Below are 50,821 nucleotides of genomic sequence, written 5' to 3' on the forward strand. Positions count from 1 at the left end.
CTGTACCGGGGTTTTCGCCTCGTGGCAGACGAAAAACAAGGACAAGGCATTTTTGCCTTGTCCTTGTTTTTGGCGCGCCCGGAGGGACTCGAACCCGCGACCTCTTGATTCGTAGTCAAGCACTCTATCCAGCTGAGCTACGAGCGCATTTTGCGGCTTTGTTTTAAGCCGCCTAAGTATCATATCACATTTAGCGGGAATTTGCAACTTATTTTTTCAATTCAACGGATTCCTTCTGGAATTTCCCGCACTCCGGCCCGGACGCTTTTGCCGTTTCCTTTTTCAGCAAAACGGCGCAGTCCTCCGGATTCAGGTACAGCGTATTGTTGCCGTCCGGCACCGCGCCGATCACCGCGCGGGACCGCCGCCATTCTCCGGGAACCCGCACGCCGCGGCTTTCCGTCCCCGCGTTGACGACGCAGAGCAGGCTGACCGCTTCGTCCCGGCGGAGATATCCCATGCAGGAGCCGTCGGCAAGGAACGGAAGAAAATCCCCTTCCCTGAGCGCGGAGCAATTGCGGCGCAGCCTGCCCAGCAGGCGGTACCACTCCACCAGCTCCTGCTCTTCCTGCCCCCACGGGTAACAGGCCCGGTTGAACGGGTCGCGGTAGCCCTCCATCCCGGCTTCGTCTCCGTAGTAAATACAGGGTACGCCGGGCAGGGTGAACTGCATCAGCGAAGCAAGCCGCATCAGGCGCAGACCGCGGCGGCGGCGCTCCCTTGTCAGGCGCGCGGCGCTCTGCCACTCGCGGCCGCGCCCGTCCAGAGGTTCGCCCGCAAGCACGGTGAGCGCGCGTTCGGTGTCGTGCGTGCCGATATGGTTCATCATCAGACGGACGACCTGCGGCGGATAATTTTCCAGAATCCCGAGGATGATTTCCATCATATCCCCGGCGTCCGCCCCGGTCAGAAAGCCTAGGATCGCGCTGCGGAACGGATAGTTCATCACGCTGTCGAGCTGTTTGCCCAAAAGGTACCGGCGCCTTTTTCCGTAGGCCGTCTTATTGGACGCGTCCTCCCAGACCTCGCCCAGAATCAGCGCGTCGCGCTTTTGCGCCTTGGCCGCCGCGCGGAGTTCGTCCAGGAAGAAGTCGGGCAGCTCGTCGGCAACGTCCAGCCGCCAGCCCGCCGCGCCCGCGGAAAGCCATTTCCGGATGATGCCGTTTTCGCCGTTGATATATTCCCGGTAGGAGGGCTCGCTCTCGTTCACGCTGGGCAGGGTAATGAAATCCCACCAGCAGTCGTATTCCTTCGGCCAGTGCCGAAAGGTGTACCAGGGGTAGTACGGCGAATTTTTGGAATGGTACGCGCCGGGGGCGGCGTAGCGGTCCTGCCGGTTAAAGTAGACGCTGTCGCTGCCCGTGTGGTTGAAGACGCCGTCGAGCACCACGCGGATCCCCGCTTTTTCGGCGGCGGCGCACAGCCGGGTAAAATCCTGCTCGTTTCCCAGCAGGGGGTCTATTTTGGAATAGTCCGCCGTGTCGTACCGGTGGTTGGAGTGGGATTCAAAAATCGGGTTCAGATAAAGGCAGGTGACGCCCAGCGACTGAAGGTAGGGGAGCTTTTCCTCGATTCCGCGCAGATCGCCGCCGAAATAGTCGGTGTTGGTGATCCTGCCGTCCTCATTGGGCCGCCAGTCGGGCTGTTCCTCCCATCTGTCGTGCAGCTTCCGGTCGGCGGGAACGCCGGTTTTCGGCTGCGCCGAGCGGGCGAACCGGTCCGGAAAGATCTGGTACAGGATGCCGCCGGCAAGCCAGTCCGGGGTGGCAAACTCCCGGTCATAGACCGTCAGCTGCCAGAAGCGGGCCGCGTCGCTGAAAACGCCTTCCCCGCCGCGGCCGCGCGTGATCTGCAGGGTCCCGCGTTCGGTGTCGATCCGGAACCGGTAAAAGAAAAGCCCCGGTTTTTCCGGCGTAAAGTGGCACTCCCACCACTCGCCGTCGTCACCGTTCATACCGCACCAGAACATGCCCCGGATCATTTCTTCCCCGGTAAAACCGTCCTTTATCGTCAGCCGCGCCGCGCTGCAGCGCAGGGTGCGCGGCAGGGTAATCTTAAAATGCACCGGCGTGCCGTCCGCCACCGCCCCAACGGGGTCACGGAACGCCGGATTGCGGGAATCAAACATGGATATTCCTCCCAGGAAGCTTTCCAGTTATTTGCTCTTTCTGCCCGGACGTACGCGTCTGACCGGAGCTTGCTGCTTTGCGGCTTCCTCCGGCAGGGGCCGGGCGTGCCAGATTTTTTCCGCGTACTCGCGGATCGCGCGGTCCGCCGCGAAACGGCCCGCGTTCGCGGTATTGATCAGGCACATGCGCTGCCAGCCCTTCGCGTCGCCGTAAAGGGCCTCCGCCTTTTTCTGCGCCTTTGCGTAGGAATCGAAATCCGCCAGCACCATATAGGGGTCGTGATTCAGCAGAGAATCGGCGATATCGTTGAATTTTACGCCGCAGAAGCCGGTGTTCAGCTCCCCGACCGCCTGTTTGATCACCGGGCTGCCGTTGAAGTACGCCCTTGGGTCATAGTTCGGCTTGAGCGCCTCGACCTCCTCCGCCGTCATGCCGAACAGGAGGATGTTGTCGTCGCCGACCGCGTCGTGGATTTCGACATTCGCCCCGTCCAGGGTGCCGATGGTGACCGCCCCGTTGATCATGAATTTCATGTTGCTGGTGCCGGAGGCCTCGGTCCCCGCGAGCGAAATCTGCTCGCTCAGGTCGGCGGCGGGGGTCAGCAGCTCCGCGAGCGTCACGCGGTAGTCCTCCAGATAAACGACCCTCATCTTCTGATTGACCCGCGGGTCGTTGTTGATGGTGTTGCCCAGGTCGACGATCAGGCGGATGATCTGCTTTGCGAAGTAGTAACCCGGCGCGGCCTTCGCACCGAAAATATAGGTATGGGGGGTGAATTCCGCGTCGGGATTCTCCCTCAGCCACTGGTAGACCGACAGGATGTGCAGGGCGTTCAGATGCTGGCGCTTGTATTCGTGCATGCGCTTGACCTGTACGTCGAAAATGGAGTCGGGGTCCACCTCCAGCCCGTTTTCTCTTTTGATATACTCCGCGAGGCGGAGCTTGTTTTCCCGCTTGACCTTCGCCATCTGCTCCAGCACGGAAGCGTCGTCCGCGTAGGGCGCAAGCTTCCGCAGCTGCGCGGCGTCGTGAAGGTAGCCGTCGCCGATCAGCCCGGTGATCAGCTTCGCAAGCCCGGGGTTCGCCTGGTTCAGCCAGCGCCGGTGGGCAATGCCGTTGGTCACGTTCGTGAATTTCTCCGGCATCTCGGTATAAAAATCGTTGAACACGGTATTTTTCAGAATATCGCTGTGGAGCTGGGACACCCCGTTGACACTGTGGCTGCTGACGACCGCGAGGTTCGCCATTTTGACGTAGCCGTCGTTGAGCGGGGCCATGCGGCCCACCTTGTAGCCGTCCACGCCCTTTTCATGCATCTGCGCGCAGAAACGGCGGTTGATCTCCTCCACCAACTGGTAGATGCGGGGCAGGCGGGATTTGAACAGGTCGACCCCCCAGCACTCCAGCGCCTCCTTCATGACCGTGTGGTTCGTATAGGCGACGGTGCGGGTGACGATATCCCAGGCCGCGTCCCAGCCGTAGCCGCACTCATCCAGCATCACGCGCATCATTTCCGGGATGGCGAGCACGGGATGGGTGTCGTTCAGGTGGATGGCCACCAGATCGGGCAGGTTGTCGAGCGTGCTGTATTTGAACAGGTGGCGGCGGATGATATCCTGAATGGTCGCGGAAACCAGAAAATACTGCTGCGAAAGGCGCAGGCTCTTTCCCTCCATGTGGTTGTCCTCGGGGTAAAGCACCTTGGTGATGACCTCCGCCATGGCGTTCTGCTCCATGGCGCGCAGATAGTCGCCGCTGTTGAACAGCTTCATGTCGAATTCGGCGGAGCTTGCCGCCCAGACGCGCAGGCGGCTGATGCCGCGCCCGTCCATCCCAGCGACGTACATATCGTACGGCACCGCGGTCACCTTTGTAAAATCCTTATGGTTCACCACATGGTACTGGTTGTTCCAGAATTCCTCGATATGTCCGTTAAAATGGACCTCCACGCTTTTTTCCGGCACCGCCTGCATCCAGATTTTCCCGCCCGGAAGCCAGAAATCGGGCAGCTCCGTCTGCCAGCCGTCCACCAGCTTCTGGCGGAAGATGCCGTACTCATAGCGCAGGGAATACCCCGTGGCGGGGTAGCCCTGTGTGGCCAGGGCGTCCAGGAAGCAGGCGGCAAGCCTGCCCAGCCCGCCGTTGCCCAGCCCGGCGTCCGGCTCCTGCTCGTAAAGACAGTCCAGCTTCAGCCCCAGCTCGCCCAGCGCTTTGCGGAAGTCCTCCTCGAGCCCGAGGTTGAACAGATTGTTTTTCAGCGAACGGCCCAGCAGGAATTCCATACAAAGATAGTAAACCTGCTTGGTATGGGTTTTTTCCGCCTCCGCCATATATTCGCTCCGGCCCGCGGCCATCAGATCGCGCACGGTGAGCGCGACCGCCTTGTAACACTGCTCGTCGGTCGCGTTTTCAAGGCTGACGCCGAAAACACGGTCGAGCGTAGACAGGATCGTTTCCTTGATTTTTCCGACCGGCTGCCTGTATTTCATAATGTTGTCCTCCATAATCAGGGAAACGCCGCGAAGATTCCGGCGCTTCCGGATGGTAATGCCGATGATTTTCCGATTTGGGATTCCAATATACCAATATCGAATTTGTGTCTATTATATACCAATATCCGCAGTTTTTCAACAACAGCGTCGGGAAGCGCGGATTTCACGGAAAAATCCGGAAAACAAAAGCCGCAGAGCCGATTTTTCCTGTTTTCTCCCATGAAATCTTTCTTTTGTTATTACAACGTATTTTCGGCTTAAAATTGTGCAACATTTACAAAAAGGCAAAGCGAAGGAAAGCGGTTCCGACGTTTTTTCCGTAAGAAACCACAATTCTATTTGCGCACAAACGCGTCGGGGACTTCATGAGGCTGGGGAGACTCCTTCCGGCGCGCCGGGCGCGCCGCCTCCCTCTTAGAGGGATTTGTTTCGGGGTCCTCCGAAACCGATTCAACATATAAATGTCTGAGAGCATCGCCGTAGGCGAGTGCCGACCGCATGGTCCGTAAAAAATAATGAAAGCTCTTTCATATTATGTTATAATATATTATAATGTAAATAATTCTGAATTCGCTGTTGTGTGAAAGGGTATGACTTCATGAGTAAAAACAGAGTGAAATTGAATATTTGCGGCTGTGAGTGCGTCATCAGCTCGGACGACAGCGAGAGCTACGTACGCTCGATCGGCGACGAAGTGGAGAAGGCCATGGACGATATCACGGGCAAAAACGAACGTGTTTCCATCACCATGGCGGCCGTTATTACGGCGCTCCGCTACTGTGACGAAGCCCACAAATCCGCGGGCGGAGCGGACAACCTCCGCTCCCAGATCAAGGATTATCTGGAGGATTCCTCCCACGCGCGCATGGAGGCCGAGGAAGCCCGGCGGGAAATCGAGCGCCTGAAACGGGAAATCCAGACCCTTCGCGCACGCCTGTCGGAGGGCGAAGAGCCCGCCAAGCCCGCGCAGGAGGTCCGCGCGCAGAAACCGGCCGTTCCCGGCTCCCCCGTACAAAGGCCGCAGGCGGGCAGCTATTCCCGCGTGAATCCGGACATCACCGCCGAGCAGGAAGGGTTTATGAGCTTCTTTGAAAAGAAAAATGACGAACCGTAACATAGAGGTCCTGGCCCCCGCCGGGTCGCCGGAAAGCCTGACCGCCGCGGTGCGCGCGGGGGCGGACGCGGTGTATCTGGGCGGAAGCGCGTTCAGCGCGAGGGCCGGCGCCAAAAACTTTGACAGCGGCGAGTTAAAATCCGCCGTGGAGTACTGCCGCGCCCGCGGGGTAAAGGTCTACCTTGCGGTCAACACCCTGCTTTTGCAGGACGAGCTGCAAAAAGCGCTCGATTTTGTTTCCTACGCCTGCACCCTGCCGGTGGACGCGCTGATCGTACAGGACACGGGCCTGATTTGGCTTCTGCAAAAATGCGCGCCCGGCCTGCGGCTGCACGCCTCCACCCAGATGAGCATCCACACCCCGCTGGGCGCTTTGGCGCTTTCCGAGGCGGGGATCAGGCGCGTGGTGCTTTCCCGCGAGCTGTCACTCCGGGAAATTGGGGAAATCCATAAAGCGGCCCCCGTGGAGCTGGAAGCCTTTGTCCACGGCGCGCTGTGCATGTCGGTCAGCGGGCAGTGCTACTTCAGCTCCGTGCTCGGCTCCCGCAGCGGGAACCGCGGCCTTTGCGCCCAGCCCTGCCGCCTGCCGTTTTCCGTTACCGGCGGAACGGGGCACGACCTGAGCTTAAAGGACCTTTCCATGATCAGCCGTATGAACGAGCTGAGCCGCGCGGGCATTGCCAGCGCGAAAATAGAGGGCCGCATGAAGCGGCCGGAATACGTCGCCGCGGCAGCGCGCGCGAGCCGGCTGGCGGCGGACGGCGAGCCGGTTCCCCCGGAGCTGGTGAAAAACCTGGGCGCGGTCTTTTCCCGCTCGGGCTTTACCACCGGATATCTGGACGGGAAGCTGGGCCGCGACATGTTCGGCGTGCGCTCCAAAGAGGACGTGGCCGGCGCGACCGGCGCGGTTTTCGCCGAGCTGCACGGCCTTTACAGCCATGAATACCAGAGGATCCCGGTCTCTTTCCGCCTGACCATTCAAAAGGAGCAGCCGGTGGTGCTTTTCGCCGCCGACCGCGACGGCCGGACGGCCCGCGTTTCCCTGGGCGAAACGCCCCAGCCCGCGCTCAGCCGTGCGATCGACGAAGAGCGCTGCGCCGAACAGCTCAAAAAGACGGGCGGCACGCCGTTTTACGCCGATGAAATCGTCTGTGAGATCGGAGAGGGGCTTTCCGTCCCGGTTTCCTCCCTGAACAGGCTGCGCCGGGAGGCGCTGGAAAAGCTGGAAGGGCTGCGCACGAGCCGCGCGGAGATTCCGTTCCAAATGTGCCGGATCCCCGAAGCGGGCACCCATACGGCGAAAGCGCTTCGGCTGCGCGCGCGGTTCGCAGGCACCGATCTTCCGCCCGCGGCAAAGCGGTGTGAACTCGTTTATCTTCCGTACGATACGGATTTGGATATTCTTCAAAAATTAAAAGAGGACGGCTACCCCGTCGCGCTGGAAATCCCGCGCGGCATGTTCGGGATGGAAAAAGCCGTCCGGACGCGGCTTTCCGCCGCGAAAGACGTCGGATTTTCCGACGTCTGGGCGGGGAACCTCGGCGCGGCGGCGCTCGGCCGCGAGCTGGGGCTGACCGTACACGGCGGCTTTTCGCTCAACATCACCAACACGGCGGCGCTTCTCTGGCACAGCGAATTCGGGCTTGCGGACACGGAACTTTCCTTTGAGCTGACGCTCACGCAGGCCGCCGCCGTCGGCGGGGAGCTGCCGAGGGGCCTTCTGCTCTACGGGCGGCTGCCGCTGATGCTGACGCGCAACTGCCCCGCGGCGAACGCGGGCGGCTGCAAAAACTGTGAAACCGCGCCGTTCCTGACCGACCGGAAGGGAATCCGGTTCCCCATCCAGTGTTACGGCGCGTGCAGCGAGGTCCTCAATTCCGTTCCTCTCTATATGGCCGACCGGCTCGGGGAAGTGCGCAATCAGGATTTCGGTGTCCTGCGCTTTACCACCGAATCCGCGCGGGAGGCGGAGGAGATCATCGGCCGGTATCTGGCCGGCTCCCCGGACGAAGGGGAACACACCCGCGGGCTTTACTACAGGGGAATAGAATAGGGGTAATTTATGACTGACCATATTTTAAAAATGAAAAAGCTGAGGCAGAACGCCGTCGCGCCGACCCGCGCAAGCGAGGGCGCCGCCGGATTCGACCTGTACGCCTGTCTGGACGCGCCGCTCACCATCGAGCCGCGCGGGCTTTACAAGATTCCCACGGGAATCGCCGTCGCGCTGCCCGATGAAAACACGGTCGGGCTGATCTTCGCCCGCAGCGGGCTGGGCGTCAACCACGGCGTTTCCCTTCCCAACGCGGTCGGCGTGATCGACAGCGACTACCGCGGCGAGATTCTGGTCGGAATGACCAACTGCAGCGACAAGCCCTACACGCTCCAGCCGGGCGAGCGCTGCGCGCAGCTTGTGGTGACGCCGGTGCTGCTGCCCGTTCTGGAAGAAACCGACGATCTCGGCGAGACCGCGCGGGGAGCGGGCGCTTTCGGCTCCACGGGAAAGAGAGGGCTGCAAAAATGAAAAAGGGCGTTCTGAAAACAATTTTGTTGATTATTCTGCTTGTATTGGCGGTGGTTTTGGGGCAGATTATTGGTACGGCCTGCGCGGGAATCCATTTTCTTTCCTGGCTGGGCGCCGCGGCGGACTTCGGACTGTCCACCACCGAGCTGAACCTCTCCATCCTAAAAATCACCTTCGGCATCCGGCTCGGAATCAACGCGGCGCAGTCGATTCTGGCGCTGGCCGCGGTCATCGCCGTGATTGTCATCAAAGTGAAGGAATAGGAGGATACCCATGCTGCTGCTTGCATCTACTTCGCCGCGCCGCAGCGAGCTGCTGAAAATGGCCGGCTACGAATTCACCGCCGCGCCCTCGGATGTCAGCGAGGGATATCTGCGCGGGACTCCTCCCATGCAGATTGTTGAGCTGCTCGCCGCCCGGAAGGCAGAAACGGTGGCAAAGCGGAACCCGCAGGACACCGTCCTCGGCGCGGACACCGTCGTCGTTTTCAAGGGCCGCGTGCTGGGCAAGCCGAAGAACACGGAGGAAGCCAAAGCGATGCTCCGGCTCCTGTCCGGAAACGTCCATCAGGTATACACCGGCTACTGCGTCATCAGCGGCAGGGAGCTGGTCCGCGGGCACGAGTGCACCTCGGTGGAATTTTACCCGCTGAGCGAAACCGAAATCAGCGCCTACTGCGAAACAGGGGAGCCGATGGACAAGGCCGGCGCGTACGCGATCCAGGGGCGCGGCGCGCTGTTTGTCAAGCGGATCGACGGGGACTTTTACAATGTAATGGGCCTGCCGATCGGCAAAATCAACCGTATTCTGACCGGGCTTAAAAATTCATCGGAAGAAAATTCATAAATATTGTACGCTTTCTGATTTAATGGTTGAGAAATGACTCTTTTGAGGTTATAATAAATACTATCTGAATAAAATTTTTTTGCTTTGTTTTTTTACCAGGTTTGAAAGGGGAAAATACTCATGTTTTCAAAAGATATAGGAATCGATTTGGGCACCGCGAATACGCTGGTTTTTATGAAGGGAAAGGGAATCGTCATGCGCGAGCCTTCGGTGGTCGCGGTTGACGTCCGTACCGATACCGTTCTGGCCGTGGGCACGCAGGCCAAGGAAATGATCGGGCGCACCCCGGGCTCCATCGTCGCGGTCCGCCCGCTGAAGGACGGCGTCATCGCCGACTTCGACATCACCGCCACGATGCTCAAGCACTTTATCCGCAAGGCCGTGAAATCCAACGCGTTTTCCCGCCCGCACATCATCGTCTGTATCCCGTCCGGCGTAACGGAAGTGGAACGCCGCGCGGTGGAGGACGCCGCCCGTCAGGCGGGCGCCAACAACGTCGAGCTGATCGAGGAGCCCATGGCCGCGGCCATCGGAGCGGGGCTGCCCGTAAGCGAGCCGACCGGCAGCATGGTCGTCGACATCGGCGGCGGCACGGCGGAGGTCGCCGTGATCTCGCTGGGCGATATCGTCACCTCGGTTTCGGTCCGCGTCGCGGGCGATAAATTCGACGAATCCCTGATCTCCTACGTAAAAAAGAAATACAACCTGCTGATCGGCGAGCGCACCGCCGAGGAAATCAAAATCAGGATCGGCTCCGCCTTCCCGACCGAGGACAACGAGGACGCCACGGTGGAAATCAAGGGCCGCAACCTGGTGGACGGCCTGCCGAAGAACGTGACCATTTCCGCCGAAGAGGTCAGGGAAGCGCTGAGCGACCCGCTGGCGCTGATTATCGACGCGGTGAAATCGACCCTGGAAAAAACCCCGCCGGAGCTTTCCGCGGATATTATAGACCACGGCATCATGCTGACGGGCGGCGGCGCCCTGCTGCGCGGCCTGGACAGACTGGTCGAGCAGGAAACCGGAATGCCCGTCCATATTGCCGAAAGCCCGCTGGACTGTGTTGTTGACGGAACGGGCAAGCTGCTTGAAATCACCATGCCCTCCTCGTATTACAAAAACAACAGAAAATAAGGGATCACTTCAGCGGAGGGTGAAAGCTCTCCGCTTTTTGCACTTTCGGGAAATCGCGCCAAAGACTTGAAAAGGAGGTGCCGCGTTGAAAGATTTCTTCCACTCCAGGGGATTTCGGCTTCTCATCACCGTCGTGTTCATTATGTTCGGCCTGATGCTTTATACGGCGAGCACCGGCAGTTCCCTTACCGCGAACCTGCTCAGCCTGGTTTCCACCCCGATGCAGAGGGTCAGCACCGTCGTCACCAACAACGCCGCCGTCGCGGCGCAGAGCGCCACGCGCACCAACGAAGAGCTGGCGGCGGAAAACGCGGCGCTGAGAAAACAGATCGAAGAGCTGAACAAAAAGCTGATCAACTACTACAGCTACCAGCAGGAAAACGCCCAGCTGCGCAAATTTCTGGAGCTGAAAAACGAAAACAAGGATTTCAAACCGGTCTCCGCCGCGGTCATCGGCCGCGACCCGAACGACCTGTTTTATAATTTCCAGATCGACAAGGGGTCCCTTGCCGGTATTTCCGTGAACGACCCCGTCATTACCGAAGGCGGCGTGGTGGGCTGGATTTCCAGCGTAAACGCCAGCTACAGCCGGGTGACCACGATTCTTTCCGCGGACACGAAAATCAGCGCCATCGACAAGGTCAACCGCGATTCCGGGGTCATCGGCAGCGACATCAAATTCGCCGACAAGGGCGTTCTGAAGCTCGGCTACCTGACCGCGGACACGACGGTAAAGCCCGGCGACATCATTGTGACGAGCGGCCTGGGCGGCATCTTCCCGCGCGACCTTGCCATCGGCACGGTCAACGAGGTGAAGAACGATCCCTACGACGTTTCGCTCTACGCGGAGGTCAAGCCCTTTGTGGATGTGAAGGCCGTGCGCGACGTCATGGTCATCACCGCCTTTGAGGGACAGGGCCAGGCGCTTTCCGACGGCAGCTCTTCCGCTTCCTCGACCGCCTCTTCGTCTCCCTCTTCCGCCGTTTCTTCCGGGGGGAAATAAAATGGAAAAGCTCAAGGTTCTCCGCTATTTCGCCTATACCATTGAAATACTGGTGTTTTACATGGTCCAGGAGACACCCGGCCTTGTGCCCGACCTGTTCGGCGCGCGGCCGGTGCTTCTGATTCCCATCGCGCTCTCGATCGCCCTGTTTGAGAGAGAGACCGCCGCCATGGCCTTCGGCCTGCTGTGCGGGCTGCTGATCGATTTTGGCGCGGGCGGCGTGCTGGGCTTTCACGGCCTTCTGCTCTCCGTCATCTGCTACAGCGTGGGGCTGATCGCCGCCAACCTGATCCAGACAAATTTTCTGACCGCCATGATCACCGCGGTGATTTCCACCGGCTGTGTCGTTTTGCTGCAGTGGGTTTTCTTTTATCTGCTGTTCGGCTATTCTCACGCGGCCTACGCGCTGACCGCGCATTACATTCCGCGGTTTTTCTATACGACCGCGTTTATGCCGGTCGCGTACTACTTCAACAGGGCGCTCGCCCTGCAGATACGGACAAAGGAAGAATGAATGAAAAGGAGGTTCCGCTTTGGACAAGCTGAAAGGATTTTCCCGCTACTGGGCTATGGGGCTGATTATTTTCGTCATCATGGCCGTCTATACCCTGCGCCTTGTGAACTGGCAGATTCTCAACGGCGCCTCCTTTCTGAAGGAAGCGGATAAACTCAGGCCCTCTACCGTCGTCATGGACGCCGCCCGCGGCGAAATCCTCGACGCAAACGGCGTGGGCCTCGCCGTAAATAAAACCGGCTATGCCATTGTGTTCGACCGCGTCTATATGAAGTCCGAGACCCAGAACAACACCATTCACCAGCTGATTCAGCTTCTGAACCAGCGGGGGGAAAAATGGACGGACATTTTGCCGATCAAGCTGAACGCCAAAGGGCAGTATGAGTTTATTTCCGGCATGGACAAGGAAATCGCAACGCTCAAATCGGCGGATTACGCGAATGTGAATTCTTATGCCACGGCGGACCTGTGTATGGCCCACCTGATCGAAAAATACAAGGTGACCGGGTACGAAGCCGCACAGGCGCGCGATATTGTTTCCGTGCGCTACAATATGACAAAATCCGCCTTCGGAATTTCGGCGCCGTACACCTTTGCCGAAGACGTCAGCCGCGACACCATCGCCATCATCAGTGAAAACTCTTCCCTGCTGCCCGGCGCGACGGGGAAGGTCACCACCGTGCGCCAATACCCGAACGGCAGCCTGATGCCGCATATCCTGGGAACCATCGGCTCCATTTCCCGGGAGGAATACGACGAGCTGAAGGACAAGGGCTACGCATTTAACGACCGGCTTGGAAAAAGCGGCGTCGAGCAGGCTTTTGAAAGCATGCTGCGCGGCAAGGCCGGGGAAAAGGTGGTGGAAACCACGAACACCGGCGCGCTGGCCGCGGAAACGGTAAAGACCGCGCCGGTTTCCGGCTCCACCGTTTACCTGACCGTGGACAGCAAAATTCAGAGCGTCCTCAACGTTTCCCTGGCCAACAACGTAAAGGCGACCCAGGCCAACGGGCGCAAGCTTTCCGCCCAGCGCTACAAGGGGATGTCGAGCGGCCACGGCGAGGACTGCGTCGCGGGCGCCGCGGTGGTGCTGCGGGTAAAGGATTTCTCCGTGCTGGCGGCGTCCACCTACCCGACCTACGACCTGACGGAATATCTGAACGACACCAATTATTACACGTCCCTGATCAACAACAAGGATAAGCCGCTGATCGACCGCGCCTTCAACGGCGTGTTCACCCCCGGCTCCGTCGTGAAACCGTACGTTGCGCTGGCCGCTTTGCAGGAAAAGGCCATCACGACCTCCACCCGGCTGGAAGGCAACAGCAAGTACACCCGCTTTGCGGACACCGGTCTGGTTCTGGGCAGTATCGGCAACTACGGGATGATCACCGCGAATTACGCGATCCAGAAGTCCAGCAACTCCTTCTTCTATGAAGTGGGGCACCGGCTGGGAATTACCGATATGAACCTGTACGCCAAGCGCTTCGGGCTGGGCGTGAAAACCGGGATCGAGCTGCACGAAAGCGCGGGAATCCTGGCGGGCAGGGAGGAACGCGTCGCTTCCGGCGGTTCCTGGTACGACGCCGACACCGTGGAAGCCGCGGTGGGACAGAGCGACAACCAGTTCACCCCGCTGCAGCTTGCCACCTACGTCGCGACCGTCGCGAACAACGGCGTGCGGCTGAAGCCCCACCTGGTCGGCAAGGTGACCGACTACTCCCGCAAAAACGTACTTTCACAGACCGCCGCCGAAACGGTGGACAACATCGGGGTTTCCCAATCCTACCTCGATTACGTCAAGGCGGCCATGCGCAGCGTGGCGACCGGCGGTACGGCGAGCTCCACCTTCAAAAACTACGGGATCGCCATCGCCGCCAAAACCGGTACCGCGGTACAGACCCCGCACTCCGACAACGTCACCTTCGTGGCTTTCGCGCCGTACGACAACCCGGAGATCGCCGTGGCGGTCGTGCTGGAGCGCGGCGCGACCAGCATGTACTGCAACGCCGTGGCCAAGGATATCTTCGACGCGTACTTTTACGGGAAAACCGTCGGCGCGGACGGCAGCCTTGTGATACCGTCCGCTTCCGGCACCGCTTCCTCCGGGGCCTCTTCGGGGACGGAGTCGGGAAACCCGTCTTCGTCTTCCACCGGCTCCTCCGCGGACTGAGCGCGGCAGAGTCAAATTGTGAATAAAGTATTAAATTCTCTTTTTGTCTATTTACGACAATAAAAACGCTTTGACTACCAGAAATGTTTGTGGTAATATGAAAGCGAGGTTTTTATATGGGTGTCGCAACAGTCATCACATCGGGTAAGGGCGGTGTAGGGAAATCCACCGTAACAGCCGGCCTTGGTTTTGCTTTGGCAGCCAGGGGCAGACGTGTTTTGCTGATTGACGGCGACGCCGGTCTGGGATGTCTGGACCATATGCTCGGCGTTGCGGAGCAGCAGGTCTTTGATATTGCGGACGTGGTTTCGGGCCGTGCCGAACCGGTAAAAGCCGTTTATCCGTGTCCCTTTTCGGAAAGGCTGTTTTTGCTGCCCGCCCCCGCGAGGGAGGACGATTTGATCAGCCCGGATATTATGAAGCAGCTCGTATCGGTACTTTCCCGGTATTACGACCACGTACTGATCGACAGCCCCGCCGGCGTGGGCGGCGGCTTTGCGAGCGCGGTGGCTTCGGCCCGGCGCGCGCTGATTGTCACAACCCCCGATCCCATCTGTGTGCGAAACGCAAATAAAGCGCATTTTTTACTGGAACAGGCCGGGATAAAACAGCAGCGGCTGATTATCAACCGTTTCAGCGGGCATAATTTCTACACGCAGGGATTTTACCCGGATCTTGATTCCGTGATCGATTCCGCCGGGGTGCGGCTCATCGCCGTGATTCCGGAGGACATGCTTCTGGCGGCCGCCGCTTCCAACTGTGAACCGGTCCCGCAGAAATCGGCCGGCGCGATGGCTTTCGGCCGGCTTTCCGCAAGGCTGGAAGGCGAACACGTGCCCCTGGCCGCGCTGCAGAAATTTTGATTTTACATATTCCTGATTATTAGGGAGGAAATAAATATGAATATTGCTTTAATCGCCCATGACGCAAAGAAAGAGCTGATGGTTCAGTTCTGCATCGCCTACTGCGGCGTTTTAAGCCGTCACCTGCTCTGTGCGACCGGCACCACGGGCAAGATGGTTTCCGAAGCGACCGGGCTTGAAATACAGCGCTTTCTGGGCGGCTCGCAGGGCGGCGACCAGCAGATCGCCGCGCGCATTGCCTGCAACGAGGTCGACCTGCTCCTGTTTTTCCGCGACCCGCTGAACCCGAAGCCGCACGAGCCGAACGACATGAACCTGCTGCGCCTGTGCGACATGCACAATATCCCCGTCGCGACCAACATCGCCACCGCGGAAGTCCTGATCCACGGTCTGGAACGCGGCGACCTTGACTGGCGCAACATTTTGAATCCGAAAGCCTGATTTTTGATTTCGGCAACGACCGGAAGGAGTACCCAAAAGCTTGGCCACAGGGAGGGCGCGTCCCGGACTGTAAGCGCGCCTGCAGAAGAGCTTTGGGGAAGACATCCGCGAGCCGGCACGCCGCCCCGCGTTTCGGGGCTTTTTGAGGAGAGCTTCGGCTCTTGAAAAAGGGTGGCACCGCGAGGATCATTTTCCCTCGTCCCTTTGGCTGGGACGGGGGCTTTTTGCATTTTTAACCGTTTTTACAGATTATTTTAAGGTAAGGAGAAACGCTATGGAACTGATCAAGGCACAAAAAGGGACGCAGGATTTACTGCCCGCCCAGACGGAAAAATGGCAGGTCGTGGAGGACGTGATGCGCAGCGAGGCCAAAACCCACGGCTTCGGGGAAATCCGCACCCCGGTTTTTGAGGATACCCGGCTTTTCCAGCGCTCGGTGGGGGAAACCACCGACGTGGTGCAGAAAGAGATGTATACCTTCAACGACAAGGGCGGCCGCTCCGTCACCCTCCGTCCGGAGGGGACCGCGGGCGCGGTGCGCGCCATGCTGGAGCACGGCATGTACAACGACGGCCTGCCGCTGCGCCTTTCCTACTTTACCTCCTGCTACCGCTATGAAAATACCCAGGCGGGCCGTCTGCGCGAATTCCACCAGTTCGGGCTCGAGGTGTTCGGCGCCCAGTCCCCCATGGCGGACGCCGAGCTGATCGGCACGGCGAAAAGCATTTTCAGCCGTCTCGGTGTACAAAACCTCAGGCTGGAGATCAACTCCATCGGCTGCCCCGGCTGCCGCGCGAAATATTACGAGGCTTTGCGGGCGTATTTCAGCGAGTACAAAGACCAGCTCTGCGAAACCTGCCAGGGCCGTCTGGAGCGCAACCCGATGCGGATTCTGGACTGCAAAAGCCCGGTCTGCTCCAAAATCGCCGCGGGCGCGCCGCGGATGCTGGACTATCTGTGCGACGACTGCCGCACGCACTTTGAAAGCGTGAAATCCTGCCTTGACGCGATCAATATCGAATATACCGTCAATCCCTCCATTGTCCGCGGGCTGGACTACTACACCAAAACGGTGTTTGAGTTTGTTTCCGACGACCTCGGCGCGCAGAGCACCGTCTGCGGCGGCGGGCGCTACGACGGGCTGGTGGAGGAGATGGGCGGGCAGCCGATGCCCGCGCTGGGCTTCGGCCTGGGCATGGAGCGCCTGATGATGATTCTGGACGCGCAGAAGGTCGAATTCCCCGAACCGGAGACCTGCGACCTGTTCATCGGGGCGCTCGGCGACGCGGCAAGGCTGGAAGCGTTTAAGCTGACGCACAGCTTACGGGAATATTCCATCAGCGCCGCGTGCGACGTCAACGACCGCGGGCTGAAGGCGCAGATGAAATACGCGGACAAGATCTCCGCGAAATACTCCCTGGTCCTGGGCGACGACGAGCTTGCAGCCAAAAAGGCCGTCGTCAAGAATATGAAAACCGGCGAGAAGTCGAAAATCGATCTGAGCAAAGACTTTGTCGAGCAGTTTGTCACGCTGCAGACGAAGGACGAGGACTCTATCGATTTTTAATACAAGCCCCCTCATAGAGGGCGGCAGGAGTTCGGCCCCCTCCCAGAGGGGGCTGGCAGGCGAAGCCTGACTGAGGGAGTCTCCCCATATTACCCCCATTAGTGCATCACCGCAAGCAGGAGTTGATCGTCAGCTTTGCCCTCAGGCCGGGCAGGCCCCTACTTTCGGTTCTTGCCCGAAAGTAGGCAAAGTGCGCGCAGGGGGATTTTTAATTCCCGGCGGGAGGGTTCCATAAAATCCCCCTGCACCCCCAGGTATCCCCAAAGTGTCTTTATGTGGCACGGCATCTTGGTGGTTTTCATTGACGGGGATACGAAAGCACAGTTCGGCTTCTTTCGCCCCCTCGCCGAGGGGGCAAAAGCGACCCAGCGATTTTATTGGCAGTCTGATATTGAATATCATTAATTGGAGGCTATTTTAATGGCAGAATTTATGACAGGAATGAAACGGACCCACTACTGCGGCGAGCTGCGCGCCGCCGATATCGGCAAAACCGTGACGGTTTGCGGCTGGGTGCAGCGCCAGCGCGACCTGGGCCAGCTGATCTTTATCGACCTGCGCGACCGCACGGGCATCCTTCAGCTTGCGTTCAACGACGCGACCGACCGCGCGATTTTCGACAAGGCGTTCTCCGCCCGCGCGGAATATGTTCTGGCGGCGACCGGCGCGGTGCGCGAGCGCTCCTCAAAGAACGCCGAGCTCCCGACCGGCGAAGTTGAGATCGAAGTACGGGAGCTGCGCGTTCTGGCGAAGAGCGAGACCCCGCCGTTTGAAATTGCGGAGGATTCCAACGTAAAGGAAGATTTGCGGCTGAAATACCGCTACCTGGACCTGCGCCGTCCCGACGTTCAGAATAAAATCATCGGACGCCATAAAATCGTGAAGGTTGCCCACGACTATTTCGACAACAACGGATTTATCGAGGTCGAAACGCCGGTCCTGATCAAATCCACGCCGGAGGGCGCGCGCGACTACCTCGTGCCTTCCCGCGTGTTCCCGGGCAGCTTTTTCGCGCTGCCGCAGTCGCCCCAGCTTTACAAGCAGCTTTTGATGCTTTCGGGCTTTGACCGCTACATGCAGATCGCCCGCTGCTTCCGCGACGAGGACCTGCGCGCGGACCGCCAGCCGGAATTCACGCAGATCGACCTGGAAATGTCCTTTGTGGATCAGGACGACGTGATGGCGGTCGGCGAGGGCTTTATGAAGCAGGTCTACAAGCAGGTTCTGGGTATCGATATCGAAACGCCCTTCCGCCGCATGACCTGGCACGAGGCGATGCGCCGCTTCGGTTCGGACAAGCCCGATCTGCGCTTCGGCCTTGAGCTGATCGACCTGACGGAGGATTTAAAACGGACCGGATTCCGCGTGTTCAAGGGCGCGGTCGAAGGCGGCGGAAGCGTGCGCGGCATCAACCTGAAGGGCCTTGCCGACAAGCTCAGCCGCAAAGAAATCGACAAGCTGACCGAATGGGTGAAATCCTACGGCGCAAAGGGCATTGCGTGGACAAGGCTGACCGAAGGCGGGGAGACCTCTTCCTTTGAAAAATTCCTCGCTCCGGAGGAAACCGCCGCGGTGCGCAAAACCATGGGCGCCGAAACCGGCGACGTGCTGCTGATTGTCGCGAGCGACGAGGATACCGTCGTGTATGCTTCCCTTGGCGCACTGCGCTGCGAGCTTGCCGCGCGGTTTGGCCTGATCGACAAAAGCAAGCCCTGCCTGCTGTGGGTCACGGACTTTCCGCTGTTTGAGTTCAGCAAGGAAGAAAACCGCTATATGGCGATGCACCACCCGTTCACCGCGCCGCGCGCGGAGGATATCGACAAGCTTGAAAGCGACCCCGGCAACGTCTGCGCCATTGCGTACGACATGGTCTTGAACGGAAACGAGCTGGGCGGCGGTTCCATCCGTATCAACAATCCCGAGCTGCAGCAGCGCATGTTCAAAGCGCTGGGCTTCACCCCCGAGGAAGCGCAGAAGAGGTTCGGCTTCCTGACCGACGCGTTCCGCTACGGCGCCCCGCCGCACGGCGGCATGGCGCTCGGCCTTGACCGTCTGGTCATGCTGATGCTCGGCTGCGACAACATCCGCGACGTGATCGCGTTTCCGAAGGTCGCCTCTTCCTCCGAGCTGATGTCGGGCGCGCCGACGGACGTGGACGAGAAACAGCTTACCGAACTGGGCATCGGCCTTCTTCCGAAGGAATAACCATCCGGCGCTCCGCTGTTTCGCGGAGCGCCGTTTTCCATTTACGGCAAAGTTTTTGGTTTTTATCATAATGGAAATATTGTAGCAAATCCTATAACCTGTTATAATGAAGCAAAGCGGACCATGCGGACCTGCGGTCAGGAAGCGCCTACGGCGATGCTTCCAGTCGGCTTACGTTAAATCGAAGTCTGATGCTCCGAAACTCCTTCCGTCGCGCCGGGCGCGACACCTCCCTCAAAGAGGGAGGCAGGGGCTCGACCTTTTTAAGCTCCCTCTTTGAGGGAACGGGAAGGCGCAACCCGGACCGGAGAGGTCCTGACTGAGGGAGCCTGCATTTTCTCCCTTTGGTTTTCATTAGTGCATCGCCGCAAGTAAGAGCTAATTGTCAGCTCTGCCCTCAGGCCGGGCGGGCCCCTACTTTCGGTTCTTGTACGAAAGTAGGCAAAGTACGCGCAGGGGGATTTTGAATTCCCGGCGGGAGGGTTCCATAAAATCCCCCTGCACCCCCAAGGTATCCCCAAAACGCCTTGTGTGGCACAATATTATTGTGGTTTTCATTGACGGAGGGATACAAACGGGTTTAGCCTCTTCCGGCTCCCTCGACGAGGGAGCCGGAAGACAAAGCCCGGACCGGCAGGTCCTGACTGAGGGAGTTCCCCGGGAGCGTGGATGAGGGAGTCTGCATTTCTTTTCTTTGGTTTACATTGACGGCAGTACGGGAAAGCAAAACCTTTCCCCCAAGACAGAAAAGGAGGGCACCATGGTCAAAATCAATTATCAGAAGCAGCTGGACGCTGTGATCGCCGGCCTGCACGGCGAAACGCCCTCCCTTTTGCTGCATGCCTGCTGCGCGCCGTGCAGCAGCTATGTGCTGGAATACCTTTCGGACTATTTCCGGATTACGCTGTTTTATTACAACCCCAACATTTCCCCGGAGGACGAATACCGCAAACGCGTGGAGGAAGTGAAGCGTCTGATCGCGGCGCTCCCGGTGAAGAACCCCGTTTCCTTCCTGGAGGGAAACTATGACACCGACCGCTTTTTCGCCCTTGCGAAGGGGCACGAGGACGAGCCGGAGGGCGGCGAACGCTGTTTTTCCTGCTATGCCCTGCGGCTGCGGGAAGCCGCTCAGGCGGCAAAAGAGGGCGGGTTCGACTGCTTTACGACCACCCTTTCCATCAGCCCGTACAAAAACGCGGAAAAGCTGAACGCCATCGGCGCACAGCTGGAAAAGGAATCCGGCGTGCGCTACCTGTATTCCGACTTCAAAAAGAAAAACGGCTACCAGCGTTCCATCACGCTTTCGACAAAATACAACCTGTACCGGCAGGATTACTGCGGCTGTGTCTTCTCCAAAGCGGAGCGTGACCGCCGTTTAAAAGTTCAAAACTTTTCCACACAAAAAGGACAGCCGGTGGAAAACCTTCCGATTTGATTTTCGGCAGGAAAGGTCGATCCCTGCGGGTATTCGGCATTTATTCCGCCATGGGTTCCGCCGGAACTCTGCCGGCTTCGACGGTATTTTCCCTTTTTCTGCACGGAAACGGTTCCCTGTCCGCGTTTTTGACGGTTTTCAGCTGCGGATTCCCGCTCCTTTTAACAATCTTTTCAACAGAGGTGGAAAACCATGTTGAAAACTCCAAAAATCTCCGTAAACAGATTTTCGGGATGTTCGTCACCCTGAAAAAACAAAAAAAGGAATCTGGCGGCGGGCGGAAATCCGGTAACACATTTTTGTTTACAATCCGCTTTGACGGTGCTATGATATGCTTATTATTCATGATATACTCAATATTATTGAGTGGGGCAGTCTTGAAAATCGGGCGTCTGGAACCCGCGTGGTAAAATTGCGGCTGTGCCGATGATCCGAAGCGTCGGAGGCAGGACATGAAAAAAGACAAGGAAAAGAAAAAGAAGCGCGCAAAGCGCCCGGAGCCAAAGCTGGAGTCTGCGGAAAAAATTCGGGAAGGCGCGGCGGAGGAATCTTCCGAGGATCCTCTTTCGTATGCGCTGGCTGCGGTGGGCGGCAAATGGAAGCTCCGGATTTTATGGGCGCTGCGCGGCGGCGCAAGCCTTCGCTACGGCGAAATCAAACAGCAGATTCCCCCGATCACCGACATGATGCTCAGCCAGAGCCTGCGCGAGCTGACGGCCTCCGGGCTGGTCGTGCGCCAGCAGTTCCAGCAGATTCCGCCGAAGGTGGAGTATCGGATCACCCCCGCCGGAACCGGTCTGATTCCCGCGGTGGAGCTTCTGTGCGCCTGGGCCTCAAAACAAATCAAAGGAGAGAAATAAAATGGAACGATACACCCTGGTTCCCCCCTACACCGCGGAGGAAACGCGTTATACGCAGATGCAGTACCGCCGCTGCGGCAAAAGCGGCCTGAAGCTGAGCGCCGTCTCGCTCGGCTACTGGCACAATTTCGGCACCTACGACCAGTACGAAACCGCCCGCGCGGTCACCCGCCGCGCGTTTGACCTTGGCGTCACCGTTTTTGACCTTGCCAACAACTACGGCCCCCCGGCGGGCAGCGCGGAGGAGACCTTCGGCCGCCTGATGAAGGAGGACATGCACCCCTACCGCGACGAAATGGTCATCACCACCAAAGCGGGCTACACCATGTGGCCCGGCCCATACGGCGATTTCGGCTCCCGCAAGTACCTGCTCGCAAGCCTTGACCAGAGCCTGAAACGGATGGGGCTGGACTATGTGGATATTTTCTATCATCACCGCATGGACCCGGAGACCCCGCTGGAAGAAAGCATGGGCGCGCTCGCGCACGCGGTAAAGAGCGGCAAGGCGCTTTACGCCGGGATTTCGAACTACAGCCCCGATAAGGCGAGGGAAGCCGCTTCCCTTTTAAAGGAGATGGGCGTTCCCTGCCTGATCTGTCAGTCGCGCTACAGCCTGCTGGACAGAAAGGTGGAACAGGACGGGCTGTTTGAGGCGCTTTCCGGCTGCGGCATGGGCGCGACCGCGTTCAGCCCGCTGGCCCAGGGCCTTCTGACCGGAAAATACAACAACGGCATCCCGCAGGATTCCCGCGCGGCGGGAGCTTCCTCTTTGAACAAGGACCGCATTACGCCCGAAACCATCGGGAAAGTCGCCGCGTTCGGCAAGCTGGCGGCACGCCGCGGCCAGACCACCGCGCAGTTCGCCCTTTCGTGGGTGCTGCGCCAGCCGGTGATGACCAGCGTGCTGATCGGCGCCAGCCGCGTTTCCCAGCTGGAAGAGAATGTGGGCGCGCTGAACAATCTGGATTTCTCGGAAGAGGAGCTCCGCGAGATTAACGCGATTCTGCGGTAACGGCAATTCCCTCTGTAAAAATACCGCCCCCCGGAAGGGGGGCTTTTTGCTCCTGATCCCGGCTTTTTCCCACTTGTATCAAAGCGGTACATATAGCGTGATAATTCTGATTATTAAAAATTTAACACCATATATTGTGGAAATTGCCCTTGACAAGTATATGGTATTGCGGTAGAATTCAAAAGTACCCACAGAAAAAAAGGGCAAATTACGGAATTTTTGCTTTGAAAGGACTGTTTCGAAATGGCTGTCAAAATACAGAAGCGCAACGGTGTGGTCGTGGCGTTCGATAAAGAGAAAATTCGCAATGCGATTTATAAAGCCAATCAGGCGGTCGCCGAGGAAGAGATGAGTGCGCCCGTCCTCGGCCGGCTGACGGGCAAGGTGGTCAAATCTTTTCAGGGCGACAGCGTCCCCACCGTCGAGCAGGTACAGGACGCGGTGGAGGAAACCCTGATCGCCGCGGACTACGCCAAAACCGCGAAGGCTTACATCCTTTACCGCGCGGAGCACGCAAAAATCCGCCAGGCCGAGGGCGACCTGATGGACATCTACAAGGAGCTGACCTTCCGCGACGCGAAGGACGTTGATATCAAGCGCGAAAACGCGAACATCGACGCGGACACCGCGATGGGGACCATGCTGAAATACGGCTCCGAAGGTTCCAAATATTTTATCAACAACTACGTCCTTCCGAAGGATATCGCCGCGGCGCATCTTGACGGCGACATCCATATCCACGACGAGGACTTCTATATGCTGACGGAAACCTGCTGCCAGATCGATCTGATCAAGCTGTTCAAGGGCGGCTTCTGCACCGGCCACGGCGCGCTGCGCGAGCCGAACGATATCCGCTCCTACGCCGCGCTGGCCTGTATTGCGATTCAGGCCAACCAGAACGAGATGCACGGCGGGCAGTCCATTCCGAATTTCGATTATTCCCTGGCGCCGGGCGTCGCCAAAACCTTCCGGAAGGCTTATTTCAAAGCGCTTTCCCAGTTTTTCCAGATCGCGAACGGCATGAAGGAAGCGGACGCCGACGCGCTGGTCAAAGCCGTCCGCGCGGATTTGGGCACGGACATCACGCTTTCCTCCGCCGGCCGGTACGGCGCGGCTTTGAAGGCCTATCTTCCGGCGCACCAGACGAAAAACGGCTTTGAGGAAATTTCCGAAGAGGAAGCTGTGCGCGCGCACCGGTACGCCGTAAAGACCGGCACCGCCAACACCGAGTCGGCGACCTACCAGGCGATGGAGGCGCTGATCCACAACCTGAACACCATGAATTCCCGCGCGGGCGCGCAGGTTCCGTTCTCTTCCATCAACTACGGCACCGACACCTCTCCGGAAGCGCGCATGGTCGTCCGCAACCTGCTGAACGCCACCTCCGCCGGACTGGGCGACGGCGAAACGCCGATTTTCCCCGTACAGATTTTCAAGGTAAAGGAAGGCGTCAACTACAACGAGGGCGACCCCAACTACGACCTGTTCCAACTGGCGTGCAAGGTGAGCGCGAAGCGCCTGTTCCCGAATTTCAGCTTTATCGACGCGCCGTTCAACCTTCAGTATTATAAAGAAGGCGACTACAACACGGAAGTGGCCTATATGGGCTGCCGCACCCGCGTCATGGGCAACGTTCACGACAGGACGAAGGAAGTCACCTGCGGGCGCGGAAACCTGAGCTTTACCTCGCTGAACCTTCCCCGCATCGCGATCGAGGCGAAGGGCGACCTCGGGGCTTTCTATGAAATGCTGGACAAACGGATGGACCTCGTCATCCGCCAGCTGATGCACCGCTTCAAAATCCAGTGCTCCAAAAAGGTATACAACTATCCGTTCCTGATGGGGCAGGGCGTCTGGATCGACTCCGAAAAGCTCGACCCGCAGGACAGTGTGGAGGAGGTCCTGAAGCACGGCACCCTGAGCATGGGCTTTATCGGCCTTGCCGAAACGCTGAAAGCGCTGACCGGCAAGCATCACGGGGAAAGCGCGGAAAGCCAGAAGCTCGGCCTTGAAATCGTTTCCTATATGAGAAAGCGGATGGACGACGAATCGGCGAAAACCGGCCTGAACTTCACCCTGCTGGCCACTCCGGCGGAAGGGCTTTCCGGCCGCTTCGTGCGCATTGACCAGAAGAAATACGGCAAGATCCCGGGCGTCACCGACCGCGAATATTACACGAACTCCTTCCACGTGCCCGTCTATTTCCCGATCAAGGCGTTTCGGAAAATCGAACTGGAAGCGCCGTACCACGCGCTGACCAACGCGGGCCACATCAGCTATGTGGAGCTGGACGGCGACACCTGCAAAAATATCGACGCGTTTGAAGCGGTGATCCGCTGCATGAAGGAACACGGCATCGGCTACGGTTCGGTGAACCACCCGGTCGACCGCGACCCGGTCTGCGGCTTCAACGGGATCATCGACAACGAATGCCCCAAGTGCCACCGCACCGAAAACGACGGCGGCCCCAAATTCGAGCGGATCCGCCGGATCACCGGGTATCTGGTCGGCACCACCGACCGCTGGAACAACGCGAAACGCGCGGAGGAGAGGGACAGAGTGAAGCATGGGCTCTAAGCTGAAAATCTGCGGGATCGAGCCTGAGTCGATCGTGGACGGAAGGGGCTTCCGCTACGTGGTGTTTACACAGGGCTGCCCCCACCGCTGCCCCGGCTGCCACAACCCGCAGTCCCACGATTTTAACGGCGGAAGATGGGCGGACATCGACGACCTGTTCGCCGAAATCTGTGAAAACCCGCTCCTGAAGGGCGTGACCTTCAGCGGAGGGGAACCTTTTTCCCAGCCGAAGCCGCTGGCGGAGCTGGCCGGGCGGATCCACGAAAGGAAGCTGGACCTGACCGTTTTTACGGGCTATACCTATGAGGAGCTCTGCGCGCGGCACGACCCGGACACCGACGCGCTGCTGCGGGAAACCGACGTGCTGATCGACGGGCCGTTCCTGCGGGAGCAGAGGGACCTGACCCTTGTGTTCCGGGGAAGCCGGAACCAGCGCGTCATCGATATGAAGCGAACGAGAGAAACCGGCGCGATCGTGCTGGATGAAGTCGAAAAAGAAGCGTTCTCCTGACGGAGAATGCTTCTTTTTTGTAAAAATATAGGTTTTCCTGTATCAAATTTTCCTTGTCAATTTGATTTCCATGTGTTACCATAATCATATATATTCCGGTTTATCTTTTCGGAAAGGGATGAGTGCTTATGCGGCCCGACGTCGCTTTACAGGAACAGATTCAGGTCAAAATGCTGGGCGAATTTTCCATCACCATCAACGGCAATCAGCTTACCAACTTGAAAGGCCGCACCAAAAGGGTGTGGATGCTGATCCAATACCTGATCGCGAACCGGCATAAGGAGAATTCCACCGAAAAGCTGGTGGAGGTACTGTGGCCGGACAATCAATGCAACGACCCGCTGAACGCTCTGAAAAACCTCGTTTACCGGGCCCGGGAGCTTTTAAAGGGCCTTTCGGGAAACGACAAGGCGGAATACATTCAGTATATCCACAATACCTATGCGTGGAACAACAGTTATTCCTGCCTGATCGACACGGAACAGTTCACGGAGTTTTACAGGCGGGGGAACGACGTTTCCAAAACGCCGGAGGAACGGGTACAGGCGTTTCAGGACGCCCTGCAGCTTTACTGCGGGGAGTTCCTGCCCAAATCGGCTTACGGCAACTGGGTGATTTCCGCCGGCGCGTACTACGCGAACCTTTACAATCAGTGCGTGCTGCGCTGCTGCGGGCTGCTGATCGATCTCCGCCGTTTCGACGAGGTGACCCAAATTTGTGAAAACGCGCTCGTTTATTCCCCGCTTGAGGAATCCATCCACAAGATGCTTCTGTTCGCCTACCTTTCCACCGGCCAGCGCAACAAGGCGCTGGACCACTACAACCATGTGATCGACCTGTTTTACAGGGAGCTGGGCGTGGATATCTCCGAATCCATGCGCGCGCTGTATAAGCAGCTGGTCAACAGCATCAACAACGTGGAAATGGACCTGGGCGTCATTAAGAACGACCTGAAAGAAGCTTCCGCCGTGGAAGGCGCATACTACTGCGATTACGACGTATTCAAATCCATCTACCGGATCCAGGCGCGCTCGGTGGCGCGCACCGGGGGCTCGGTCTTTATTGTTCTGTTCACCGTCAGCGGTCCGGACGGCGAGCTGCCGAAGCCGCGGGTCGCCAAGCTGGCTTCCGAGCGGCTGAAAGCCACGATTATGGACAGCCTGCGCAAGGGGGACACGGTCGCTTCCTACAGCGCCACACAGTTTATCGTGATGCTGCCCCTCATCAGCTATGAGAACGCGGAAATGGTGGTGGACCGTATCCTGCAGAAATTCCGTTTCCGGTACCGCAGGGACAACGTGAAAATTTCCACCAGAATCAACGCGCTCGATTCAGCGGAGTAAACGATTTGAAACCGGGCTGAGGGGAGGGACGACATGCGGAAATACAAATCCATATTCCTTGTGTTTTTGCTCGCGTTTCTGCTGTCCGCCTGTGCCGGGCAATCCCCCGGCAGCGCTCCGGCGCCGGTTTCTTCCTCCGTAAGTTTTCCCGCGGAGTCCGGCGCCGTTTCGGTTCCGTCTTCCTCACGGGACATTTCCTCCGGGGAAGCTTCCTCTTCCGGGGACGGTTCCCCTTCAGCCGCGGAATCCTCCTCCGTACCGTCGGAACCGGCTTCCTCTTCCAGGCAGGGTCTTGTTTCCAAAGTCCTGAACTCCTCTTCCGAAACGGTCGTAATGAGTTCGTCCCTGCCGCCCAAGGCGGCCCCGGTCCCCGCCGCAAAGCCGCTGCCCGCCGTCACGGCGAAGATGCCGCAGGCCCCCGGCACGGAGGTTTTCAGCAAAAGCGGCGCTTCGGTCGATTACAGCAACGCCGGGCAGGGCTACGTCATGGTGCGCTACAGCGGTTCCTCGGTCATCAAGGTATTGGTCTATTTCAACGGCAGTTCCTCCTATTACCAGTACAACCTTGCGGGGGACGGCGCTTATGTCGCCCTTCCCCTGCAGAGCGGCAGCGGCGCCTATAAAGTGCGGTTCATGGAAAATGTTTCGGGGAACAGCTACGCCGAGCTTTGCTCCACGGAGCTGAGCGCTTCCGTTTCGGGCTGGGGGTATACGCTTTACCCCAACCAGTACGTCAGCTACGGCGCTTCCTCCGCGGCGGCGGCCAAGGCGAAAAGCCTTTGCGCTTCGGCCGCCGGCAACGAGCAGAAGGTCGCTGCCATTTATCAATTTATTACCTCGACCATCAAGTACGATTATCAAAAGGCAGGCAGCGTAAAGGCGGGCTATCTGCCCAACGTGGACAGCACGCTGTCCGCCAAAACGGGCATCTGCTTCGACTACGCGGCGCTGATGGCCGCCATGTGCCGCGCGCAGGGAATCCCGACGCGGCTGATCGTCGGCAGCACCAGCGTGGGATACCACGCCTGGAACGAAATTTATCTGGACGGGTGGAAGCGCTACGATTCCACTTTTGCCGCGGCCGGACAGTCCGCCGGAACCTATACGGCGGAAAAATACTATTAACGGCGGGGAATCGGAACAAAAAAGCCAATAGGCGGTTTGGAGGATGAACCATGGATCAAAACCCGGCTGTCAGCCAGCGTAAAACAAAGCCTCTTTCCTCGGGCGACGTTTCTCTTTTCTGTTCCCAGGTGGTTCTTCTGCTGCGGGCGGGAATCCCCCTGCGGGAGGGCATCGGCACGATCAGCGAAAATATTGCGGATGAAAAGGGCCGGGAGCTGATCCACCGGATTCAGGCGGCGGTGGAACAGAACGGCTCGCTGTATCTTGCGCTGAACGGCACCGGCGCTTTTCCGAAATACATGGTCAACATGGTGAATATCGGCGAGAAGGCGGGCAACCTCGACAATGTGATGGAGGCTTTGGCCCTCTACTACGAACGCGACGACAGGCTGCGCAGCTCCGTGCGCAGCGCGCTTCTGTATCCGCTGATCCTTGTCCTGATGATGGCGGCGGTCGTTTCCGTGCTGGTCATCAGGGTCCTTCCTGTTTTCAACGAGGTTTTTCTGGACATGGGCAGCGACGTTTCCGACGCGGCCGCCGCCGTGATGCGCGCGGGCAGCGTGATCGGCAGCTGGGCGCTGGCCCTGATTTTCCTGCTTTTCCTATTCCTTCTGGCCGCGCTGATCCTATATAAAACGGAAAAGGGATACCGGTGGATGACCGGCTTTTTAAGCAATTTCCCGCCGACAAGGCGGCTTTCGGAAAAAATCGCGCTGGCACGCTTCGCGTCGGCCGTTTCCATGCTGCTTTCCAGCGGATACGATACCGAACAGGCGCTGGGGCTGGTTCCCGGCATTCTGAGCAGCCGGGCGGTCGCCGAAAAGGTGGACCGCTGCCGCACGCTGATGAGCGCCGGCTCCTCCTTTACACAGGCGCTGAGCGAAGCGGATATTTTTCCCGGCATCTATTCGGGCATGGTGCGCATCGGCTGCAAAACCGGCAGCCTTGATTCCGTGATGCGCCATCTGGCGGAGATTTACAGCGAGGACGCGGACGAATCCGTCAGCCGCGCGGTTTCCGTGATAGAGCCCGCCATGGTCGCGGCGCTGTCGATCATTATCGGCGCGATCCTGCTTTCCGTCATGCTTCCGCTGATGGGAATCATGTCGTCGATCGGTTAGGGGAAAGGGGGCGATCGCTTGCGGCTTTACAAAAAGAAATTCGCTTACAGGGACCTTTTGCTTTCCGTCCTTCTCTTCTGCGCTTTGCTGTCCCTTTTCTGGTCCGGCCTGAGCGGCGCCCTTCGCGCGAACAGTGAGGAAAAGCTGCGCGTGACCCGCGCGGCCGTACAGAAGGCCATTGTCAACTGCTACGCGGTGGAGGGGTTTTATCCCCCGGATATTCAATATCTGGAAGACCACTACGGAATTGAAATCGACCACGGCAAATACGTCGTCCAGTATGAAACGGCGGGCAGCAACATCATGCCCTCGGTACAGGTGCTGGAGAAGGGCGCCGAATCTTAACGGGGAGGGATCCAGCTTGAACAGTAAAAATACCCATTCCGTCCACACCGTTTTCATCCTGCTGATTTTTTGCCTGTTCGCGGTCTGTTCCCTGTTTCTGGTGCTGATCGGGGCAAACGTTTACCGCGGGATCGTGGGGAAAATGGACAGCAACAATGAAACGCGCGCCACCCTTTCCTATGTGACCAATAAGGTCCACTCGGCGGACAGCCGCGACATTTCCGTGGAGACCCTGGACGGGCGGCAGACGCTGGTGATCCGCTCCGATCTCAGCGGACGGGAGTACAAGACCTACATTTACTATTACGACGATTATCTGATGGAATATTTCACAGGCGCTGAAAACGGCTTCAGCGCGGGCAGCGGCGACAGGATTACGCCGGTGTCCTCCTTTTCCATGGAGAAAGACGGGAACCGGCTGAACCTTTCGGTCAGCGGCGAAAACAGCCGCGCGCTCGCGCTCAGCCTTTCCCTTACATAAAGCAGGTGATGGAATGAAACGGAACGCGGTACAGGTCAACAGCTTTTTTGTGGAGATCATTCTGGTCATCCTGTTTTTCGCCGTTTCCGCCACGGTGACCCTGCAGCTTTTTGTGCAGGCCGACAACCGCGCGCGGCAGAGCAGCGACCTGAGCGTCGCGGTGATTCAGGCGGAAAATATCGCGGAGCAGGTCCGTTCCCTCTCTTCGCCCGACCAGCTGCCCGAGGCGCTGAAAACCGCAGAACAGGACAACGGCGGAAGCTACCGCATCCTTTACGGCCGCGACTGGAAGCAGACGGATACCGACCCGCGCTACGTTGCCGACGTCACCCTGAAAAAAACGCCCTCCGCCGGAGGGACCATGGTCAGCGTGAGCGTTTCCGTCAGCCGCCGCCAGAGCGGCGGTGACAAGCGTATTTATTCGCTGAGCTCCGCAAAATATCTGCCCGAAAGCTGAGGAGGTGCCCGTGTGAGAAGAAAAGGAAATTTTCATCTGGGTGTGGGCGCGTCCTCCATCCTGATGATTTTTGTCGTGCTCTGCCTGACCACCTTTGGCGTCCTTTCCTACGTGACCGCGAACGCGGACAACAGGATTTCCACCAAAAACGCGGAAACGGTTGAAAACTACTACGCCGCAGCCGCTATTGCGGAGCAGAAGCTCCAGAAAATAGACGAAACGCTTCTGAGCGCAAGGAAAGACGCCGCGAAAGCTGCGGATGGAATCTCCCTTACGCAGTTAAGTGAATACGATCAGTATAAAAATGGTTCCGAATTACAATCAGTAACGGAAATTCTGGCGGGCGGCGCGTCTGCGGAGCGGAAAAAGGCCGTTTGCTACCGCAGCTTTGCCCGGATGCTGCTCGCCGGCTTGGACGGGGTCACGGTGGAATCCTCCGACGGGGATTCGCTGAACGTTCGCTTTCTGGCCGACGCGGGCGCGGGCAGGCAGATCGAAACGCGGCTGGCCGTCGGCGCCTTTGACGACGCGGAGCGGTACCGGATTACGGAAAGAAAACTGACGCCCCAGGCGCCTGAAAGCGGCGGCGGCGATACGCTGGAGCTTTGGCAGGGCAACAGCGCCCAATAAGCGCAACGGAGTGATTGCATGGAATTTAATATTATTGAAATCCTGAAAAGGGCCGTGGAGGAGAACGTATCGGATATTTTTATCATATCGGGCTGCCCCCTTTCCTTTAAGACGAGCGACCGCATCCATCCGGTGGGCATCGACGGCCTTAATTCCTACCGGCTGAAGCCGGAGGACACGAAAAAATGCATTGAGGAAATCTATTCGCTCGGCAGCGGCCGGGACATTCAGCCGTTTCTGAGAAGCGGCGACGACGATTTTTCCTTTTCCATAGAGGGCTTGTGCCGCTTCCGCTGCAACACCTATCTGCAGCGGGGGTCCATGGCCGCGGTGCTGAGGGTGGTCGCTTTCCGGCTGCCCGACCCCAAGGTCCTGCACATTCCCGATACGGTGATCGATTTAAACAAAATCAAAAAAGGCCTTGTGCTGATTACCGGCTCGGCAGGCAGCGGAAAGTCCACCACGCTCGCGTGCATTATCGATAAGATCAACCATACGCGAAACAGCCACATCATCACCATAGAGGACCCGATCGAATACCTGCACCGCCACGACAAAAGCATCGTGAGCCAGCGCGAGCTCGCCCACGACACCCGAAGCTATGTGCGGGCGCTGCGCGCCGCCCTGCGGCAGGCGCCCGACGTCATTCTGCTGGGGGAAATGCGCGACTATGAAACGATTACCACCGCGATGACCGCGGCGGAAACCGGCCAGCTGGTGCTTTCCACCCTGCACACGGTGGGTGCGGCCAACACCATCGACCGGATTATCGACGTGTTCCCGCCCAACCAGCAGCAGCAGATCCGCGTGCAGCTTTCCATGGTGCTGCAGGCGGTGGTTTCCCAGCAGCTGATTCCCACGCTGGACGGCGGGCTGATCCCCGCGTTTGAGATCATGCTGGTCAATCCGGCCATCCGCAACCTGATCCGCGAATCCAAGGTGCATCAGATCGACAACACCATTTATTCGTGCGGGTGCGAGGGCATGGTGGCCATGGACCTGGATCTGCTCCGGCTTTACCGGGAAAGAAAAATCTCCCGGGAAAACGCGCTGATCTACGCCGCAAACCCGGAGACCTTAAAAAAGAAGCTGGGAAATGAATGAATAGGGAGCTGCCGCAAAACTTTCGTTTTGCGGCAGCCCCTTTTTCTATCTTTATTCTCCGTCCTGCAGCGTTTTCGCGCCGGTCAAAATTTTCTGAACGTCGTCCTGCGTTACGATCCCATACACCGCGCCGTTCACCACCGCGGTGTAAAGCCGGTCTCCGGTCCTGTAAAACGCGGCCGTGTCCGTCCCGCTTTTGTCAAAATAGGTATATTCCAGCTTCAGTTCCGGAGTGCCAGCTGGCGCAGCGTCCGCCGCTTCCAGAAGCTGGATTTCCGTGGCCTGCTGGAAATACGCGGTATAGTTTTTCTCATAGTTCAGCTTTTTCCCGCCGGTTCCGGTGACCGCATAGGCGTATTCGGTTTTATCCTGGGTGGATTTCGTTTCATCCTTGGTTCTGGCGACGGCAAAGGTTAGGGCCGTGCCGCCCGCCGTCACGGAAAGCGATTTTACCGCCGTGATGTCGGGCTTGAGGATGTCCTTGCTGCGGAGCGCGAACGCGTCCGCGCTGACCCACGCGTCAAGGCTTTCCGCCTTGACCAGATAGACCGCGTCCACCTTGTCAAGCTTTACATAATAGGAGGAGTCCTTTTTCGCGCCGACCAGAAGCCGATAGCTTTCCTTGTTTACCGTAAAATCGGCAATTGCGAAGGGTGCGTCAAGCCCGTAGTTTTTCAGCGCCGCGGCGTCGGGATTCACGGCCTCGACGGAGTCCGCGGTCAGGTCCGTCAGCGCCGACTCAACCGCGCTGAGCTTTTCGGTGTCCGTGGGCGCGCTGACCGGGGAGGTAATCACGCTCTCTGTCCCGCTCTTCTCCACGGTGACGGGCTGCGGAAAATTCGTGCCGCTCAGCGTTATTTTTGTAAAGTCGTTCACGCCGCTGCTGCTGGTAACCGCCATCACGGTCTTACTGACGAAATAGGTCCTGCTTTCCAGAATCCCGCTGTCAATGCTGACGATATACACGTTGTCGGAATTTTCGCCACACATATAGTACGCGCTGCTGTCCGTGGCGGAGGGATTCCCGATTTTATAATTATAGGTGCTTCCATCCTTGAAAGCGACTTCCACGGTGGCCTGTGGGTCCTTCAGCCCGAATTCGCCCAGGTCGCTGACAATCCCAAGATTTTTGGTGGCGACAAGGCTGAACCCGTTCTGCACAACCTGAGAGGCGGCGGCGCTGTTGATCGGCACGCCGCCGAGCTCTTTGACCAGATAGGTGATTTCCGCCGCGGTGCCGGAGGCGGCGGACGAAGCGGTATCCGATTTTTCAACCGGGACGAGCGTATAACCGCCTTTTTTATTTTTTACGGACATGGAGACGATATCCTGGCTCGTTTTGGAGACAAGCTCGATGGTCGAAGCGGAAGTCTCGGAAGAAGAGGTATCCTGTTTATCCCCCGTCGTCAGCAGGACGGCGGCCACTCCGCCGAGCACCACGATACAGCCGGCGACAATTGCCAGATTTCTTGTGCTGGTTTTCATCTTACAGGCGCCTCCTCTTGCGGTACACACAAACGCCGGCAATGGCTACGAGCAATGGGATCAGCAGGGTAAACACGCCGATGCCGAGCAGGACGCTCATTTCGGCGCTCAGGGTAATATCGGAAACATTGGTCTGTACGGAGGTTTGCGTAATGGCGGTGGCGGAATTGGTGGTGCCGGTCGCGTAGCGGGAAAGGTCGACCACGTATTTCGCGTTGCCAAAGGTGCTTGCGCCCAGGATCTCCCCGGCAAACATGGTGGTGCTGCCCAGCGCGATCACATTCGCCTTGTATTCCTTCGCCCCGGCCTGCACCTTATCCTGTGAAAGCACCGCCGTATTATATGCGGTTTTCTGCGGAGTATCGTCCGCCTTGGTGTTGTTGTCCACTAAATAGCAGGAATCGTTGGACTTCGCCAGCGAGTAAGTCGTTTTGGTCCCTCTGGTTTCAAACAGAAGATTGACCGGGTTGGACTGCGGGGTGGTAAAGTAACCGTAATCCGACTGTCCGCCCAGGCTCAGCCCCGTCTGCACGGTGGAAAGAATATAGCTTGGGTCGTCGGTATAGTATTTGCTCTGGTCGCTTTCCACAACCACGGCCTGAGGCACCTCGATGCCCCATTCCTTCAGGAAAGCGGCGAGCTTCGGCATGGCCTGCTGGCTGGGATGGAAGGTAATCAGCAGGGAACGGTCGCCCGGGATTGCGGCGCTGCTCAGGAAGGTATCCAGCCTTTTCAGCTCCGCGTCGGTATAGTCGGTGGCGGGGCAGCCCAGAACCACCAGACGGGTATTGTCGGGAATCGCGTCCGTCAGCAGGTTGAAATCCTTCGTTTCAAAGCTGTTGTTTTCCAGCAGCTTTTTATAGGTGGCCGTTTCCAGCTGCTCGCTGTGGCCCGTGTCGAACGAGGCGATCGCGACGGTGTCCGCGATCACGGAGTTGAGGGCGGAAGCAAGCGCGCTGTCCACCATGGAATAGGTTTCCGTCGACACGCCGTCCGCGCCGTACTGCACGTTGAACAGGTCGGTGTAGGCGAGCACGCGGTAGCGTTTGTCCGTCTTGACCAGCACGTCGCCCGCGGTCAGATTGTCGTTTTTATAGGTGCTTGCGAAGGTCGGATTCTTATCAAGGTCCATATACTCCACCTTGATATTGGTATTTTTCTCGGCGATTTTCTCGGCGAGCTCCCCGACCTGGCTGTACTTGATGCCGTATTCCGACAGAAGCTGGTCTCCCTTTGTCTGCGCCTGTGTCGCCATAATATAGATGGTGGCCGGCACGTTCACCTTGGAGACGATTTCCGCCGCCTGAGCGGAGAGGGTATTCACTTTATTTTTTGTCAGGTCCAGATTCATGGACGGGTACCGCTGCGCCAGCACGCTTACGATCACATTGATAAGAATGACGACGATCAGGAACCCGGCGGTAAACGCGGTGGAAATTCCGCCGCGGCGGAATTTTGTGCTTTTCGTGTACGCGCCGACCTTTTCGGTCAATCTGCCTTTTTTCTTCTTTTCTTCCGGCTCTTCCGGCGTATTGGCGGCGTCGGTCTCTTCCGTTTCGGAGCCAATGTTCTCTTCCGCAAAATCCCCGGCGGGTTCCTTTCCGGCGGGTTCCCCGGCGGCAGGCTCCGTCTGTTCCGCCGCGGCCTCTTCGGCGGCTTCGGTTTTCGGAGTGGTCTTTTCTGTTTCGTGATTGTTATCCCTGTTCATTTTCATACCCCCTTAGCTCCATCTTCTGCTTTCAAGCTTGCGGGCGGTCAGAAAAATAAAGACCGCGATCACGCTGAGGAAAAAGACAATGCTTGAAAGATCAAAAATTCCTTTGGTAAACGGCTGGTACCGCGTGTTGAAGGACAGCCAGCCGATCAACTTGACCGCGGCCGGATTGCTGACAAGGCCGGTAAGCTGATCCACGACCAGAAGAAGGATGGAAATGCCGAACGTGCCGATGGCGGCGACGATCTGGCTTTGCGTCAGCGAGGAAATAAAGATGCCGATGGAGATCATGGCCGCGCCGTACAGCAGGGACCCGAAAAAGTTCCCGAAAATCAGCGCCCATTCCGGCGCGGAAAACAGCCCGATCACGGCCACGGGAATCAAGGTGCCGACCATGGCGATGGCGTAAACGGCCAGCGCGGCCAGAAATTTGCCCGCCACAATGGAGGTGACGCCCACCGGCGCGGTCAGAAGCGCCTGATCGGTGCGGTTGCGCATTTCCTCACTGAAGCTGCGCATGGTGATGATCGGAATAATCATCATGCTCCAGATAAACATGGTGGCGTATACGCTGGAAATATAGGAGGAGGAACGCAGCATCAGCACCTGGAAGAAATAATATCCGTACAGCGCCAGAATCATGGCGACACAGACATAGCCGATGGGAGAGGTGAAATACGCCTTCAGCTCCCGTTTCGTAATCGCTCTCATTCTTCTTCCTCCCCTTCCGTTATCGTTTCAGCGGCGGCGTCCCTCGTATAGGCCGCGCTGGTCAGGCGCAGAAACACGTCCTCCAACGAAAGCCCGGTGTTGGACATGGACAGAATCGGGTAATTTTTCGCCGCGGCCGCGCGGAAAAGCTCCCGGCGCACATCGCGGCCGTCGCGGGCCTCTACCTCGTACTCGAAAACGCCCGGCTCCTTTTCGCCGCAGCTCTGCACGGTTTCCACAAACTTGACGGATTTCAGGGCATTTCTGACGTCGGTCTCATTTCCCTCTATCCGGACGATCAGCTTATGGTCGGCGCTCAGGCTTTGGGAAAGGCTTTCCGGCGTGCCGTCCGCGACCAGCGTTCCCTTATTGATAATGATGATGCGCTCACAGACCGCCTGGATTTCCGGCAGAATGTGGGAGCTTAAAATAATCGTATGTTTTTTGCCCAGATTGTGAATCAGGTTGCGGATTTCGATAATCTGCTTGGGGTCAAGCCCGACGGTGGGCTCGTCTAAGATCAGAACAGGGGGATTGCCCAAAAGCGCCTGCGCAAAACCGACGCGCTGTTTGTAGCCCTTGCTCAGATTATTGATCAGGCGGTGGTACACCTCGTTGATTTTCACCAGCGTACAGATTTCCCTGATATGCTTTTCGCGCGGGAGCGTGACTTTTTTCAGGTCAAAAAGGAAATCAAGATATTCCTTCACCGTCATATCCGGGTAAAGCGGCGGCATTTCGGGCATATAGCCGATCAGCTTTTTCACTTCATTGGGATTGTCCAGCGTGTTGTACCCGCCGACCGTGACCGAGCCGGAGCTGGCCGACAGATAGCCGGTAATAATGTTCATGGTGGTTGACTTCCCCGCGCCGTTCGGCCCCAAAAAACCGACGACGGTTCCTTCTTCGACCGAGAAGCTGATGTTGTTCAAAGCGACGTTCTGACCGTAGCGCTTTGAGAGGTTTTTCACCTCAATCATGCAGATCCCTCCTGATGTTTCCATTATTTTCATGACCGATGCAAAAGCGGGTTGCTGTCCGACTCCCGCAAAAGGGCGCCGGAAAGCGAAAGTGCGGCTTTTTCGTCAATCTGAGGCGGACAGCCCGCTGGAACGCCATTTTATTGTAGCAATTCGGCGCGGCGGGAATGTAAACTTTTTTTGAATGATTCCATTCTATTTTATAAACTTTATGTGATGGTTCTGTGAAAAGAGTCGGGAAATAAAAGAAAAGAGCCGCCCCGGGGACCGCGGCTCCCGGACGGCAATTCATCTTTTCTGTTCTTCCCCGCTTTTCCTGCTTTTCAGCCGGCGCAGGGCTTCGGGCGCGTACGCTACGATCAGCCCGATCCCAAGGCCGACGGGCAGCCAGCTTCCCTGTGGGTTTCCGATGGCGAAAAACAGGGAGGCGGCCCAAAGACCCAGATACATCATAAGACGTTTTTTCGGCTCGCTCAACTCAGCGGGCTTTTTCTTTTTCATGGCGCACCTCTCAGATTTTTCCGTCCTTCAAAAGCCGCGCGGTTTTTAAAACCAGCACCTGCGTTTTAGAATCGGGGATTTCCCCGTTCATCACCATGCGCACCGCTTCGTCCACCGGGATTTTTTCCGTCTCCAGAAACTCGTCCTCGTCAAACTGCGTCTTGCCGGAGGTTTCCAGACGGCAGGCGTACAGATAAATGATCTCGTTGGAATAACCGGGGGAGGGATAAAGCTTTCCCATGTCGATATAGCGGGAGCCGGTGGTTCCGGTTTCCTCAAGCTGCTCGCGCTTCATCGCCTCAAACGGATCCTCGCCGGGTTCCAGCTTGCCCGCCGGCGTTTCCAGAACGACCTCTTTATAGGGATAACGGAACTGGCGCACAAACAGAATTTCGTTCCTTTCCGTCAGCACGGCGACGCTGACCCCGCCCGGGTGGTCGACGCACTCCCGGGTGGAGGTTCTGCCGTTAATCAGCTCCACCTTATCCACATGAAATTTGAGGATTCTTCCTTCATAGAGATCGTTCCTGCTCAGGGTCTTTTCGTTGAATTCCATCGTTTTCTCCCTGTTCTCATTATTCTGATCATGAATATACCCATGCTTTTCCGCCTGTAAAACAAACGGTTATTTGCTTTAAGTATAGATTATAATTAATATAACAAATAGTATTGAAATATTTTCTGAAAGAGTCGCCGTAGGCGCGTGCCGACCGCATGGTCCGCGCCCGGCGCGTCGAAAGGAGTCTCCGCCTGCTTCATTAGTGCATCGCCGCAAGTAGGAATTGATCGTTAGCTCTGCCCTCAGGCCGGGCAGGCCCCTACTTTCGGTTCTTGTACGAAAGTAGGCAAAGTACGCGCAGGGGGATTTTTAATTTCCGGCGGGAGGGTCCCATAAAATCCCCCTGCACCCCCGAGGTATCCCCAAAGTGTCTTTAGGAAATACGGGACTTGTATAATTTTCATTGACGGGGGATACGGAAGCTTAGAGCGAACTCCCTCAGTCAGGCTGCGCCTGCCAGCTCCCTCAAAGAGGGAGCCTTAGAAGAACCCTTACCTCCCTCTTTGAGGGTGCCGCGCCCGACGCGACAGAAGGAGTTTCGGAGCACCTCGCTCACGATTTCGTGTAAGCTTACTGGGAACATCGCCGTAGACGCGTGCCGACTGGCAGGTCCGACGAAGGACTTATCCCTCTTATTTGAACGCGTAGGTGTAGTTTTGATCGAAAGAGTAAAGCTGGCGGTAAATCTGTGCGGCGCGGCTGCGGTAATAATCCATGGTCGCGCCCGCGGCGTTGACCTGGGCCATGGTTCCGCCCGCGGCCTGGGCTTCGTCGCTGATTTTTTTCAGCGCTTCGGTCTTGCCGTTCACCCAGGCGGCCTGCTCCGCTTTGATTTTGGAAAGGGCGTCGCCCGTGGCCAGCTTCGTGACCTTATCATAGGCGGAGGCGGCTTCTTTTTCCCAGATTCCGGCGTACTTGTTGGACAACTCGACCATCTCCACATTGGAGAAGGCTTTGTTGGACTCCGCGATATATTGCTTGTCAATCGGATTTTTCTTAAACAGCGCGTTAAACTCGGGGCTGTCGGTCTCTATATCAATGACCGGGCCGGGCTGGGATTCGGACGGTTCGTTCGGCGTTACCACGGGAACGCTGCCGGCCGGTTCGCTCTGCGCGCTGCTTGCCGGCCGGGACTCCGCCTGAGAGGATTCGCCGAGCCCGCTTGCCGGGACGGAGCTTTCCCCGCCCTTCACCGCCCCGCAGCCCGCGAACGCCGCGATCGTCACGGCAGCCGCCAGGGGAATGCAAAGCTTTTTCCAGTGATTCATTGACTGCACCCTTTCTTATTCCTCGGTGTTTTCCTGTTCCGTATCCGCTGAAGAATTCTCTTCCATGTCCTCCGATTCGTCTTCGCAGCCGGCGTCCGCGTCGCCCTCGTCCACGGGCAGGGCATCCACCGCGTCTTCTTCGTGCGCCGTGCGGGCCAGCGTGACAACCTCGCTGCTTTCGTTCAGGCGCATAACGCGCACACCTTTGGAGGGTCTTGCGCATTCGCGGATGGAGTTGGCCTGGATACGGATAATGATGCCGTCGGAGGAAATCAGAATCACGTCGTCGTCCAGATCGACCACCTTGATGGCGGCGACCTCTCCGTACTTAAGGATATGATAGTTGGTAAGGCCCTTGCCACCCCTCGACTGGATGCGGTAATCGTCAATGCTGGAAAGGCGCCCGTAGCCGGTTGCGGAAACGGTCAGCACAAGGCCGCCCTCGCGCAGCGAGCTCATTCCAACGACGTAGTCGCTGTCCTTCAGGGTGATCGCCTTGACTCCGCGGGCGGTCCTGCCCATGGGGCGGACGTCCCTTTCGTCAAAACGGATCGCCATGCCCAGGCGGGTCGCAACCAGAAGCTGCGTATCGCCGGAGGTCAGGCGCACCCAGGAAAGCTCGTCGCCGTCGTCCAGATCGATCGCGATCACGCCGCCCTTGCGCGCGGTGTCGTAAGCCGAAAGGCTGGTGCGCTTGATGATGCCGTTGCGCGTCACCATGCACAGATAGCTTTCGTCGTCGAATTCCGGCACGCGGATCATGGAGGTGACCTTTTCATCCTGCGCGATCGGCAGCAGGTTCGCGATATTCATCCCCTTGCTCGTGCGGGAGCCCTCGGGGATTTCATAGCATTTCAGCCGGTACACGCGGCCCAGGTTGGTAAAGAACATAACATAGTCGTGGCTGTTGATGACGAACATATCGCTCGCGACATCCTCTTCGCGCCTTGTCATGCCGCTGACGCCGCGGCCGCCCCTGCGCTGAATATGGTAGGTATCGGTTTTCTGACGCTTGACGTAACCGAAGTTGGTCAGGGTCAGCACGCATTCCTCCTGCGGAATCAGGTCTTCAATATCGACCTCGCCGCTGACGGCCGCAATTTCCGTGCGGCGTTCGTCGCTGAATTTATTCTTTACCGCGAGCGCCTCGTCCTTGACGATGCCGAGCAAACGCGTTTCACTGCTTAAAATATCTTTGTAATCCGCGATCTTCGCTTCCAGCGCGGCGATCTCGTCCAGCAGCTTCTGGCGCTCCAGACCGGTGAGCGCGCCGAGCGGCATCTGTACGATCGCCTGCGTCTGCGGGTCGTCCAGCCCGAAGCGTTCCGTCAGGCGGGCCCTTGCTGTTGCCCTGTCCTTGGAACCGCGGATAATGGAAATCACTTCGTCAATGTTGTCGACGGCGATTTTCAGGCCTTCCAGAAGATGCGCGCGCTCCTCGGCTTTTTTCAGGTCGAACAGGGTGCGGCGCCTTACGACGCTTTCCTGGAACTGAATGTATTCCTGCAGCATTTCCTTGAGCGTCAGCGTTTTGGGTTCGCCGTTGACGATGGCGATCATGATGACGCCGAACGTCGTCTGCATCTGGGTATAGGAATAAAGCTGATTCAGGACGATCTGCGGGGAAGCGTCGCGCTTTACGCTGATCAGCAGGTGCATGCCCTCGCGGTCGGAGTGGTCCTCCACATTGGAGATCCCCTCGATGCGCTTGTCCTTGACCAGCTCGGCGATGCTTTCGACCAGCCTCGCCTTGTTGACCTGATAGGGCAGCTCCGTGACGACGATGTTGAAGCGGCCGTTTTTCTCTTCCTCGATCTCCGCGCGGGCGCGCACCGTGATGCGGCCCCGGCCGGTGGCGTAGGCGGCGCGGATGCCCGCCCGGCCCATGATGATGCCGCCGGTGGGGAAGTCCGGCCCCTTGATGCTCTGCATCAGATCGTCCAGCGAAGCCTCGGGGTTGTCGATCAGCGTGCACATGCCGTCGATGACCTCGCCCATGTTGTGCGGGGGGATGTTCGTGGCCATGCCGACCGCGATACCGGTCGAGCCGTTGACCAGAAGGTTCGGAAAATGGCTGGGCAGAACGATGGGTTCCTTCAGACGGTCGTCGTAGTTCGGCTGGAAATCGACGGTATCCTTGTCGATATCCTCCAGCATTTCCACGGCGATCTTACTCATGCGGGCCTCGGTATAACGGTAGGCAGCCGGGGGGTCGCCGTCCACGGAACCGAAGTTGCCGTGTCCGTCCACCAGCATATAGCGCACGGAGAAATCCTGCGCCAAGCGCACCAGCGCGTCGTAGACCGAAGCGTCGCCGTGCGGATGGTAGCGGCCCAGCACGGAACCGACGGTGTCCGCGCATTTGCGGTAAGCCTTTTCCGGGGACAGGCCGTTTTCAAACATGGTATACAGAATTCTTCTGTGAACCGGCTTTAACCCGTCGCGCACGTCCGGCAGCGCGCGGGACACAATGACCGACATGGAATAGGCAAGAAACGACTGTTTCATTTCCTTTTCAAGGTCGACATTGATGATTTTTTGATTTTCCTGAAATTCGTCCATTAGCGGGCACCTTCCTGCTGATATTTTTCCTGAAGCTTTGTCTCAAGAATATTGTGAATCCTGGCACATTCGTCTTCGTTCATCGCCCTTTTGGGGATGAACCTCATCTCGTTGATTCCCGTGTATATGATAAAAACCCTCGCGTCCTCATACGCTTTATACAGCATCTCATAGGGAAGGACAGCCGTATACCGTTCGGTTTGAAAGGTTATGGTTTCCTCTGAAAATTCCGTGGTCTGCGCGATAAATTTTTCACTGTTCGCCGTAAAGTAGCCAAGGGCGCGCCGCCGCACGGCGTACAGGACGATCGTATCGTAAAAGCATCCGATGATCACTCCGACCGCGGCCATGGCCGCGTAAATGAAATTCTGATAGAAATTTCCGTAAACAAAGGCCCTTAAAAGAAACGCGGCCAGAATCAGAACGGTTCCCGTAGCTTTCAGAATGATTTTTTCGCTTTTTCTCACGGCGGCTTTCGCCGCCGCCGCCTTGAAGTCGGCATAATCCAGTTTTGTGGTAAGGCAGCTTACCGAAATAGGGCTTTCAGGCAAATAAATCCCTCCTTAACGCCCGCTTTTCAAATAGCGCGAAGCAAACGCGCCGGCAAGGTGTGCGGAAATTTTTTCAATCCGTTCGTTCGTCAGTCCCTGCTTTTTGATGATCAGCAAGTCCCGTTCCCGTCCGCCGGTCACGACAAAGGCGGACGGAGTCTCTATGCACCTGCTGAAATCGGTCCAGTACTCCAGGATTTTTTCGCAGCCGCTTTGAATCACCACGCTGTCCCGGAAAATCTCGATTTTCTGCGGCAGGGCCAGCAGCCGGTTAGAGCGGTACAGCTCCGCCGCCCATCTCCGGATATCGTCCGGCTGGATAAAAAAGAACAGAAAGGCGAGCGCGAGCGCCAGGACAATTCCGCACGCGGGCCCCCAGCAGGTAAAGAATCTTGCGCGGTAAAACGGAATCAGGGAAGCGATAACGATGGCCGCGGAAAGACAGATCCCCGCCCGCACCCATTTTGTGCGGATGGGGGAAACCGCGCTCTGCGCGGTGTAGTACGCCGCGGCGTATTCGTCGGGGCCAACCGTCTGTTCCACCGTATCGACCGGCCCTCCCTCGTAAAACGTCGGCATCTTTCCGTCTCCTTTCCTTTTTCAGCTTTTTGGGTGCGTACCCGCCAGAAGCATTGCCTGAACCTCCGGCAAAACGGCCGGTTCCACACAGCGCAGCGGAAGAATCACCATATTCCGGTCGTCTATGTACAGCACGATCAGATTTTCGATCTGAACGCATTCGCTGGTCCCGTCGAGCGGGATTTCCCATCTTTTGCCGGGCAAGCCCATTTCGATATGGTCGGGGTAAATCTTCATGCGGATCTCCCTGCCGTCGGCAATTTTTGACGAGTGAGCCCGGATGACGGCCGTCGGGAAAACCGCGACCACCAGAACCAGCAGAATGCACACCACCGCCAAAGACGCGTAACGACTGTCGCCCGTCGAGCGGAACTGCATCAGAAAGACGACCGCCATCGCGGCGCTCAGCACGACCGCAACAGCTGAAAGCCCCAGCCTTGCGCCGGTGTACTGGCTTTTCCGGAGAACTCTGAAGATTTCACCGGAGGTCAGCGTGTAGGTCAGCTTGATCCCCGTGTTCTGTTCCTCAAACGCCAGCGCCGTTTCATCGGCGACCAGCTCCGCTTCGGAACCGTCCCATTCCACTTTGTCCTCCTCAGGTTGGTCTTCGTCGGGGGTCTGTTCCCCCCGGGGTTCAGGAGGTTTTGAGGCGGTTTCCTGTTCCTTTACAAATTGTTTCATGAGAAATTCTCCTTTTCGCTTATGTAGTACGAATTGTAATTTTCATACTAAAAAATACATTCTGCATAAATTCAGGCTGAATTCCGCCCGTTTATACGAAGGATGCCCGCGCAAAGTACGAAAAGCCCGTCAGACATCGAGGTTCTTTGCGTACTTCGCGTTGCTTTCAATAAAGGCGCGGCGCGGCTCGACCTTATCGCCCATCAGGATGGTAAAGGCTTCGTCCGCGGCGGCGGCGTCTTCCACCTCCACCCGCAGCATGGTGCGGGTCTCCGGATTCATGGTCGTTTCCCAAAGCTGCTCGGCGTCCATTTCACCAAGGCCTTTGTAGCGCTGGATCTCGTAATTGCTGCCGAGCTCCTCCATTTTCCGGTCGCGTTCCTCGTCGCTGAACGCATAGTAATGATTTTTTCCCTTGCTCAGCCGGAACAGCGGCGGCTGCGCAAGGTAAATATGGCCTTCCTCCACAAGCGGCTTCATAAACCGGAAGAAGAAGGTCAGAAGCAGGGTGCGGATGTGCGAACCGTCGACATCGGCATCGGCCATGATGATGATTTTTCCGTAGCGAAGCTTATTCAGGTCGAATTCTTCACCGATCCCGCAGCCGAGCGCGGTGACGACGGGCATCAGCTTTTCATTGCCGTACACCTTGTCGAGCCTTGCCTTTTCCACATTGAGCATTTTTCCCCAGAGCGGCAGGATCGCCTGATACTTGCGGTCGCGTCCGCCTTTTGCGGAACCGCCGGCGGAATCTCCCTCGACGATATAGATTTCCGTCTCGTCGGGATTGCGGCTCTGGCAGTCGGCAAGCTTGCCCGGAAGCGCGGCGTTTTCCAGCGCGGATTTGCGGCGGACCAGGTCGCGGGCCTTCCTCGCGGCGTCGCGCGCGCGGGAAGCGGCCAGCGCCTTGTCGAAAATCGCCCTTGCCGTCGCCGGATTTTCTTCGAGATAGGCGGCCATTTTATCGGTGATGAGGTTGCTGACCAGCGTGCCGATTTCGGTATTTCCCAGGCGGGCCTTTGTCTGGCCCTCAAACTGGGCGTCCTTCATCTTCACGCTGATAATGACGGTCAGGCCCTCGCGCACGTCGTCGCCCGAAAGGTTTTTATCGCTTTCTTTGAGAATGTTGTATTTTCTGGCGTAATCGTTCATCACACGGGTCAGGGCGCGTTTGAACCCGTCCTCGTGCGTGCCGCCGTCAGTGGTATGGATATTGTTGGCAAAGGACAGCATCAGCTCGTTATAGGAATCATTATACTGCATGGCGACTTCCGCCGTTGCCGAATTATCGGGGGAGACGGAGCTAAAGTGCATAATATCGGGGTGAATGAGCTCGACGGCCTTCTTTTTATTGATGAATTCCACAAAGCTGCTGATGCCGCCGTGGTAGCAGTAGTTGTCGTTTACGGGATTGCTTTCGTCGCGCAGGTCGAACAGCGCGATATGGATGCCGGCGTTCAGAAACGCCTGTTCGCGCAGCCTTGTCTGCAGGGTTTCGTAATCGTAGGAAGTGGTTTCCCTGAAGATTTCCGCGTCCGGCTTAAAGGTGACGAGCGTCCCGGTTTTATCCGTTTCACCGCGCATTTCCAGCTGGGTGACGGCTTTTCCGCGCTCAAAGCGCTGGTAGTAAATCCTGCCCTCGTTGTAAACCTCGACCTCCAGCCATTCGGACAGCGCGTTGACGACCGACGCGCCGACGCCATGCAGGCCGCCGGCCACCTTGTAGCCGCCGCCGCCGAACTTTCCGCCCGCGTGCAGCTCGGTGAAAACAACCGTGACCGCCGGGATTCCCATCTGATGCTGGATGCCGACCGGGATTCCGCGTCCGTTGTCCAGTACGCTGATGATGTTCCCGGGCAGGATCTTGACTTCGATTCTGTCGCAGAAGCCCGCGAGCGCTTCGTCGATCGCGTTGTCCACGATTTCATAGACGAGGTGATGCAGTCCGCGCGGCCCGGTGGAACCGATATACATGCCGGGGCGCTTTCTGACCGCGGCCAGACCTTCCAGTACCTGTATCTGATTTTCGTCGTATTTTTGTTTTATTTGCGTAACTTCGCTAAACTCCAAGTTTAACCCTCCAATTATAATACATATCGTATACTCTCGTTAAGCCGAAACGTTCTGTTCAGAATCTTCTGTCTCTTCTATCGTAAATTTTCTGTGTCTGCCGCTGGGGGGACGGCTGCTGCGGCCGGCCGGCGGGGGGTTGTTTCCTGCGTACTGCCGGCTTTCTGAGCCTGACCAGGAAAAAACAGAACGAATAAAATAAAAAATACGGCAGCAGAATGAAAAAAATGGAAGCAAGACTGAGCATTTTTACGGAAATCATCCAGACAAGGTAAATCAGCCCGCTGAGTACGATCGCGCCGATGGCGAAGAAGTGAACGGCGGGGTCGAGCTCAATATTGGAGTAGCCGCCGCACTTGGGGCATTTGTACTCGCCCTGTGTTTTGATCGCCCAGGTGCGCAGCAGCGTCAGCTTATTTCCGCAGTGGGGACATCGTGCTTTTCTGAATTTTTTCATTTTTTCACCTTAAACATTTGATATCTCGTCGATAAACCCTGTCCTTTTCAGAAGGGTGGAAGAGGAGATCTGTGTGATATAAACGGTAATCCGGCGGCTTTTATCACAGCAAAGCACAAAGGATTTCGGCATTTCCATGGAAACGTTGACGACCCGGCCCTTTTTTTGGGCCGCGGAAAGATAGTTTCTGGTCGATTTGGAGATGGTAGAGGTTTCCATATCGAATATGCCCACAATATCACTGACTTTAATCACCGTGTCCTGCCCGAGATGAAGATACATAAAATAAAACCTTTCTCATTTTTTTATCAGGGTGCCGCCGTCCATTTCAAACAGGGCGCCCTCCCGGAGCCGCTGAATTGCGCCGGGTTCACAGCAGGTTATAAAAACCTGGCAGCGATCCAAATGATTGAGTAAATAATCCTGCCTGCCGGAGTCCAGCTCGCTCATCACGTCGTCGAGCAGGACAACGGGTCTTTCTCCGGTCTGGCGGTAAAGCATCTCGGCCTCCGCAAGCTTTAAAGCAAGGACGGCGGAGCGTTTCTGGCCCTGTGAGCCGAACGTCCGCGCGGGACGGAGGTCTATGGCGATATCCATATCGTCGCGGTGCGGGCCGACGCTGGTATGGCCCAGCGCCACATCCTCCCGGCGGGCCGCTTTCAGTGCCTTTTTCAGGTTTTCGGCGCTTTTCTGATAGGTTAAATCAATGATTTCGGTATGTTGGGAAATGCCGGCGTAAATCTCTTTGACCGGTTCCCTGATTTTACGGATATAGTCCGTCCTGCCGAGGACGATCGCCTCGCCGTAGGAAGCAAGCTTTTCGTCCCAGATTTCGAGCGTATCCATCAGCTCGGCATGGCGGGGGATATCTTTCAAAAGGGTGTTGCGCTGGATCAGCGTGTGGTGGTACCGCGAAAGAAGCGCGGCGTACCCGGGTTTGATCTGGCAGAGGGCGGCGTCCATAAAATCTCGGCGCCGGGAGGGGCCTTCGCGCACAAGCGCGATATGCTCCGGGGAAAAAATCACGGAAAAGAACTTTCCGACCAGCCCGGAAGCGTTTTTTTGGGGAATCCCATTTAAAACGGCGTTCCTGCGCCCGTTTTCAATCGTGATTTCCGCCGTCTGCCCTCGCTCGCCGCTGAAAAATTCCAAACCGAGCCTTGCGCCGGCTTCTCCCTGCAGAACCAGGTCGGCGTCCTTCGTTCCCCGAAAGGAACGGCCGCCCGTAAAAAGCCAGACCGCTTCCAGCAGATTGGTCTTTCCCTGTGCGTTTTTCCCATATATTATATTGATCCCATTCTGCGGAATTATCACGCAGCGCCGGATATTTCTGTAATTTTCAGCCTCCAGGTGCTGGATAATCACCCGTTACACACCTCATATGTCACATCGTTGTATTCGGCCCTGTCGCCGCTTCTCATTTTTTTACCGCGCATGGTGCAGATTTCCCCGTTGACCTTCACTTCGCCGGACTGCACGATAAATTTTGCCCGGCCGCCGGTGTCCACCGCGCCGCCCAGCTTCAAAAGGGCGTCCAGCCGGATAAATTCGGTATCGATGACGATTTTTTCCGTCTTCATTCCGAAACCTCGCTCTTCAAACGGACCGGCAGCACCAGAAAGAGGAAGGAATCCCCTTCGCGCGGAAGGATTTTCATCGGGCTCAAAGCGCCGTTGAGCTGTATTTTCACTTCGTCGCCCTCGGTGTTGCGCAGGGCGTCGAGAAGATAGCGGTTGTTGAAGCCCATTTCCACGCCCGCGCCGTCGATTTTCGCGGAAAGCTGGTCGTTGGCGTGCCCGATGGAGGTCGAGCAGGAGACCTTGATCTCTCCGTCCTCAAATACGCAGCGCACCGGGCTTTTCAGCCTGTCGGTGATCAGAAGGGAAACGCGCTCCACGCTGTCGATGAACGAACGGGTGGAAACGACGACCTCCGTTGAGCTGGCGCCGGGGATAGCGGCCTTATAGTCGAGGAATTCCCCTTCGAGAAGACGGGAAATCACGCAGTAGTTTCCGATCTGGAATAAAATATGGCGCCGGCCGATCTGGACTTCCAGCTCGGTGTCGTCGTCGCTCAGAAGCTTGAGCACTTCGCCGAGCGTTTTGCCCGGGACGACAAAACTGGTTTCCTCGCCGCAGGCGGCGGTTTCTTCCCTTAAAGCCAGACGGTAGCCGTCCACGGAGATCAGGCGGATCTTATTTTTGCTCAGTTCAAACAGGGTACCGGTGTGGATCGGCTTCGCGTCGCTTTCCGCGACGGCGAAAAGCGTCTGCCGGATCATGCTTTTCAGGATACAGTTGGCGATCCGGATCGAGGTTTCCCCGGTGATGACCGGAAGCTCCGGGTATTCCTCCGCGGGGATCCCCACGATGGAGAAATCGGCCGGCCCGCTCTTGATGGAAGTGATTTTTTTCTCGTCGGTGGCAAGGTACACGGCGTCCGCCGGCAGACGCCGGACAATGTCGCCGAACAGCCGGGCGCTCAGGACGATGCTTCCCGGTTCTTCCACCCGGGCTTCTATTTTTGTGGTCATTCCCAGTTCAAGGTCGTAGCCGCACAGCGTGATTTCATTTTCTCCTGTTTTGAGCAGGATTCCTTCCAGAGCGGGGACGGAGGATTTTGTGGACACGGCGCGCTGAACATTCAACACTGCTTCGTTCAGCTGCTGCCGCTGGCAGGTTATTTTCATAAACTCACCTTCTGCTTCCTTTTATAATAGATAGTATAGATTTAATTTAGTAAGAGTAGTAGGCGGCGCGGAAAAGTGGAAAGCTTTTGGAAATACAGGCGCGGCTTTGGTTTTCGCCGTTTTCCGCATGTGATTTTCATGTTGAGGTTTTGTTAACTTTTCGTATAAAATCAAAGTATTTAACCGTATGTTGAAAACTCTGTGGGGAATGTTGAAAACAAGTTCAATGATCCGGGACGTCTGAAAACCCGTTTCAAGCGCGGATCAACAGAAATTGTTGAAATGTCAGCTTTTTTTCCACTTTTCAGCGGTCGCGGATATTTTTAATGATATCTTCGACGGTCGCTTTGGTTTTCGGGTCGCGCTTGATTCCCTTTTCTACCTGCTGGATGGCGTATACGACGGTGGAATGGTCGCGTCCGCCGAATTCCTCGCCGATGGAGGTCATCGGCAGCTGGGTGATTTCCCTCACCACGTAAATCGCCATCTGCCGCGCGCTCGAAATGTTTGCGGAACGCTTGGCGGAACGGATGTCCTCGCCGGTCGTACCGAACGTGCGCGCAACCTCGTCGATAATCTTTTCCACGGTAAAAGGGGTGGGCTGGTCGTTGTTGATGATATCGCTGATCGCCGCCTGCGCCGTGGTGATGCTGGGGTCCTCCCCAGCGAGCAGGTAGTAGGCTTTCATTTTTTTCACCGCGCCCTCCAGCTGCCGGATGTTGTTCTTCAGCCGGTTGGCGATGTATTCCGCGACGTTGTCGGGAAGGTCGATTTCCAGAAGCTCCGCTTTCCTTTTAATAATGGCGATGCGCGTTTCAAAATCCGGCGGCTGGATGTCGGCGGTCAGACCCCACTCAAAACGGGTGAGCAGGCGCTCCTCCAGGGTGGCGATATCCTTCGGCGGCCGGTCGGAGGTCAGTACGATCTGTTTTTTTGCCTCATATAACGTGTTGAAGGTATGGAAAAATTCCTCCTGGGTGGAATCTTTTCCGGCGATAAACTGAATATCGTCCACCAGGAACACGTCCGCTTTCCGGTAACGGCTGTGAAATTCCGCGGTGGTGCCGCGGCGGATCGCTTCGATCAGCTCGTTGGTAAATTCGTCGCCTTTTATGTAAATAATGTTCATTTCGGGATGGGTCCGGCTGATCTCGTTGCAGATCGCGTATAGAAGATGGGTTTTCCCCAATCCTGAATTTCCGTAGATGAACAGGGGATTATAAAGGGTTGCGGGCTTGCTTGCCACCGCCATGGAGGCGGCGTGCGCAAATTTATTGGAAGAACCGACGATGTAGGTGTCGAAGGTGAATTCGTAATCGTCGTTGATGGCGGGCGTTTCGTCGTTCTGTTTTTCGACCCCCGTTTCTTCCGGGGTACAGACGCGAATCTGGATTTTTTGACCGAAAATCTGTGTGAATGCTTCATCGAGCATATCCATATAATAATGTTTGATCGTCTGCCGGTGAAGTTCGTTCGGGACTTTAATGACCGCAACTCCCTGCGCAAAGTCAAGATTGACCGGTTCTATGCGCTTGATCCATGTGGAATAGGCAATATCGGTGATCTTGCTTTTGCAATAATCGCAGACCAGATTCCAGACCTCGGTGAAGGATTCCATTCTCTAAACCTCATTCTAACAATTATTTATACTCGTAGGCATAACATAAATTATATTACCACAAAATACAATTTATTTCAAATTTCAATTGTCGGAGAAAATACAGTATATTGTATTGCGCGCGTGTAAAACACATAGAGTATAAAATTTTTTTAAATGACGCGCTTTTACTTTTCTTTTACGGGGAAGTGTGGTATATTGATTTATATAGCTCGACCAATTCGCCGGTCGGCCTGTATGCCGGTAAATTCCAATATTTTTCGGTACGTGGGACAAAATTTAGGTTGACAGGCTGCGCGTATTTAATATATAATGCTATATTGCAAGGTTTGTACCCCGAAAGGAGGTTTTTTCATGCTGAGAACTTATCAACCAAAGAAGCTCCACAGA

The 50,821-nt window shown here is 57.2% G+C and carries 46 protein-coding genes and 1 tRNA gene; 26 read left to right on the plus strand and 21 right to left on the minus strand.

Annotation, left to right across the window (positions count from 1 at the left end):
• Positions 1-70 precede the first annotated feature (70 nt).
• The 3 genes from ACQGQ5_RS05830 to ACQGQ5_RS05840 form a co-directional block, all read right to left on the minus strand.
• Positions 71-147: transfer RNA gene (locus ACQGQ5_RS05830), tRNA-Arg, on the minus strand.
• Positions 148-208: 61 nt separating this feature from the next.
• Entirely contained in the window at positions 209-2,128 is a 1,920-nt protein-coding gene (locus ACQGQ5_RS05835; protein WP_455735614.1) for a glycoside hydrolase family 13 protein, read from the minus strand.
• A 27-nt stretch (positions 2,129-2,155) separates the two neighbouring features.
• On the minus strand, positions 2,156-4,618 hold the full coding sequence (locus ACQGQ5_RS05840; protein ID WP_455735615.1) for a glycogen/starch/alpha-glucan phosphorylase: 2,463 nt from the start codon (positions 4,616-4,618) through the stop codon (positions 2,156-2,158).
• A 601-nt stretch (positions 4,619-5,219) separates the two neighbouring features.
• Here ACQGQ5_RS05840 and ACQGQ5_RS05845 point away from each other — a divergent pair.
• The 26 genes from ACQGQ5_RS05845 to ACQGQ5_RS05970 all read left to right on the plus strand — a co-directional run bounded on the left by ACQGQ5_RS05845 (position 5,220) and on the right by ACQGQ5_RS05970 (position 32,006).
• The gene (locus tag ACQGQ5_RS05845; protein ID WP_455735616.1) at positions 5,220-5,735 is read left to right on the plus strand and encodes a cell division protein ZapA; all 516 of its coding nucleotides are present in this window, start codon (positions 5,220-5,222) and stop codon (positions 5,733-5,735) included.
• A complete protein-coding gene (locus ACQGQ5_RS05850; protein WP_455735617.1) occupies positions 5,722-7,788 on the plus strand; it encodes a DUF3656 domain-containing U32 family peptidase in 2,067 nt (688 codons plus the stop codon). Before ACQGQ5_RS05845 ends, ACQGQ5_RS05850 begins: the two co-directional genes overlap by 14 nt.
• A 9-nt stretch (positions 7,789-7,797) precedes the next feature.
• The gene (dut, locus tag ACQGQ5_RS05855; protein ID WP_455735618.1) at positions 7,798-8,259 is read left to right on the plus strand and encodes a dUTP diphosphatase; all 462 of its coding nucleotides are present in this window, start codon (positions 7,798-7,800) and stop codon (positions 8,257-8,259) included.
• On the plus strand, positions 8,256-8,522 hold the full coding sequence (locus ACQGQ5_RS05860; protein ID WP_455735619.1) for a DUF4321 domain-containing protein: 267 nt from the start codon (positions 8,256-8,258) through the stop codon (positions 8,520-8,522). Before dut ends, ACQGQ5_RS05860 begins: the two co-directional genes overlap by 4 nt.
• A 10-nt stretch (positions 8,523-8,532) precedes the next feature.
• The gene (locus ACQGQ5_RS05865; RefSeq protein ID WP_455735620.1) at positions 8,533-9,105 is read left to right on the plus strand and encodes a Maf family protein; all 573 of its coding nucleotides are present in this window, start codon (positions 8,533-8,535) and stop codon (positions 9,103-9,105) included.
• 120 nt (positions 9,106-9,225) lie between these two features.
• Positions 9,226-10,239, plus strand: coding sequence for a rod shape-determining protein (locus tag ACQGQ5_RS05870; protein ID WP_455735621.1), 1,014 nt, complete (start codon positions 9,226-9,228; stop codon positions 10,237-10,239).
• Between the two features lie 85 nt (positions 10,240-10,324).
• Positions 10,325-11,242 carry a rod shape-determining protein MreC gene (gene mreC, locus ACQGQ5_RS05875; RefSeq protein ID WP_455735622.1) on the plus strand — a complete coding sequence of 306 codons (918 nt, stop codon included), beginning with the start codon at positions 10,325-10,327 and terminating at the stop codon, positions 11,240-11,242.
• A gap of 1 nt (position 11,243) precedes the next feature.
• Positions 11,244-11,756, plus strand: a complete 513-nt coding sequence (gene mreD, locus ACQGQ5_RS05880; RefSeq protein WP_455735623.1) for a rod shape-determining protein MreD — start codon at positions 11,244-11,246, stop codon at positions 11,754-11,756.
• Positions 11,757-11,775: 19 nt separating this feature from the next.
• Positions 11,776-13,929: a penicillin-binding transpeptidase domain-containing protein gene (locus ACQGQ5_RS05885; protein WP_455735624.1), complete on the plus strand. Its 2,154-nt coding sequence runs from the start codon at positions 11,776-11,778 to the stop codon at positions 13,927-13,929.
• Positions 13,930-14,045: 116 nt separating this feature from the next.
• The gene (locus tag ACQGQ5_RS05890; protein WP_455735625.1) at positions 14,046-14,792 is read left to right on the plus strand and encodes a nucleotide-binding protein; all 747 of its coding nucleotides are present in this window, start codon (positions 14,046-14,048) and stop codon (positions 14,790-14,792) included.
• A 36-nt stretch (positions 14,793-14,828) separates the two neighbouring features.
• Positions 14,829-15,233 (plus strand): methylglyoxal synthase, encoded by a 405-nt coding sequence (locus tag ACQGQ5_RS05895; protein WP_038322367.1) that lies wholly within the window; start codon positions 14,829-14,831, stop codon positions 15,231-15,233.
• A 274-nt stretch (positions 15,234-15,507) separates the two neighbouring features.
• The gene (gene hisS, locus ACQGQ5_RS05900) at positions 15,508-16,800 is read left to right on the plus strand and encodes a histidine--tRNA ligase (protein WP_455735626.1); all 1,293 of its coding nucleotides are present in this window, start codon (positions 15,508-15,510) and stop codon (positions 16,798-16,800) included.
• Between the two features lie 420 nt (positions 16,801-17,220).
• Positions 17,221-19,005: an aspartate--tRNA ligase gene (gene aspS / locus ACQGQ5_RS05905; protein ID WP_455735627.1), complete on the plus strand. Its 1,785-nt coding sequence runs from the start codon at positions 17,221-17,223 to the stop codon at positions 19,003-19,005.
• Positions 19,006-19,765: 760 nt separating this feature from the next.
• Entirely contained in the window at positions 19,766-20,440 is a 675-nt protein-coding gene (locus ACQGQ5_RS05910) for an epoxyqueuosine reductase QueH (RefSeq protein ID WP_455735628.1), read from the plus strand.
• Positions 20,441-20,892: 452 nt separating this feature from the next.
• Positions 20,893-21,300, plus strand: coding sequence for a winged helix-turn-helix transcriptional regulator (locus tag ACQGQ5_RS05915; RefSeq protein ID WP_455735629.1), 408 nt, complete (start codon positions 20,893-20,895; stop codon positions 21,298-21,300).
• Position 21,301: 1 nt separating this feature from the next.
• A complete protein-coding gene (mgrA, locus tag ACQGQ5_RS05920; RefSeq protein ID WP_455735630.1) occupies positions 21,302-22,312 on the plus strand; it encodes an L-glyceraldehyde 3-phosphate reductase in 1,011 nt (336 codons plus the stop codon).
• 243 nt (positions 22,313-22,555) lie between these two features.
• The gene (locus ACQGQ5_RS05925) at positions 22,556-24,889 is read left to right on the plus strand and encodes an anaerobic ribonucleoside triphosphate reductase (RefSeq protein ID WP_455735631.1); all 2,334 of its coding nucleotides are present in this window, start codon (positions 22,556-22,558) and stop codon (positions 24,887-24,889) included.
• Positions 24,879-25,400 (plus strand): anaerobic ribonucleoside-triphosphate reductase activating protein, encoded by a 522-nt coding sequence (gene nrdG, locus ACQGQ5_RS05930; protein WP_455735632.1) that lies wholly within the window; start codon positions 24,879-24,881, stop codon positions 25,398-25,400. The genes ACQGQ5_RS05925 and nrdG overlap by 11 nt, the downstream gene beginning before the upstream one ends.
• 128 nt (positions 25,401-25,528) lie before the next feature.
• Positions 25,529-26,743: a BTAD domain-containing putative transcriptional regulator gene (locus tag ACQGQ5_RS05935; protein WP_455735633.1), complete on the plus strand. Its 1,215-nt coding sequence runs from the start codon at positions 25,529-25,531 to the stop codon at positions 26,741-26,743.
• 33 nt (positions 26,744-26,776) lie between these two features.
• Positions 26,777-27,868, plus strand: a complete 1,092-nt coding sequence (locus tag ACQGQ5_RS05940) for a transglutaminase domain-containing protein (protein ID WP_455735634.1) — start codon at positions 26,777-26,779, stop codon at positions 27,866-27,868.
• A gap of 50 nt (positions 27,869-27,918) precedes the next feature.
• Entirely contained in the window at positions 27,919-28,989 is a 1,071-nt protein-coding gene (locus tag ACQGQ5_RS05945; protein WP_455735635.1) for a type II secretion system F family protein, read from the plus strand.
• A gap of 18 nt (positions 28,990-29,007) precedes the next feature.
• Positions 29,008-29,334 (plus strand): hypothetical protein, encoded by a 327-nt coding sequence (locus tag ACQGQ5_RS05950; protein ID WP_455735636.1) that lies wholly within the window; start codon positions 29,008-29,010, stop codon positions 29,332-29,334.
• Between the two features lie 16 nt (positions 29,335-29,350).
• Positions 29,351-29,815, plus strand: coding sequence for a DUF4860 domain-containing protein (locus ACQGQ5_RS05955; protein WP_455735637.1), 465 nt, complete (start codon positions 29,351-29,353; stop codon positions 29,813-29,815).
• A 13-nt stretch (positions 29,816-29,828) separates the two neighbouring features.
• On the plus strand, positions 29,829-30,272 hold the full coding sequence (locus tag ACQGQ5_RS05960) for a hypothetical protein (RefSeq protein WP_455735638.1): 444 nt from the start codon (positions 29,829-29,831) through the stop codon (positions 30,270-30,272).
• Positions 30,273-30,284: 12 nt separating this feature from the next.
• Positions 30,285-30,902 carry a hypothetical protein gene (locus ACQGQ5_RS05965; RefSeq protein WP_455735639.1) on the plus strand — a complete coding sequence of 206 codons (618 nt, stop codon included), beginning with the start codon at positions 30,285-30,287 and terminating at the stop codon, positions 30,900-30,902.
• 18 nt (positions 30,903-30,920) lie between these two features.
• A complete protein-coding gene (locus ACQGQ5_RS05970; protein WP_455735640.1) occupies positions 30,921-32,006 on the plus strand; it encodes a type IV pilus twitching motility protein PilT in 1,086 nt (361 codons plus the stop codon).
• A gap of 51 nt (positions 32,007-32,057) precedes the next feature.
• On the opposite strand, the gene ACQGQ5_RS05975 is transcribed toward ACQGQ5_RS05970, so the two are convergent.
• The 18 genes from ACQGQ5_RS05975 to dnaA all read right to left on the minus strand — a co-directional run bounded on the left by ACQGQ5_RS05975 (position 32,058) and on the right by dnaA (position 50,431).
• Positions 32,058-33,491: a DUF4340 domain-containing protein gene (locus ACQGQ5_RS05975; protein ID WP_455735641.1), complete on the minus strand. Its 1,434-nt coding sequence runs from the start codon at positions 33,489-33,491 to the stop codon at positions 32,058-32,060.
• A gap of 1 nt (position 33,492) precedes the next feature.
• Positions 33,493-35,199 (minus strand): Gldg family protein, encoded by a 1,707-nt coding sequence (locus ACQGQ5_RS05980; RefSeq protein ID WP_455735642.1) that lies wholly within the window; start codon positions 35,197-35,199, stop codon positions 33,493-33,495.
• Between the two features lie 12 nt (positions 35,200-35,211).
• A complete protein-coding gene (locus ACQGQ5_RS05985) occupies positions 35,212-35,916 on the minus strand; it encodes an ABC transporter permease subunit (protein ID WP_455735643.1) in 705 nt (234 codons plus the stop codon).
• Complete coding sequence (locus ACQGQ5_RS05990; RefSeq protein WP_455735644.1) at positions 35,913-36,896, minus strand: ABC transporter ATP-binding protein; 984 nt, start codon at positions 36,894-36,896, stop codon at positions 35,913-35,915. The genes ACQGQ5_RS05985 and ACQGQ5_RS05990 overlap by 4 nt, the downstream gene beginning before the upstream one ends.
• 288 nt (positions 36,897-37,184) lie before the next feature.
• Entirely contained in the window at positions 37,185-37,397 is a 213-nt protein-coding gene (locus ACQGQ5_RS05995) for a hypothetical protein (RefSeq protein WP_455735645.1), read from the minus strand.
• Between the two features lie 10 nt (positions 37,398-37,407).
• Positions 37,408-37,953, minus strand: coding sequence for an NUDIX domain-containing protein (locus ACQGQ5_RS06000; RefSeq protein ID WP_455735646.1), 546 nt, complete (start codon positions 37,951-37,953; stop codon positions 37,408-37,410).
• A 635-nt stretch (positions 37,954-38,588) separates the two neighbouring features.
• Positions 38,589-39,224, minus strand: coding sequence for a lysozyme inhibitor LprI family protein (locus ACQGQ5_RS06005; protein WP_455735647.1), 636 nt, complete (start codon positions 39,222-39,224; stop codon positions 38,589-38,591).
• Between the two features lie 15 nt (positions 39,225-39,239).
• The gene (gene gyrA / locus ACQGQ5_RS06010) at positions 39,240-41,786 is read right to left on the minus strand and encodes a DNA gyrase subunit A (RefSeq protein WP_455735648.1); all 2,547 of its coding nucleotides are present in this window, start codon (positions 41,784-41,786) and stop codon (positions 39,240-39,242) included.
• Positions 41,786-42,337 (minus strand): YcxB family protein, encoded by a 552-nt coding sequence (locus ACQGQ5_RS06015; protein ID WP_455735649.1) that lies wholly within the window; start codon positions 42,335-42,337, stop codon positions 41,786-41,788. The genes gyrA and ACQGQ5_RS06015 overlap by 1 nt, the downstream gene beginning before the upstream one ends.
• 12 nt (positions 42,338-42,349) lie before the next feature.
• The gene (locus tag ACQGQ5_RS06020) at positions 42,350-42,916 is read right to left on the minus strand and encodes a YcxB family protein (protein ID WP_455735650.1); all 567 of its coding nucleotides are present in this window, start codon (positions 42,914-42,916) and stop codon (positions 42,350-42,352) included.
• 21 nt (positions 42,917-42,937) lie between these two features.
• A complete protein-coding gene (locus tag ACQGQ5_RS06025) occupies positions 42,938-43,597 on the minus strand; it encodes a YcxB family protein (protein ID WP_455735651.1) in 660 nt (219 codons plus the stop codon).
• A 129-nt stretch (positions 43,598-43,726) separates the two neighbouring features.
• The gene (gene gyrB / locus ACQGQ5_RS06030; RefSeq protein WP_455735652.1) at positions 43,727-45,667 is read right to left on the minus strand and encodes a DNA topoisomerase (ATP-hydrolyzing) subunit B; all 1,941 of its coding nucleotides are present in this window, start codon (positions 45,665-45,667) and stop codon (positions 43,727-43,729) included.
• A gap of 58 nt (positions 45,668-45,725) precedes the next feature.
• Complete coding sequence (locus tag ACQGQ5_RS06035; RefSeq protein WP_455735653.1) at positions 45,726-46,124, minus strand: hypothetical protein; 399 nt, start codon at positions 46,122-46,124, stop codon at positions 45,726-45,728.
• Between the two features lie 9 nt (positions 46,125-46,133).
• Positions 46,134-46,406, minus strand: a complete 273-nt coding sequence (gene remB, locus ACQGQ5_RS06040) for an extracellular matrix regulator RemB (RefSeq protein ID WP_444658963.1) — start codon at positions 46,404-46,406, stop codon at positions 46,134-46,136.
• Between the two features lie 15 nt (positions 46,407-46,421).
• On the minus strand, positions 46,422-47,489 hold the full coding sequence (gene recF, locus ACQGQ5_RS06045; RefSeq protein WP_455735654.1) for a DNA replication/repair protein RecF: 1,068 nt from the start codon (positions 47,487-47,489) through the stop codon (positions 46,422-46,424).
• Positions 47,486-47,704 (minus strand): RNA-binding S4 domain-containing protein, encoded by a 219-nt coding sequence (locus tag ACQGQ5_RS06050; protein WP_455735655.1) that lies wholly within the window; start codon positions 47,702-47,704, stop codon positions 47,486-47,488. The genes recF and ACQGQ5_RS06050 overlap by 4 nt, the downstream gene beginning before the upstream one ends.
• Entirely contained in the window at positions 47,701-48,813 is a 1,113-nt protein-coding gene (gene dnaN, locus ACQGQ5_RS06055; protein WP_455735656.1) for a DNA polymerase III subunit beta, read from the minus strand. The genes ACQGQ5_RS06050 and dnaN overlap by 4 nt, the downstream gene beginning before the upstream one ends.
• 304 nt (positions 48,814-49,117) lie before the next feature.
• On the minus strand, positions 49,118-50,431 hold the full coding sequence (dnaA, locus tag ACQGQ5_RS06060; RefSeq protein ID WP_455735657.1) for a chromosomal replication initiator protein DnaA: 1,314 nt from the start codon (positions 50,429-50,431) through the stop codon (positions 49,118-49,120).
• Positions 50,432-50,821 lie beyond the last annotated feature (390 nt).

The sequence above is a fragment of the Caproiciproducens sp. genome (genome assembly GCF_053840905.1).

Bases quoted from the DNA above. Each gene is read 5' to 3' on its own strand.
- ACQGQ5_RS06000 (WP_455735646.1), bottom strand. From the start codon at position 37,953: ATGGAATTCAACGAAAAGACCCTGAGCAGGAACGATCTCTATGAAGGA.
- ACQGQ5_RS05980 (WP_455735642.1), bottom strand. From the start codon at position 35,199: ATGAACAGGGATAACAATCACGAAACAGAAAAGACCACTCCGAAAACC.
- ACQGQ5_RS05860 (WP_455735619.1), top strand. From the start codon at position 8,256: ATGAAAAAGGGCGTTCTGAAAACAATTTTGTTGATTATTCTGCTTGTA.
- ACQGQ5_RS05960 (WP_455735638.1), top strand. From the start codon at position 29,829: ATGAAACGGAACGCGGTACAGGTCAACAGCTTTTTTGTGGAGATCATT.
- ACQGQ5_RS05870 (WP_455735621.1), top strand. From the start codon at position 9,226: ATGTTTTCAAAAGATATAGGAATCGATTTGGGCACCGCGAATACGCTG.
- ACQGQ5_RS05845 (WP_455735616.1), top strand. From the start codon at position 5,220: ATGAGTAAAAACAGAGTGAAATTGAATATTTGCGGCTGTGAGTGCGTC.
- remB (WP_444658963.1), bottom strand. From the start codon at position 46,406: ATGTATCTTCATCTCGGGCAGGACACGGTGATTAAAGTCAGTGATATT.
- ACQGQ5_RS05865 (WP_455735620.1), top strand. From the start codon at position 8,533: ATGCTGCTGCTTGCATCTACTTCGCCGCGCCGCAGCGAGCTGCTGAAA.
- aspS (WP_455735627.1), top strand. From the start codon at position 17,221: ATGGCAGAATTTATGACAGGAATGAAACGGACCCACTACTGCGGCGAG.
- ACQGQ5_RS05970 (WP_455735640.1), top strand. From the start codon at position 30,921: ATGGAATTTAATATTATTGAAATCCTGAAAAGGGCCGTGGAGGAGAAC.
- ACQGQ5_RS05985 (WP_455735643.1), bottom strand. From the start codon at position 35,916: ATGAGAGCGATTACGAAACGGGAGCTGAAGGCGTATTTCACCTCTCCC.
- ACQGQ5_RS05940 (WP_455735634.1), top strand. From the start codon at position 26,777: ATGCGGAAATACAAATCCATATTCCTTGTGTTTTTGCTCGCGTTTCTG.
- ACQGQ5_RS06025 (WP_455735651.1), bottom strand. From the start codon at position 43,597: ATGAAACAATTTGTAAAGGAACAGGAAACCGCCTCAAAACCTCCTGAA.
- ACQGQ5_RS05990 (WP_455735644.1), bottom strand. From the start codon at position 36,896: ATGATTGAGGTGAAAAACCTCTCAAAGCGCTACGGTCAGAACGTCGCT.
- gyrA (WP_455735648.1), bottom strand. From the start codon at position 41,786: ATGGACGAATTTCAGGAAAATCAAAAAATCATCAATGTCGACCTTGAA.
- ACQGQ5_RS05840 (WP_455735615.1), bottom strand. From the start codon at position 4,618: ATGAAATACAGGCAGCCGGTCGGAAAAATCAAGGAAACGATCCTGTCT.
- dnaN (WP_455735656.1), bottom strand. From the start codon at position 48,813: ATGAAAATAACCTGCCAGCGGCAGCAGCTGAACGAAGCAGTGTTGAAT.
- ACQGQ5_RS05945 (WP_455735635.1), top strand. From the start codon at position 27,919: ATGGATCAAAACCCGGCTGTCAGCCAGCGTAAAACAAAGCCTCTTTCC.
- dnaA (WP_455735657.1), bottom strand. From the start codon at position 50,431: ATGGAATCCTTCACCGAGGTCTGGAATCTGGTCTGCGATTATTGCAAA.
- ACQGQ5_RS05925 (WP_455735631.1), top strand. From the start codon at position 22,556: ATGGCTGTCAAAATACAGAAGCGCAACGGTGTGGTCGTGGCGTTCGAT.
- dut (WP_455735618.1), top strand. From the start codon at position 7,798: ATGACTGACCATATTTTAAAAATGAAAAAGCTGAGGCAGAACGCCGTC.
- ACQGQ5_RS05915 (WP_455735629.1), top strand. From the start codon at position 20,893: ATGAAAAAAGACAAGGAAAAGAAAAAGAAGCGCGCAAAGCGCCCGGAG.
- mreD (WP_455735623.1), top strand. From the start codon at position 11,244: ATGGAAAAGCTCAAGGTTCTCCGCTATTTCGCCTATACCATTGAAATA.
- ACQGQ5_RS06020 (WP_455735650.1), bottom strand. From the start codon at position 42,916: ATGCCGACGTTTTACGAGGGAGGGCCGGTCGATACGGTGGAACAGACG.
- hisS (WP_455735626.1), top strand. From the start codon at position 15,508: ATGGAACTGATCAAGGCACAAAAAGGGACGCAGGATTTACTGCCCGCC.
- ACQGQ5_RS05910 (WP_455735628.1), top strand. From the start codon at position 19,766: ATGGTCAAAATCAATTATCAGAAGCAGCTGGACGCTGTGATCGCCGGC.
- nrdG (WP_455735632.1), top strand. From the start codon at position 24,879: ATGGGCTCTAAGCTGAAAATCTGCGGGATCGAGCCTGAGTCGATCGTG.
- ACQGQ5_RS05835 (WP_455735614.1), bottom strand. From the start codon at position 2,128: ATGTTTGATTCCCGCAATCCGGCGTTCCGTGACCCCGTTGGGGCGGTG.
- ACQGQ5_RS06035 (WP_455735653.1), bottom strand. From the start codon at position 46,124: ATGAAAAAATTCAGAAAAGCACGATGTCCCCACTGCGGAAATAAGCTG.
- ACQGQ5_RS05890 (WP_455735625.1), top strand. From the start codon at position 14,046: ATGGGTGTCGCAACAGTCATCACATCGGGTAAGGGCGGTGTAGGGAAA.
- ACQGQ5_RS05895 (WP_038322367.1), top strand. From the start codon at position 14,829: ATGAATATTGCTTTAATCGCCCATGACGCAAAGAAAGAGCTGATGGTT.
- ACQGQ5_RS05975 (WP_455735641.1), bottom strand. From the start codon at position 33,491: ATGAAAACCAGCACAAGAAATCTGGCAATTGTCGCCGGCTGTATCGTG.
- ACQGQ5_RS05935 (WP_455735633.1), top strand. From the start codon at position 25,529: ATGCGGCCCGACGTCGCTTTACAGGAACAGATTCAGGTCAAAATGCTG.
- ACQGQ5_RS06050 (WP_455735655.1), bottom strand. From the start codon at position 47,704: ATGAAGACGGAAAAAATCGTCATCGATACCGAATTTATCCGGCTGGAC.
- mgrA (WP_455735630.1), top strand. From the start codon at position 21,302: ATGGAACGATACACCCTGGTTCCCCCCTACACCGCGGAGGAAACGCGT.
- ACQGQ5_RS06005 (WP_455735647.1), bottom strand. From the start codon at position 39,224: ATGAATCACTGGAAAAAGCTTTGCATTCCCCTGGCGGCTGCCGTGACG.
- ACQGQ5_RS05995 (WP_455735645.1), bottom strand. From the start codon at position 37,397: ATGAAAAAGAAAAAGCCCGCTGAGTTGAGCGAGCCGAAAAAACGTCTT.
- ACQGQ5_RS05850 (WP_455735617.1), top strand. From the start codon at position 5,722: ATGACGAACCGTAACATAGAGGTCCTGGCCCCCGCCGGGTCGCCGGAA.